Genomic DNA, 57,671 nt, shown 5'->3' with positions numbered 1-57,671 from the left:
GATCCGGTGCGTGGCAACAACCGACTGGCCGGCGCACCGCGCCATGTCGTCAATCTGGCCCTGCAATATGCGCTGACTGAGCAGTGGGACATTGGTGCAGCCTTGCAGTGGGTGCCCTCCAAAACCCCGGTCGATAACATGAATACGGTGTTTGCCGACCCTTATGCTGTTGTCGATGTGAAGAGTGAATATCGCATCAACGATACGCTGTCGGTCTATGGCGCAGTCACCAACGTCTTCGACAAGACCTATGCCTCCTCGACGCTCATTCTTGATCAGGCAAGTGCTGGACAGGCGGTTTACCTGCCGGGTGACGGACGTGCGTTTTATGCCGGCATCAAGGCACGTTTCTAACGAAAGGACGGGATCATGACTTTGTTTACACGCCGCCAAACCCTTTCGGCACTGTCAGCCTTTACGGTCGCCGGTCTCGCCGCACCCTCTTTGCTGAGGGCTGAGGCACCGCTGACCTTTTATGGCCCACCGGCGGCACCATCGGCCGTGCTTGCCCATGCGGTTAAGGGTGGCTTCCTGAACGAGGTTGCGCCGGGGGCGATCTTCAAGGCGTGGAAAACACCCGATGAAATGCGGGCGGCCGTCGCGTCCGGTTCGATGGGGGCGGTCGTCATGCCAAGTTACGGCGCGGCCAATCTTCACAATCGCGGGCTAGGCATTGGGTTCCTGAACGTGCTGACCACCGGCCTTCTCTACATCGTGTCGAAAGATGAAACGCTGACGTCATTGGAAAGCCTGAAAGGCAAGACAGTTGCCTTGCCGTTCAAGAACGACATGCCCGACTTCGTGCTGGCCCGACTGATCGCAGAACAGGGCATCAAGCCAGGGGAAATCGCACTTGAATATGCCGCTTCCCCACCGGAAGCCGTGCAGCTGTTGTTGACGGGCAGGGTGGATGCCGCGTTGCTCAGCGAACCCGCGGCAACCGCCGTACTGATCAAGGCCAAATCCTTCTTCATGACCGTGCACCGCACCATTGATGTTCAGAAAGAATGGGCCAGGGTGTCCGGCAAAGCTGAAATTCCACAGGCCGGTTTGGCGCTGACATCGGAGTTTCAGCAGAAACTTGGCAAGGCCGGCATCGCGGCATTGCAGACGGGTATCGAGACGGCGTTGGCAAGTGCCATTGCCAATCCGCAGACCGCCGCAGAGGCCGCTGCCGATGCGCTGGGCTTCCCGGCTGAGATTATTGCGGCGTCATTCCCGACCAGTCACCTGTCGGCATTGAAAGCCAGTGCGGCGCGGGCTGATCTCGAGGCCTTCTATGATGAGCTTGCCAAGGCTAACCCTGCCATTATCGGCGGTAAAAAGCCGGATGACAGCTTCTATCTGGTGTGAATGACATGAACCGTATTCTCGAAGGTTTCGGCTGGACTGGACGCTATCTCTGGGCGGGGTGGGCCGGACTTTCGGGAATATTCTGTTTTCTCGCTGCCTGGCAGGCCGGGCATGAAATCTACGGCTCATTTATTCTGCCGTCGCCGGGAGAGACTTTTTCCGCAATTGCGCTACTGGCAGCCCGACCTGATTTCTTCGACATTCTGTCGCAAAGCGCGGTGCGTGCGCTTGCCGGTTTTGTGATCGCGGCTGGCATCGGCACGACAGCTGGACTGCTGGCAGGTTATTCCTTTGCGGCCATGCGATTGATGAAGCCGGTGGTGACGGTGATGCTGGGCGTGCCGCCGATCGGCTGGATCGTGCTGGCGCTGATCTGGTTCGGCTCCTCCGGCGGCACGGCTGTCATGACCGTGGTAATTGCCTCCGCTCCGGTGTCCTTTGCCGGTGCACTGGAAGGCGTTGCCAAGCGTGACCGGCAGCTTGAGGTCATGGCGCAGGCTTTTGGGGCGTCGTGGTTTTATCGCCTGCGCACCGTCACTCTTCCCCATGTGTTGTCCTACCTGTTTCCCGCCTGGACCACGACGGCTGGCAGCGCATGGAAGGTCACCGTCATGGCAGAGCTTCTTTCCAATTCGGGTGGCATTGGCGGTGAACTGGCAACCGCGCGGGCCCTATTCGACATTCCGCAGGTAACGGCGTGGCTGGCGATCACCGTAACGCTGGCGCTGTTGACCGATTACGGATTGCTGCATCTGCTGCGCGAAGCGTTGGAGCGCTGGCGGGCCGCCGGGCTGCCATGGGGTGTGAAACGATGAATGACACTGTTGCCCTGCATTTTGAGCGTGTCGGTCACGCCTTTCTCGGACGGACCCTGTTTGAAGATTTCGATCTGGATGTCACGAAGGGTGAAACCGTTGCTTTGCTTGGTCCTTCCGGTAGCGGCAAGACGACCATCCTGCAAATTGCCGCCGGCATTATCGAACCGGTAAAGGGCCGTCTGCAAAGAGGTTATCACCGGCAAGGGCTGGTGTTTCAAGAGCCGCGGCTTTTGCCATGGATGACATTGATCGACAATATTGCCTACGGTCTTGCGGCCGAGGGCATGTCGAAACGCGAGCGCCGGCAGATTGCCAGTGCCTTTGCACTGGAAGTCGGGTTGGAAGAAACCGATTTTACAAAATACCCGGTTGAGCTTTCCGGCGGCATGCGTCAACGCGCCGGTGTGGCGCGGGCGCTTTCCGTAAATCCGGATATGCTGTTTCTCGATGAGCCGTTCAGTGCCGTGGATGTCGGCTTGCGGCGCCATTTGCAGGATCTGTTGATCGCGGCAGCGACCAGACGCGGTTTCTCCACCCTGCTGGTGACGCATGATCTTTATGAGGCGCTGCGGGTGGCGAACCGGCTGATTGTACTTTCCGGGTTTGATGGTCGGGTGCTTGCCAATTATCTGCCTGACGGGCAGCCGGGACAGCGTCAGGAACGGATGATCTTTGAAGAGGCAGAGCGTCTGTCGCGAGACCCGACATTCGGCGAGTTGTTTTCGGCACGGGAGCGGCGCAGATGAAACGACATCCCATCCTGTCCGAAGCGCTGCGGTTGTTCTTTCCACTTGCAGCCCTGCATGGCGCCCTCTGGCCTTTCCTTTGGGTGCTGGTGGGCGGTTATGACCTGCCATTTGCTCACGACATTGCCCCGTCGCAATGGCACGCGCATGAGATGATTTTTGGCACCTATGGCATGGCCCTGGCCGGATTTCTGGTGGCCGCCGTGCCGGAATGGACCGATACCAAAACCAGCAGTGGCAAAACGCTGCTCTGTCTTGCAGCGCTTTGGTTGCCCGCCCGGATTATCGGTGCTTTGGGAGCTGATGCTTTAAGCCTGCTGGCAGGGCTGTTTGATCTTGCATTTCTGGTTGGCATCGCCGCTATCATTGGCAGGGCGATGCTGGAGAGGCGCACGACAAAACATCTGGCATTTCTGGCCTGGCTGCTTTTGTTTGCCGGGGCTGAGGCCGGTGTTCGTTATGCCTGGCAGGTTGGCGATGTTGAACTGGCATCTCGTATGCTGGAAGCCGCTCTTTGCATTTTCATCGTGTTGTTTTCCTTGTCGGCCTCGCGCATCAATGTCGTCGTCATCAATCTGGCGCTTGATCCCACGGGCGAAACCTCGCCTTACCGGCCGCATCCCGGACGCAGACACATGGCGGGTGCCATGGTCACGCTCTATCTGGTGGCAAAACTAGCCTTCCCAGACACTGACGTGTCCGCATGGCTTGCTCTTGCTGCCGGCGCTGCATTTTTCGATCGGCTGGCTGAATGGTTCGTCGGCCGCGCTGCGTTCAAAACCGAGGTTCTACTGCTGGCTTTTGGCAATGCGTTTGCGGGCATCGGTTTTCTGGCGCTTGGGGCAACCCGTCTTGGTTTTAACCTATCGCCCGCGGCCGGTCTGCACATGTTGTCGCTGGGCGCTCTCGGCTGCGCTGTCATGGCGGTGTTTATCATCGCCGGCCTTCGTCATACGGGGCGCAACCTCGACCGTTTGCCATGGCAGGCGCATGTTTCTGCTGGTCTGATGATCCTTGCCGCACTGGTTCGGGTGCTTCCCGAGTTTGATGCACTATCCGCCATAGCGCCCTATCATCATGGTCTGAGTGCTGCCTTGTGGGCGCTGAGTTTTGGCGTGTGGTTGCATGGCTTCATGCCATTCATGCTGCGACCGGGTGTCGATGATCAGGGGGCTTGCGGCTGAGCTGAGTGTGTTACACCTCTGTGTTCGCCCCTGAATTCACTGCCCGTTGTATAGGCATGGCAAATTGATGCTGCCGATTTTTGTGACTTAAGTCTGCAATCAACTTCGAACGGACCTCCGCACTCGAGTATTTTTTGCTGAAATTACAATCCTGTTTTTATTTGGCACGCTTGTTGCTTCGTTTTGAAGGCGTCCAACGGCGGGCGCTTATAGCAAAGCTGCTGATCTGAAACTGACGTTCCTCAAGGAGCGGCAATTTTCGATCTGCAGCTTTTTTGTTTTTGGGATTTTCAAAAGACCGGAAGGTCTTATTCGAACCGGGTGATGTGTATGCAGGTTTTGCCATGACAGATACCAGAACGGTCAAAGGTTCCTGTCCCTATTGTGGTGTAGGCTGCGGTATCGTGATGGAGGTCAGGGATAACCGCGTGGTCAAGGTTTCTGGCGATAAGACCCACCCGGCAAATTTTGGCCGGCTTTGCACGAAGGGCAATAGCTGTGCGCAGGTTATCGCGGATCCAGGCCGGATGGATAAGGCTCATATGCGCCATGAACGCGATCAGGACCAGGTTCCGGTTCCCGTTGAAAAGGCGATCAAGGAAACCGCGCAGAGGCTGAAGGCGATTATTGAACGGCACGGGCCGGATGCCGTTTCACTTTACGTGTCCGGGCAGATGTCGCTGGAGGCGCAATATCTGTCCAATAAACTGGCCAAGGGATTTATCCGCACCAAACATATCGAATCCAACTCGCGCCTTTGCATGGCAAGTGCTGGCAGTGGCTACAAGCTTTCGCTGGGATCAGACGGACCGCCCGGTTCCTACGAGGATTTTGACAAGGCCGACCTGTTTTTTGTGATCGGCGCCAATATGGCTGATTGCCATCCGATCCTGTTCTTGCGGATGATGGACCGTGTCAAACAGGGTGCGCGGCTTATCGTGGTTGATCCGCGCCGAAATCGTACTGCGGACAAGGCGAACCTGTTTTTACAAATTCGGCCGGGAACCGATCTGGCGCTGCTCAACGGTCTTCTGCATCTGATTGTCAAAAACGGCCATACAGACAGCGGCTTTATTGCCGAGTTCACTGAGGGTTGGCAGCAGATGCCTGCTTTCCTGGCCGATTACACGCCTGAAAAAGTCTCTGACATTACCGGGCTTGCAGTCACAGATATTCTGCAGGCTGCTGACATGATGGGTATGGCGCGGGAGTCGATGAGCTGCTGGACCATGGGGCTGAATCAAAGCACACATGGCACCTGGAACACCAATGCGATCTGCAATCTGCACCTCGCCATGGGCAAGATCTGTCGGCCCGGGAGCGGACCTTTCTCGCTGACCGGCCAGCCCAATGCCATGGGTGGGCGTGAAATGGGCTACATGGGGCCGGGTTTGCCGGGCCAGCGTTCCGCACTTGTGGAATCAGACCGAACCTTCATCGAAGATCTCTGGGACGTTCCGCGTGGAAGCCTGCGAGCGGAAGCGGGTGGTGGGACGGTTTCGATGTTTCAGGAGATGGCGGACGGGCTGATCAAGGCCTGCTGGATCATCTGCACTAACCCGGTTGCCAGCGTTGCTAACCGCGACAATGTTTTGAACGGTTTGAAGGCAGCCGAGCTTGTGGTGGTGCAAGACGCGTTTCTCGACACCGAAACCAATATCTACGCCGATATTCTCCTGCCCGGCGCGTTATGGGCCGAAGGCGACAGCGTCTTGATCAATTCGGAGCGCAACATCACGCTGACACCAAAAGCGGTTGAGCCACCGGGCGATGCGATGCCCGACTGGTTGCTGATTACCCGTGTTGCGCAGGAAATGGGATATGCCGAGGCATTCAGCTACACCTCTTCAGCGGAGGTTTTTGAAGAGATCAAACAGGCCTGGAACCCGAAAACCGGATACGATATTCGTGGGGCAAGCCATGAACGGTTAAGCCGTAGCCCATTGCAGTGGCCGGTGGCATCGACAGAAAGCGCGTCCCGTAACCCGATCCGCTACCTCAATGACAGCCAGAGCCAACCCCTCAATATGGACGAGTCTGGAGCTCCACGGCTGGTGTTTGCCACGGCCAGCGGCAAGGCTGTATTTTTCCCACGGCCGCATATGGAGCCTGCTGAAATGCCGGGGGCGGAGCGACCCTTCGTTCTGAATACCGGCCGCTTGCAGCACCAGTGGCATACGATGACCAAGACCGGCAAGATCGCTACGCTGAACAAGCTCAACCCCGGTCCGTTTGTCGAGATCCATCCTGAGGATGCTGCCGAATTTGGCATTGAAGACAAGGACAGGGTGGAAATCAGAAGCGCACGCGGACGGGCTATTCTACCGGCTGTGGTCACCGACCGTGTTTTGCCCGGTAATTGTTTCGCGCCATTTCACTGGAACGATGTGTTTGGCGATGATCTCGCCATCAATGCTGTGACCAGTGATGCGGTTGATCCGATCTCCCTTCAACCCGAATTCAAATTTACGGCCGTTTCAATTCGCCTCAGCGAAAAAGCCAACAAGCCCGCATCCGCAAAGGAGACCTTCCCCGTGAACGCCATTGCAGATCCAGCCACCGCCTTTTCTCTTTCTCCCGTGTCGGAAATTGCCGCTTTCAGCAGGATGACCGGTGTCAGTCTGGCGCCTGCACCGGTGTTGACCACTCCCGAGCAGACCTATCTGCAAGGCTTTATAACTGGCCTAAATGCGGCAGCGACTTTGGGTACTATTGAAACACCGGTTCTGCCTGACAATGCACCCTTTGTGCAGGAACGCCGACTGTTAATCGATGGCATGCTGGCGGGGCTTTTTTCACGCAGTCGCCTTAGACAGACTGACACGGTGCCGCTGGCGCCGTTTCTTGTGCCGACAGACGATGTGGAAGGTGCAGGTCAAAGCATTGTTATTGCCTGGGCATCGCAGACCGGCAATGCGGAAACCGTAGCGAGTGCCTTTGCCAAACAACTGGCCGCACAGGGGAAACATCACCGGCTTGTTGCCTTGGAAGACCTGTCAGTTGAGGATATGGCGAATAGCGGCATCTGCCTGTTTTTCGTCAGCACCTTTGGTGATGGTGATCCGCCCGACGGGGGTGAGGTGTTCTGGAGCAAGTTGAGTGCGGAGAATGCGCCACGACTGGAGAGGCTTCACTATTCTGTCTGTGCATTTGGCGACAGCAATTATGATCAGTTCTGCGGTTTTGGTCGTAAACTGGACCAGCGGTTGGCGACACTTGGGGCGCAGCGCCTGACTGAGCGGATGGATTGCGAACCGGATTATCAGGACGTCATTGCCGAGTGGGAAACACGTGTCCACGAACAACTGCAGCCAAAAAAGGAGGCGGCAGTTGCCTCAAACTCATCGTCGGTGGTTGTCGTTGATACCGAGAAGTCGGATGCCAAACCGGCTTTTACGCGCAAGGCTCCCTACACGTCTCGGCTTCTGGTCAATCGATGCCTGACGAAAGAGGGCGGGGCAAAGGATGTTCGCCAGTTTGTGTTTGATCTTGGCGAAAGCGGTATGGTCTATGAGGCCGGGGATGCGTTGGGCGTGTGGCCCAGCAACTGTCCGATGCTGGCGGAAGAAATTCTGACCTCACTTCACCTGGAAGCCGATCGTCCTGTGACGCTTGATGGTCTGGGCGAAATGCCGGTTTTCGAGGCACTTCAACGCCATCTCGAGATCGGCAAGGCAAGTGCCGATTTTGCAAAGTCGTGGGGGGCACTGTCCGGTAACAAAGCCCTGACCGACATTCTGGCGGGTGGGAAGGAGCAGGTTGCGAACTGGCTTTGGGGCCGGCAGATTGCCGATGTGGTGGCTTTTGCGCCTTGTTCCCTTAGTGCAGAGGATCTGGTTGGCAATCTCAAACGGCTTCAGCCACGGCTTTATTCGATTGCGTCCAGCCCGAAATTACATCCTCACGAAGTTCATCTGACCGTCTCTGTCGTTCGCTATCTCAATGAAAGGATGAGCCGTTCGGGTACAGCCTCGGCATTTCTGGCAGATCGTGCCACGGACAGCGCGGTGCCGATCTTTGTGCAGCCTTCCGCGCATTTTCGACCGCCGCGCAATTCAGATGCCCCCGTGATCATGGTGGGGCCTGGCACCGGCATTGCACCGTTCCGGGGCTTTCTTCAAGAGCGGCAAGCCACGGGCGCGAAAGGAAAAAACTGGCTGTTCTTCGGTGAGCAACGGCAGGCAACTGATTTTTATTATCGTGAGGAATTGGAGCAGTGGCAGAAAACCGGCCACCTCAACCGTCTTGATCTGGCATTTTCCCGCGATCAGGACGCAAAAATCTACGTTCAGCACCGCATGCAAGAGCAGGGTGCCGCGCTGTTTTCCTGGTTGGAGGAGGGAGCGCATTTCTACATTTGTGGTGACGCAAGCCATATGGCGCGGGATGTGGATACCGCTCTTAGGGATATTGTTGCCAGGCATGGCAACATGGATCGTGATGCCGCCGAGGCATATGTGAAGCGGCTTTCATCCGAAAAACGTTACCTTAGGGATGTCTACTGAGCAGGCTGCTGTAGCGTGCTTGTTCGTGTCCGAAATGGACAAGCGCAGCGGCCTATCAAAAGAATGTTGGCAAGCCGCGCGATTGTTCCTAAGAATCGCTTCTGCGGCATTCATCACCAATCCTGCCGTACCCGAAATCACGAAGTGGACGGCAAGCTTTGGGACTGGATAATACTTTTGATACAGCCAGGGATCGCGCCTTGCTGGAGGCTCTGTTCAAAGCGGCGGTTGAGGCTGCTGACCCGTTGATCGGCATTAAAAAACATTTGCCGTCACCGCCGAAGAATGGCCGCACGGTGGTGATCGGTGCTGGAAAAGGCGCTGCACAAATGGCCGCTGCTCTTGAAGGCCTGTGGCCTGAACCGTTGAGCGGTGTGGTGGTGACCCGCTACGGATATGGCTGTAAGACGCAATCAATCGAGGTTATTGAGGCCGCCCACCCGGTGCCGGATGAAAATGGGCTTGCTGGGGCCAAGCGGCTTTTCAAGACCATTTCTGGGCTTTCAGAAAATGATCTGGTGATCGCACTGATCTGCGGTGGTGGTTCGGCTTTGTTACCTGCGCCGCCAGAAGGTTTGACGCTTCAGGACGAGATCGCCCTCAATCAGTTGCTACTGGCGTCGGGCGCGCCAATCTCTGCGATGAATATCGTGCGCAAACATCTTTCCACCATCAAGGGTGGTCGTCTTGCTGCAGCGACAAAAGCCCGGGTCGTCAGCCTGATCGTATCGGATATTCCCGGCGACAATCCAGCATTTGTGGCATCGGGCCCAACCATTCCGGATAACACGACGCGGCAGGATGCGCTTGAGATCGTCAGGCAGTATAAATTTGCCCTGCCGGAGGCCGCATTGCGGCATCTGAATTCGCCAGCAGCGGATGCGCCACATCCCGGTGATGTCGTTTTTGCACGCAACAGCCAACACATCATTGCCTCCGCCAGCGTTTCACTGGAGGCCGCCGCAGATGTTGCCCGGTCGCACGGGCTGGAGGCTCATATCCTGTCTGACTCGATTGAGGGCGAAGCGCGTGAGGTGGCGTCGGTGCATGCCGCATTGGCGCGCGAAGTGGCTGTTCGCAACCGGCCGTTTCGCAAACCTGTGGTTCTGCTGTCCGGTGGAGAAACCACCGTCACCTTGCGGCAAAAAGGTGGGCGAGGCGGTCGCAATGGTGAGTTTGCGCTTGCCTTTGCCATTGGCATCAACGGCCATGATATCACCGCACTTGCCGCAGATACCGATGGGATCGATGGTTCTGAAGATAATGCCGGTGCCTTTGTTGATGGTAGAACCGTACAACGGCTGCGGGCTGCCGGACTTGATCCACGGGTCTTGCTGGATGGCAATGACAGCTTCAGCGGCTTTTCTGCTATTGGCGATATATTTCACACCGGTCCAACCGGTACCAATGTCAATGATTTTCGCGCCATTCTGGTCCGCTGACCCCTACGCGCAATGAGAGCATGTCCATGATTCTGTGTTTTGATATTGGCGGCACCACGATCAAGGGTGCCTTGGCGTATTCGGCTGAAGATATTCGCCTTTTGCCGCGCGTCACAACGCCGAAAGATGATTTCACAGCGTTCGTCGGCGTGCTCCGTCAGGCGGTTGAAGACTGCGAAACGAAGCCTGAATGTGTGTCGATTTCGATTGCCGGTGTTGTCGATGAAGACAATGGTTGGGCAACTGTTGCCAATATTCCCTGCATTCACGGTCGTGATCTGAAAGCTGATCTCGAGGTCGAGCTTGGCCTGCCGGTTATCGTTGCCAATGATGCCGACTGTTTTGTGATGGCGGAAGCCGGCATTGGTGCCGGCAAAGGCCACCGGGTGGTTTTTGGTGTTATCCTCGGCACAGGTGTTGGCGGCGGACTGGTGATTGATGGCAAGCTGATCAATGCCAATGGCGGGTTTGCCGGCGAATGGGGGCATGCTCCGGTCGCTGCGACACAAGCGGGCAATCCACCGGCTCATATTCCGCCGTTCCGCTGCGGTTGCGGTCTTCACGGCTGCATCGACGCAACCTGTAGCGCGCGCGGTCTGGAGAAATTGCACGAGCTTCTGCATCAGGAGGAGAAGTCCAGCCAGCAGATCATTGATCTCTGGTGTGCGGGCGATGAAAAAGCCAGCCGTACCATCGATGTCGAGGTCGATCTGCTTGCCTCGCCGCTTGCACTGGTGGTCAACGTTACGGGCGCTAGCATCGTGCCAGTTGGTGGCGGTCTTTCGAATTCGCAGGAATTACTGTCGGCGCTTGATGACGCGGTGCGCAGTCGTATCCTGCGCAAAATTTCCCGACCGCTTGTGGTCAAGGCGCAGTGCGCCATTGAGCCGGGACTGGTGGGTGCTGCGGTGCTTGGGCTCGCGTCACTTGGCGACTGAAAGCACGCGTACTTATTGTAAATAGATATCAGCCGGGCCATCGCCGCGCCCGGTGGTTAGCCAGTTGCGGGTGACGCCAAGAATACTGGCAATGGGATCGAGATAGTTTTCCGGCGGTTCATCGCGGTCATTTTCCCAGTGCGACCAGACCAGTGCGGAAATTCCAAGCTTTGCAGTGACGATTTCGGTTGAAAGCTGTGCTGCATCACGGGCCAGCGAGAGACGGCCACCGATCGTGTCGTCATGGGCGGAGAAGGTCGGGAAAGAATGGATTGTCACAAGATATCACCTGCCGGTCATGACGGTAACAGCCGGGCGATTTGGACCGCCCGGCTGTAAAATTATCAGCCTTTTTCTTCGCCGACCCATGCGGCGATCTGATCGGGATGATCTTCAATGTATTTGGCAACGGCCTCATCGTAGGAGGTTTCCTGAGCGTTGAACATCGCGGCTTCCAGATCGGCAATTGGCAGCTTCATGCGTGACAGGAACTCGGCGACCTTAGGGTTTTCTTCCTTCAGGCCTTTACGCGCCAGAATGTCGACATGTTCTGCTTCGCCAAGCGAGTTTTTAGGATCGGCGATGTAGCGCAGCTTGTATTTGCCAAACATCCAGTGTGGGCTCCACGAGGTGGCGACAAACCATTTTTCAGACCGCATGGCGCGGTCGACAGTGGTCAGCATGCCGGCTTCACTGGAAATCTGCAGCTTGTAGTCGCTCAAGGCGTAGTCTTTCAGTGCCTGTTCGGACAGACGTGTCAAACCTGCGCCAGGATCAATGCCCTGAACGGTGTTGGCCAGCTGTTTTTTCACGTCATCCTTGGCCAGATCTTCGATCGAGGCGATGGCATCTTCCGGAATATAGTCGGGAACGACCCATCCGAGCTTTGCACCTTCGTAAACGGTGCCAAGGGTCTCAACCTTGTCTTTGACCTTGTCGTAATAATCCGCGTGGGTCTGCGGCAGCCACGCCATCATCATGGCGTCAATGTCACCACGGCTGACACCCTGATAGAGCGGTGCAACGTCTGTCTGCACCAGTTCAACCTTGGTGCCCAGCTTATCTGTGATCAGCTTGGCGGCAAGTTTGGTAACAAACTCGGCATCCGACCAAGCTGCCCAGCCGATTTTGACTGGCTTGGCATCCTGCGCGACGGAAAGTGTCGCCGTGCTGCCAAACATCATGGCTGCGAGGCCAAGGGTAGCGATTGTCTTGAACATATGTGCTCCTTTTTTGAAGGTTCGCATGGGGCGGGTTTGAGCCCGCTTATGGGGAAAGTTAGTTGGTGGCAGTGACCAGTTGTGGTTCGCGGGCGTTCTTGTGAAACAGCACACGCCAGAAGGCAGGGCGTTCCTTGCCAAGGCTCTGGGTGATGCGGTCCAGAATGACGGCAAGAATGACGACGGCGATGCCACCTTCAAAACCAGTGCCAACATCAAGGCGTTGAATGCCTGTCAACACGGTGTTACCGATGCCGCCTGCGCCAATCATCGAGGCGATGACCACCATGGAAAGCGACAGCATGATCGTCTGGTTGATGCCGGCCATGATGGATGGCATGGCGTTCGGCAACTGTACCTTGAGCAACAGCTGCGAAGGCGTGCAGCCAAAGGCGAGACCTGCTTCGATAAATTCTGCATGCACCTGGCGAATACCCAGATTGGTCAGGCGAACGACCGGTGGCATGGAGAAAATGACGGTGGCTATAGTGCCCGGCACCGCGCCAAGACCGAAGAACATGGCAGCGGGAATAAGATAAACGAAGGCTGGCATCGTCTGCATGAGGTCCAGCGTTGGACGGGCAACCGCGGCGACCTTGTCATTGCGCGCCATGGCAATGCCCATTGGCAGGCCAAGCAGCATGGCGATGATGGTCGATGCCAACACCAGCGACAGGGTCTCCATCATTGCTGACCACAGTTGTATATGGTTGACGAGATAAAGCGACAGGGCCGTGAAAACCGCAAAACCTGCGCCGACGCGCCAGAGAGCCAGCGCGACAAAAATGGCGATGCCAAGTGGCATGGGAATGGCCAGCAAGCTGTCCTGAATGCCGCTGGTTACGAAGCCGATTGCTGCGGCGATGAAATCCAGTGCAGGGGAAAAGTTATCCAGAATGTAATTGACGGCAATGTCTATACCGTCTCCGATATCGAAATTCATGAGAGGGTCCAATTGTTGCGGCGACGACGAAGAACGGCGTGAGCTGTTCCATCCGCAATCGCCGGGATAAAAGGCGGCATGTCCTTAAAGCGCAGCTTGTCAGGACATGGGGTTGCGATGGTCATCAGTTGGTGCGGTCAAGCGTTTCCAGCAGCGTGGACTTGCTGATCGAACCCAGGTAGCGGTTGCTGTCATCGACGACAGGCACAGGCCATGGGCTGCCTGCAACCTTGCTCATCACATTGGACAAGGGTTCGGATGCGGCAATCGCCTCGGCTTCTGGCAGGAAGGCGTTGCGGTAAGGATCGCTCGCGCCAGCCTTGACCTTTTCCACTACGGAGGTCTGGCTGACCATGCCATGGTAGGTTTTGTCGCGGCCGAGAATGATCGCGTATTCTCGGTCAAAGCTCTTCATGCGCTCCAGCGCTGCGGCTGCTGAAACGCCCTGCCGTTCGATGATGGTGACCTGCGTTTTGCGGGCAATATCGCCAGCCTTGAAGACGTGCGAGACATCGACGTTGCGGAAGAACGAACGCACATAATCATTGGCTGGGTTGAGAACGATTTCGTCAGGTGTGCCGACCTGCACAACATTGCCGTTTTCCATGATGCAGATACGGTCGCCGATGCGCATGGCTTCGTCGAGGTCGTGGCTGACGAACACAATCGTGCGGCTGTGTTCAGACTGAAGCCGGACAAGTTCGTCCTGCATTTCTGTGCGGATCAGCGGGTCGAGTGCCGAAAACGCCTCGTCCATCAATAGAATTGTGGGTTCACTAGCAAGAGCGCGGGCCAGACCGACACGCTGCTTCATACCACCGGAAAGCTGATCGGGACGGCTGTTTTCATAACCGGCAAGACCAACGGCAGCGAGGGCGGCCATGGCTTTTTCGTTGCGCTCTGTTTCACCAACGCCTGCCACTTCAAGACCGAAGGCGGCATTGTTCAGCACTGTGCGATTGGGAAGCAGGGCAAAGGACTGGAATACCATGCTGATGTCGCGTCTGCGCACGTCAATCAGGTCACGCTGCGACATGCCGGTAATATCGCGTCCATCGATTTCGATCGAACCGGATGTTGGTTCGATCAACCGGTTAAGAAGGCGCAGGAGAGTGGATTTTCCAGAGCCCGACAGGCCCATAATGACGAAAATTTCGCCAGAGCGGATGTCGAAACTGGCATCATTGACACCGATCGAACAGCCCGTCGCTTTGTGAATTTCGGATTTTTTCTGCCCCGACCGGAGCATTTTCAAGGCTTTCTCGGGATGGTCACCAAAAACCTTGTAGATGTTTTTCAGACTGATCTTGGTCGAGTGCTGCTGCACAGACGTCTCATTTTCAGTTGTCAAAGCCATACAATATGAGCCGCGCTCAATAGCGCAGGCATTCTCCTTGAGTTGAAGACTGTAACGTCAAAGAATAAATATCCTTATACGTAGTCTTTCTTGCGTTATTATTGGTTGTCCGGTTTCACCCGAACATTATGGATTTTTTATCGTGCAACTTGTTCAATAACGAAGTCACGCACGCGAATTTAGCGGCCATGTTGCACGCAGTAATATTGAGAATTACGGTGCTTCCGCGATGAAGTGTGCTCATCATATAATTCAATTAACTTGAATTGTCTACCAAAAAATCAAATTTGTGGAAATCCATTGCTAAAATTGCCTTATTTTAGGTTGAAAGTAGCTCAAAATTGTCTTCGCGCTTAAGGTTGTTGGAACGATAATCTGCGTGCGCGCTTTTTGTTCCACACCCCCTGGAAAATAACGGCTTTCCAGGGGGCTTTCTGTGCTCGCTTGGATCAGGAATGAAGCAGTTTTGGCGTCGCCGGAACGGGTGGCAATTTCGACAGGCCAATTCCCAGACTTCCCATCAATCGGTCAAAGGCCAACTTGGCTTTTTCAGTGTATTCCCGATGAACAGGATTATCCGAATAATATCCCTTTAGCGTCGAGAATATCTCCAGTGCTTCGACTGTCTTTCCAGACGCGGTCAGTGCAACGCCACGTTTGTAGAGCGCCTCGCGGTTAAATGGCGACAGTTTGGTGACTTTCTGGAAGGTTACCGATGCTTCTTCGTAGTGATGCAGCGCAAGCTGTGTTTCACCCAACCGCATCAGCACAGGAACGGGGCTATCGACCTGCCTGGCGAGAGTGGAAAAGACAACTTCCGCCTGCGGGAGTTTTCCTTTTTCAAACAGCAGATTTGCCAGTCCAAAGCGTGCGCCGTAATGTTGTGGCGCTGCGTCTACCACTTGTTTGAAGGCGACCTCGGCATTGCCCTTCTTGCCCTCTTTGTACAATTGCAGCGCCTTTTCATAGACGAAGCGAATGCTACGAGGATGTAAGGTGCCGCCGAGATTTTCCCCGGTGCGGGAGCGAAACAACGTGCAGCTTATCTGGCGTTCATCCGGCCCGAACATATATTTGTAGGGCTCGTTGCCACGCAGGAAGTCATAATAGCGGAAGCCATTATCGATCGCACGTCGTATGCAATAACCGTGCAGAACAAAACCCGGTGAAGGGGTTTTCCAGTTTTCATCTCGGCCCGTGACATAAAACAGGACGGCCATTTTCTGCCGATCAACAATATTGGCAAGTGCACCCAATGGTTTGCCCTGATACCACAAAACGGGCACATCCAGATTGCCGTCAACAAAACAATCCATCAGCATTTCGCGTGATCCCGCGATCAACCTTTCGGTGCGCTCCTTGCCCTTGAAAGGCGCCCATTTTATGCGCCACAGGTCGAACAGGATTGTAATGTCTCGTTTGATGGTTTGCGGGGTTGCAAAGGTGATTTGCCAGTCCGCGTCGCTTTCCACCTTGCGCAGGAAACGCCGTAATTTCTGTCTTGACTGGCTGCTCATACGACTATCGAGATAGGCGTCAAAAGTGTCCGGCAGCGGTACGCCCGGGCACACGCAATTGTCGATGTCATTCAGGCTCTTGGGCGTGCTGTCCCGGAATATGACGTCCGGCCCTTGCAGTGCCCGTATCATCGCTTCGCGGCGTCCGGGAGGACCGTAGAAATATTCTATTTTCAGGTTGGTCCAGTTCTGCTGGCGAATATAGGAACAGAAGCCCTCAACGGCATGCTGCTCATATTCGGCCATGGTCAGGAACCCGGTATAGTCAGCGGCAAAATTCCCGGCCATGATCATTTCATCATAAAAACGACCGGTCTTTTCATTGAGGATCGTGACAATGCGCAAGGGGAAAAAGGCGACGTAGGGAGAACCTTCGGCCTTTTCGCGCAGGGCCAGAATAAACCAGCGCTTGCGGCGGAAAAGATAGCGTTTCAACCACACCCAAGACAGGAAATGCTGTGCGAAGGGGTCGCTCATGAAAACGCGATCCCAATTCTCACGCACATCGTGAAACGCCTGATCCGTATCGATTACATCGATGCGCATGGTCCCCTCCCGTTACGATTTACCTCTGTCGGGAGTGTTCATTGTATTGGGAATTATTCGGCTTCAAATATTCCCTATGGGTGAAAATCGGCCATCAATAGGGATTAGGCTCACGCCCATGTCACCGAAAAGACGTGGCCAAATGATCAGAATTTTTTCTTGAGGAAGTAACGGCCGATGGCATTTGGTGCGCCTTCCAGTTCACCAAATACGGTGTAGCCCATCTTTTCGTAAAACGGTTTGGCCTGAAACTCGAAAGTATCCAGCCATATGCCGATATAACCACGGTCTCGAGCAATTTTTTCGGCTTCTTCAATCAGGTGTGAGCCGAGTTTCTGGCCACGGAACTGTTCGGGAACGACGAGGTATTTCACAAAAGCCCAACCGTAGCTGTCGGTGCCGTAAAGGCCGCCCAGTACCTCACGAGTGCCAGGGTCACGTACCAGCACGGCAAAGTCCGGCTTATCCTCAATCATACCGCGGTTTGCCCGGTTAAACTGGCGCAGTGGTGCGATGATTGCTGCACAATCCTGCTCGGTCGGATTTTCGGTAACGATGTCGATGATAGGCAGGCTCATGGGGAAATTATCCTTTGAATTTTCCCCGTATAAGAGCGCCTGCTTTTCGCTTGTCAATATGAGTGGGAGGCTTGAGATGGCCTTACAACTCGCCTGACACATGAGGGCTGGCGTGAATGAAGTTCCAGATGGTCTTGCTGAGTTCGACTATCGCGCCGATTGATTTTTCAAGGGAGTCCAACTCCTTCTGGTCCATCTGCTCAACCTTGCCGTAGCGGACTTCCTTGTCATCGTCAAACAGACGCATCAGTTGAGTGCTGGAAATCTCGCCGTTTTCGTCAAACGAATAAATGCAGTGATTGTATTTGTTGCGCATTTTGGATTCTGACTTCAACCGTGCCATCATACCGAGAATGGCCTTCCGCTCGGCCGCAGGCGTTGCGGAAAGCTTGGCAAGTCGCTCGATGAGATCGATGCGGGCGCGCGTTGTATTAAGTGTCAGAAACACCACAATGGCTGCTTCTTTTTCAACGCGAAGCAGATGAGCGATGATGTAGATCAGCAGGCTTTCCGTATTGGTCCAGACGTAATTTAAACGTCCGACACGTAACAGAACATCTGACATGGCTGCCATTGTGGTCCTCCCATCTGGCATGACAGCACGATCATATGCTTCCGTCTGACGATCATCAACGTTCCTTGAAGGCGCGTGACATGCTGTCCGAAATCGGTTTCGTCAGATACTCGAAGAAGGTACGCTCAGATGTCTGGATCAACACATCCGCCGGCATGCCGGGAACAGGATGAAAGCCATTGACGCGGGCAATTTCCTCATCGGGAATGCGGACACGCACAATGTAGACATCCTTGGTCGAAAGACCGCTGCTTTCTTCGATACTGTCGGCAGATACGTAGAACACTTTGCCATGCAGCACGGGTGTGGTTCTGCGATTGAGGGAAGACAAGCGGATCGCCGCTGTCTGACCTTCATGCAACTGGTCAATGGAGGTGCGTAGCACCTGTGCCTCAAGGATCAGCGGAACACCCGCTGGCAGGATTTCCATGATCGGTTTGCCGGTGGTAATAACGCCACCTGCGGTGTGGTAATAGGAACGTATGACTGTGCCGGTCACCGGTGAGCGGATAATGGTACGATCAAGCACTTCGGCCGCTTCGTGCAGCTGTTGGCGAATACTGTCGAGGTCGGATTCGGCCGTTTCCAATGCGTCCAGTGCTGCCTGTTTGTTGGAGTTGATCGCGATGATTGCTTCTTGCCGGAACTTGGCAATCTCTGCCTCGCTCTGGTTCATCTCGCCACTCAGCCGGGCAATATCGCCCATAGCGTCCGCTATGGCCCGTTCCAGCGCAAGCATATCGGTTTTGCGGATGACGCCCTCCTTGGCGAGGCGCACCTTTGAATCCCGTTCCTGCGTCAGCAAAGATAGCTGACGATCAAAAGAGTCTTTTTGACCCTTGTAGCCCTCGTAGCGGAATTCAAGGGATTTGATATTCTTCTCTATAAGGTTCAGTTGTTCTTCAAGCTTGATCTGTTTGCTGTGAAACACAACATTCTGGCTTTGAATGATCGCGTTGATATCCGGGTCGGCGGCTTCTTTCAAAACGATATCCGGCACTTTGAAAGTTTTCTCACCTTGCGCTTCTGCCCGCAGTCTGGTGACGATCGTTTCCAGTCGCAGTTGGCGCAGTTTCAGCATCCGTTCGTTAGAAAGAGCTGCGGTCTTGTCGAGGGTGAGGAGTACATCTCCCTCATGCACCACATCACCTTCACTGACGCCGACATCCTTGATAATGCCGCCTTCCAAGTGTTGGATGATCTTATTGTTGCCGGTGGCAACGAAACTGCCTTGCGCGATGATGGCAGATGCCAGCGGTGCGGTTCCCGCCCAGTAGCCAAACCCGCCAAATGCGGTGAAAAGCACGGCCAGACCAACAACGCTGTGTAAACGTATCGAGCGTGGCACCTCGCTATACCATTCAAGCTGGCCTTGTTCTTTTATATCCTGCTTTTTGCCTTTTTTCCGGAAAGTCATTTGCGTTCTCCCACAATGCGTGGAGCAGGGCCATTTTGTTCGCTTTTGTTGCCGCGCGACAGCGCTTTAAGGACGTCCATCCGCTCGCCGAACATCGCCACGGTGCCGTCTTTCAGGACCATGATCTTGTCGACGCATTGCAGAAGAGCAGGGCGCTGGGTAATCGTGACCGTTGTGATGCCCTGCTTCTTTGCGTGTATAATGGCTTTTGCCAGGGCAGCCTCGCCTTGCGTATCAAGGTTTGAATTCGGCTCATCCAGCACCACGAATTTCGGATCTCCGAAGAAAGCGCGGGCAAGGGCAATACGTTGTTTCTGGCCGCCGGAGAGTGGTGCGCCATCGGCCGCCACGACGGTTTCATATCCTTGCGGGAAACCGGCGATCAATTCGTGCACATCCGCCAGCACCGCAGCCTCAAAAATCTGGCGATCCTCGACATCGTCACGCATGCGGCAGATGTTAGCCTTTATGGTGCCGGGGAAGAGCTGCACGTCCTGTGGCAGATAGCCAATGCTTTCTCCGAACTGCCGCTGGTCCCAATTGCGCAGATCCATGAGGTCGAGGCGCACATTGCCTGAGGTTGGCATGATCGAGCCGACCAGCATCTTGCCAAGGGTTGTTTTGCCGGAACCGGAATTGCCGATGATGGCAAGCGATTCACCCTTTTGCAGAGAAAAGGAAATGCCGTTGAGAATAACCTTCTTCTGTGGTGGTGGCACAAACAGCAGGCGTTCTACATCCAGTCGCCCTTCAGGATTGGGCAAGCGCAGGCGTGGGAAATTAAGCGGTGAATTCAACAGCAGCGCCTTGATGCGTCCGTAGGCCGTGGCCGACTTGTTGAACTGGTGCCAACCTTCGATAGCACCTTCAATTGGTGCCAGCGCGCGGCCGGAAATGATCGACGCAGCAATGACCATGCCGCCTGTCAACTGATCGGTCAGGGACAGATGGGCCCCCCAGCCGAGCAAGGTGATCTGGGTGATCATTCGGCAGGCTTTGGATATGCCGGAAAAGATAATGTTGCGATCCTGTGCTGCAACATGTGACTGCAGCGAACCGGCTGTCTCACGCCCCCACATTTTCACAGCTTCCGGGATCATCGCCAAGGCGTTGATGATCTGCGAATTGCGCGACATAGAGTCGAGATGGAAGTTGGCGCGGCTGAGATAGACATTTGCTTCGGCAAACTGACGGGCTGTGAACTTTTGGTTCAGCCATGCGATCAGAAACAGGACCGCACAACAGACCATGATGATGATGCCCAGATGCGGATGCACCAGATATACGACCACAACAAAAAACGGCATCAATGGCGCGTCGAGAAACGCAATCAGCGTGCCCGAGGTGATAAAGGACCGCAGTTGCTGCAGGTCCTGCAAAATCTGGTAGTCCTTGCCATTACCATGCATCGATGCGCGCGCGGCGGCGCTAAGAATTGGGGCGCCCAGACGTACCTCAAGTTCAACCGCCGTGCGCATCAGGATGAAGCGGCGAATGGAATCGAGGAACGCCTGCAACAGAACCGCGCCAAGGACTGCGACGGACAGCATGATCAGCGTATCCATTGAGCGGCTGGTCAAAACGCGGTCGGAAATTTGAAAAAGATAAAGAGGAATGGCAAGCAGCAGTACATTTATGGCGATTGTGAACAACATCACGATGATCATGTTGCGCCGGATTGCCGCAATTCCCTTCGCCAGGCTGACCGCAAAATTCACCGGTTCGCTGCGTTTGTGGAAGCCGGTATTGTCGCCGCCGCCACCACCGCCGCCACCGCCACGAAATTCCGGGTCCTTGCCATTGCCGCCACCGCCGGTCGCCACGCGGCGTTCATTGTCACGTACAGGGCCGACATTGCTATCGATTGTTTTGGTGAAGGCTGGAACCTCTGGTGCTGATTTCAACTGTGGTTCTGGCTCGCTTGTTTCACGGTCGATGGGCCGTTGCGGAGGAACCTGTTCTTCAGGGGCTATACGTGCAGTTTCCTGCGGTATGGGTTGAGGCGTTGGTGCGACTGGCACTTCTGGAGCGGAAATTGTTGTTGTTGGCCGGGTCGGTTCGACCGGTGGTGGAGCGGTAAGTTCCACCTTTTCATTGCTTCTTACCTCTTCAACGGGTTGGGACAGTGTGCGAAATTTTTCAACGGCATCATTGATGGCCGAAATGCATGCCTCGGTTACCTCGTCTTCGGTTTTTGCCTTTCCGTCGGCAGTTAGATTACGCGAAAACTGGTTCATCTGCTTCTCCTTCGGAATGCTATTTACGCGACGACGGATTGCATGACGTCGACTGGATGTGCCGACGACCAGGACAGGTCGTGACCGGCGTTAATAACGCCGTCGGTATCGTCCACCGCAGGGTTGTCATCATGGAGAAATGCTATGACCTCGTTTGCGAGGCCGCTTCCAACGGGCGTTGGCTGAGAGGTATCATGTTCGATGATGCCGCCTTGAATGAGGATCGCATCTGAATAGAGGTTACCTGCCAGGTAGGTTGTGGAACCGAAACTGTCGTAGTCAACAATCTGGGCGATGTTGACGATGGCATTGCTTCCGGTGTCGACAGTCACGGTCGCATCGTGATTGCTCTCAAGAACCTTGGATATGGCCTGGGTCACATCGTCGGAATCTCCTAGAATGCTAACCTGTTTGATGATGTTGACGTCGAAGAGGTTGCCCGTGATGTAAAGGACATTCAGTCCCGCGTAGCCCGCAAAGGTCGGGTCGGTCGCAAAGCCATCAGGAAGGTTTCGATCGCGCTCATTGATGGCATCAACCGCTTTGCCAATGTGGTCCGGCATTGCCTCGAAACGATCGTTGCTGCCAATATTGTGGATAGATGCCTGGTTCCAGATGAGGTTGTTGCCGGATTGGGCAACGGCACCATTGGTGCCGCCCAAATCGGCCGTGGCGCGCACCCAGTCATTATCGTAGAGTACGGCGATCTGACTGATGATGCTCATGTCAAGCACATTGCCGCCAACGATGATGAGATCGAACTGCGTACTCATGCCTAGGAACGAAAACAGGTTGATGGCGGCATTACCGCCTGTCAGCACACTGACCTCGGAGCCGGTGGTCGTGATGGTCATCGTGTCGTTGTCGGAAATGAACTGATATTGTTCCAGCCAGTTCACAAAGCAGACATCGCCATCAACAACGCTGACGCGCCAGGCGGTTGGGAATACCAAGTCTCCATGCTCATCAACGGCAGAAGGGTTCGTCGAGTATTCGTACGCGCCTCTTTCGAATGTCGCGATATTGTATGCCGCAGTTGCAGAATGGTTTTCTGAAGTTGTGAGTGCGCTGTCTATTTCGTCGCGGTCGCTATAAACAAAGGCTTGGGTTATCGCATCGATCTGATGGTAATCGCCCATCACAGCCATGACTGGAGCCATGACGCCGGTATTGGTTAGAGTTGTAATATTGGCGACGATATTGGCGCCCGCTGCAACATCCACACTATTGGGATGTGCTGCGTCGCTTTCCAGTGAAACTTCACTTTTTTCTGGTTCTTCAGCAGGTTTGGCGATTCCGCGCTCCGGCATGAAATCATTGACATCGGGTGCCTCTGCGGACAGCGCGCCATTGATGTAGACACCATTAATTTGATGGGCAGCCAAAACGAAATCGACTTCTGCACCGGTATTTAGGGAGGTAATGTCATTTTCGCGGGCATTGTCGACGTAGTCATGGACATCCTTGGCAATGTCTTGGAGTTTTGCGTATTCATCCGTGCGGGTGAAGCCCGAGAACGGAATATAACCCTCGGCCTTGTCGTAAAACTCCATCATGCGTGCCGTGACAAAGGTCGTGTCGCGTGGAATGTTCACACCGTCAGTCATGTTCAGATAGTCATCGTCCTGAAGCAGATTGACCTGCGCGGTGTGCGCGATGGTGGAGCCAGGGCCGCCGTGGATTACGAGTTCCTGTTCTTGCGAAAACGGCCCGACCCCCGGATGGTGGATGCGCGGTGCGCTCAACCCGAGAGCATGACCGGCGTGCAGTCGGTCGAGAGCGTCGTTGAAATCTCCGGCTGGTCTGTAGCCGAGGTAATTCCAGTCATAATAGGGAGCGTGGTAATTGACGCCGGGTGCATAGTCCTGCAAGGCAAGCCGGGAATCGAAATCCCGATCCTGTGTTTCCTCTGTCTGCAGGGCAGGATCTTTGTCCGGGGTGCTTCTGCCGTCGAGAAATTTCTGGCGCATGCGTGCTTCTTCTGTTTCGGTCTCGAACAGCCCGATGAAGTGCGCGATCATTTCCGAAATTTTGTCGTCATACACATACATGGTGAACCCCTCCTTTTAGAGCGGCATCACGAACAGAAATCGCAGGCTGGTCACTTCAGGGGAGACTGGGAGCGTGCGATTTCTGCTGCCACCGGATGCCCTTTGCCGGTTTTCACAACCGCCAAACTGCACCGGCGGGTGCCGGTGCAGCCTTTTCATTGTCGAGGGAGCATCAGTGACTTGAGGTATCTTCGCCCACATCGGTGATGTGAGAGTTGCCACCGATGATGCTGACATCAACGGCATTGCTGAGCATGTTGGCACCCTGTACCAGTTCCATGTGGAAGCCGGAATTTGCCAGGATCGCAGATGCATCGGCTGTGCTCGTGCCTGCGACGTCGTCGCCTGCCTTGAGGTCCCAACCCTTGCCGTCCATATCCACACCTTCAGCACCGTAGGCTGTGCCTGCATCGGCCTTGAGGTGGTTTTCAGCGCCGCCGTTGTTCATCTTGACGTCATAAGCGACGTCTTGATCAGCAAGGTGGTTGGCCTGCACAAGGCTGAAGCCTGTGTTATGGCTGCCACCGTTGAGGGAGCTGTTCAGTACATTGTCGACATCCAGTGTGAACGAGAAGTCGTCACCGAGGTTGAATGTGAGGTCGCCACCGGCAATACCCAGATTGCCAAAGTCCTTCACATCATCAAGAACGGCAAAGTCGGTGTCCGACTTGTAGAAGCTTTCGGAAGAATTGAAGCTTCCTGAGGTGTTGGTTGTGTCGTCATCTGATATGTTCTTGATGTCCGTGTCGGTATCGGTAACGGTGGTTGTCTTGATGTTGGTGTCGTTGTCCGACATGCTGACTGTTTTGCTGTCATAGCTCCAGTCATAGTCAACTTTGGTGTCTGTGTCGGTGATGGTCGTCGTCTTGGTGTTGGTGTCATTGTCCGACAGGCTTACAGTTTTGCTGTCATAGCTCCAGTCGTATTCATTGTCGCGGTTGTCGCCATTGCCAACGGCAACGTCGACTTTCGCATCAATGTCCGTGTTGGTGCTGTTGTCGCTATTGTCGTTGTTGCGGTTGTTACCATTGGCTGCGCCGACATTGCTGTCTTCTACGCTGGTGTCATTGGTCGCTGTGTTGGCAAAGCCGTCTGAAAGCGCGCCGATTTTCGTGATGTCGTCGTCGCTGCCGCTTGGCGATTTGTGATCGTAAGCACCCATTTCATTTCCTCCAAAAGAAATTGGAGCAGCTTTCGACATCCCTTTCATCTAACCGGGATTTTTCGTCTGTGCATGCTCCGTAGCGGTTACAGTTGGGCAGATGTGATCAATACAATTCATCTGCGGTTCATCCCGACCTGTTGATCAGGCCTTATTGTCCGGTTGCGCCGGGTTTTTGGGATTGCACGTTACAAAATACAAAGGCGTACAAATCCGTTCTGGCAGCTGTTGCCGGCTGCAAGTCATGCGTTCATATGATTGTCGTTTAAGAAGGAAGTGCTGCTTACGTGCCAAACACAAATGCATTTCTGCGACGCTTCCGTGCTGCCCTGTGGCAACGGTCAAACTGTGTCCGATAAGGGAATGTTTTGATAGATACCAATTCGGGTTACGTCGCCGCGGGCTATTGCGGGAGCAATATTTTCCGACTTATCTATTTGTAATAAAAAGATTTTTTAGTTTTTGGCTTGTTCTGCGAATGGATGTGCGGAACTTTTCGGGCGCGAAATGATTACTACCCTTCGTACTTTGGCCGCATTGATAGTTATACCAACACAGACAACACGTATGGATATTTTTATTTTGTAAATAAGGTTCAGGCTTATTTTAAACGTCCGTCAAACTGATGGCTTAAACTTATCACGTAACAATTCGAGCAAGGCCATTCTGGCTGTATACCGCACAATTGACCGAAGAGATTTGGTGAGTTGACATTCTGTTGTGCGCCGCACAAGATTAACGAAAAGTTACACCGTCGCGAATGGAAACAGGCAATGGCTGAGCACATAACGGACAGTTCGACTTTGAAATCGAAACTTATTGCATCTGCGTCATATGACGAGGATAAACGCATGCTGTCCGTGACATTTCACGATGGTCGCCAAAGGACAATCGCTGTTCCTCGTGCCATGTATGAGAACCTTATTACGGCACAATCTCCCGGCTGGTATTACACCCGCCACATCAGCCCGCTCCGCAAATTGTTATGAGGAACGGCTCTGTCTTTTCCGTCTCCCGGCGGAGGGGCGCAGGCTTATGGTGACGAGCGGCGCGAGCAGCGCTGCGAAACTTATTGCCATGCCCGGTATCTGCACGGAAAAATCGATTGCCGAGTGAATGGCGACCAGAACGATAGCCGCAAGGCCGAGCTTGGGTGCGAAACCGTAGTTCTTTCTCTTGAAAATGCCTCGTATGAAAATGGTTGCGAAGGTGACGACAAAAATCGCAACCAGAATGGCAAACACGATGCCGAACGTCAGCAGGCCTTCCATGTAAACATTATGGGCACGGGTCCATACACGGGATATGCCGCAGGCGGCTTCATGATATCCGGCATAGACGGATTGGAAGCTAGACAGGCCGCTGCCCCAAGGCAAATGATCTGCAACCGCGGATTTGATAAACGGCATGACGCAGAAACGGCCGTCTTCACCGCCAGCGGCTTCGATGCGCAGAGATGCACGTCCGGCAAAGGCCGAGAACATGATCATCACCATGAACATTGCAGCGCCCGTGAGGGCAAAGGGGCGAATGCGTGTCCACAGCGTTGGTCGGGCGAAACTCGTGGCGGATGATTTTTTCGAACCAAACACCAGCATAACGGCAAGCATCATCAGGGAAATGAATGTTGCAGCGGTTGCGCCACGCGAGCGGGTCAGCATCAATGCAACGAAGGTTGCAAACAGCAACAGAGTATAAAAGCCGGTATGCAGAAGTTGTTTTTTCTGGTTGTCGGTCAGGCCTGTGCCATAGGTGATGCGTCCCCAGATATGGCGAATTTCCAAGGGCTCAAGTGTGCGCCATGCCAGCGTAAACAATGCTAGCAGCAACAGGCCGAGGAACGTTCCTGCGGTGTTTCTGTTAATGAAGAAGCTGGTGAGGCTGTCGAGATAAAATTTCTTCTGCCCAAAGCCGAGAGTGCCGGGCAGAAGCAGAAACTGCAGGATGGACCATATGGAAATGATCCCGCCACCGATGCCGATGATCTTGAGTGCGGACAGTGCGCGCTCATCCGTATCATACAGCATCAGGCCAAGCATGAAGATGCCTGCACACAGCGCGATTTTCAGAAAACCGCCCATGTCGTCCGCCGGGGTCAAGGATATCACTGGCACGGTATCAGGGTTGAGTTTGACCACTTCCTGCCAGGCGGGGTGCGACAGCATATGGCCGGGCAGCGGGCTGGTCTGGAACGTGATAAAACCCAAAATAGCTATCAAAACAATGGCCGTTCCGATTATAACTGAACGGGAATATTTCGGCAGACCTGTTGTTGCCAGCATCATCGGCAGCAGTGCAAAAATGCCAAGACAGAGGATTGGAACAGTTTTTGTACCCGAGCCACCGTAATCAACGACCGACAGCAAGATAATCAACCAGTAAATTACTGAACAAATGCTCCGTGCTTTACTTATGACGAGGCTCACTGGCAGGGAAAGCGTACTCAAGACAGCACCTCATGCACGGCAAATGCATTTTCTGAAATTTTTTAAGGTCATAACGTGGGTGTTATAGAATTGACGCCCATAAACTATTGAACAGTTCTATGAAACAATAATTTTCGGTATGATTAATGCAAGAAGTCACAAGACTTGTTTTCCGTCTGTTTTGCGCTGTTGGTTTTTTCATGCTGGCTATGATGGTGGTTGCACAAATTATCGCGCCACCAGAAAGTGATGCATCATCACATTTGCTTGAAAAGGGGCTGTATTCACCGGATCAGCGGGCCGTTTGGACGACGGAACCTATAAAAGTACAGCGCCGCGAGCCGGATATTCCCCTGATCGATGAATTTCCCTACAAGTTCCGTGCACAATTCAACATGAAAATCCACGACAGTGCGTCCTTCTCGACGGACGAAGGTATTTTCCTTCTGGAAAATGTCGTCGGAATACCCTCACGCAAGATTTGCATTGATAAGAGCGGCCAAAGAAATGCATGTGGCGCAAAGGCATCGGTTGTTTTGCGGAATATTCTGGCCAGAAAGTTTGTGGAATGTCGTAGAACTTCCATCGCACTCAGGACATGGCTCGTCGATTGCCGTATAAATGGACGCAGCGTTTCTGATATGTTGTTGGAAAAGAATGCTGTAACGCCTTTGGAGCGGGCCGCGGCTGGTAGCCCAAAATGAATTGGAATGCTGTGCAGGAAAGTTTTTCGATAGAATGATACCGTCATTGCAAAGACTGTTCGGGAACAAGGCTGCACCACAGGCAGCGACCGAGCACAGAAGGCAGAGAATCGATCTTGGTCCGCAAATCCCGCATTATCCTATCTACGCCATCGGGGATGTTCACGGTCGTATAGATCTGCTGCAGCATGCCGAAAGCCTTGTGGCAGGCGATCTGATTGCAAACGGACAGGCAGGTCTCGTCATTCTTTTGGGTGACTACATCGATCGTGGCAAAAACTCCGCGGATGTGATGAACTATCTCTGTGCACCGTCTTCTTACGGCCTGCAGCGCTATATCGTCTGTGGCAATCATGATGATGCGTTTCTGCAATTTCTGGATGACCCGGCACGCCATATGAACTGGCTGGACTTTGGCGGCCGCCAGACATTGCTGTCCTACGGCATCGATGCCGATTACATGCTGACGCGTGGCAAAAAGGGCATTGATGATCTGAAGCGGGCGCTGGCTGACACCATTCCTTCACAGCACGTGGAGCTGCTGAAAAATATGGTCGGTTATGTCCGAATTGGGTCTTACGTGTTTGTCCATGCCGGCTTGCGGCCGGGCGTGGCACTGGAGGAGCAGGATGACCGCGATCTGTTGTGGATCCGCGAACCGTTTCTGTCACGCGGGCCGGAACTGCCGTTTCTGGTGGTGCACGGTCATACGGTTTATGAGCGGCCGGAAACAGGCCCAAACCGCATCGGAATTGATACCGGTGCTGTTAACAGCAACCGTTTGACTGTTCTCAAACTTGAGGATGGTAAAGGCTTCATTCTGTCCTGAAGCCAGTTTTCAAAATTGCTGTCTATTTTGTCAGGTGAACGGCAATACGGTCTTTCCCGGCTTCAATGACATGGCGCATCGCAACCGTTGCCTTTTCTGGATCACGCAGGGCAATGGCGTGGGCAATACGCAAATGGTTGGTTGCGATTTCCTCGATGGTTTCTGGCGAAGCGGCTGGTGACGACAGCTTGAAGGAGATTGCCAGCGCTGCTTCGATCAGACCGCTTGCCGAACGCATGAATGGATTGCCGGACATGCGGGCAATTGCGAGATGGAAATCAAGGTCCACCTTGGCGATGGTTTCCGGTGTGTGGCTAAGGTCATCAAACCGGGCAGCAATTGCATAAAGCGCTGCAATATCGTCGCTTGATGCCTGAGTGGCGGCAGCCGCTGCGGCTGCCGGTTCCAGCGTCATGCGGATTGTTGCCAGATGTTCTACAAATTCCTGGTCTAGCCCAGCGTCGCAGCGCCAGCCAAGAACATCAGCGTCAAAAAAGTTCCAGCTTTCACTGCCCAGAACGCGGGTGCCAACTTTCGCCTTGGGTTCGACCAGCCGTTTTGCGGCCAATGTCTTCATTGCTTCCCGGAGAACTGTGCGCGAAACACCAAACCTCAGCGACAGATCGGCATCTCCCGGCAGGATCGATCCCTCGGCAATGCTGCCCGAGACTATTCCGCTGCCTAGTTCCGCAACAACATGTGCGTGGCTACTGCGTCTTTTACGTCCTGTGATCGTCGTTTCAAGCAGCCCCACGAAATCTCCTTGGCGTTGGCCCATTTCTGCATTTCGTTAAAACTGTACGTCAAAATTCAGCCATTTGCGAGAAATAGCTTGGTCGTCTCCTGACACAACAGGGCGATGAAGATTCAGCATATAGTATGATTATTGTACTCATGTTTGCTTTGCAATGGAAAACATATGTGTCTTTGTGGTAAATTAGCGTATTAAAAATAATGATGTTTAGCTCTTTTATACGAGAGTGCCGTGTTTGGTGCCAACGACTCTTGACAAGCGTTCCCCTCGATAAATAGTAATACAAATAACGGAAGCGTGGACCGTAGTGGCATAGCTGCGTGCGGATACCTTCCCAGACAGAGCATTGACGCGGCTGTCGTCTTATTTTTGTTTTGAGGCAATCACCATGGGAAATTCCGATAATCTTCCGTCCACTTCCGGAAAACTGCGTTCTCGCGCCTGGTTCGATAACCCGGCCAACGCGGATATGACGGCGCTTTATCTCGAGCGTTACATGAATTTCGGCTTGAGCCAGGCGGAATTGCAGTCAGACCGTCCGATTATTGGTATTGCCCAGACCGGTTCTGATCTTTCGCCTTGCAACCGTCACCACCTTGAGCTGGCCAATCGCCTGCGCGAAGGTATCCGTGAAGCTGGCGGTATCGCCATCGAATTTCCGGTTCACCCGATCCAGGAAACCGGCAAGCGCCCGACCGCTGGTCTCGACCGTAACCTTGCTTACCTCGGCCTCGTTGAAGTGCTGTATGGTTACCCGCTTGACGGCGTTGTTCTGACCATCGGTTGTGACAAGACCACGCCTGCCTGTCTTATGGCGGCGGCCACCGTCAACATTCCGGCAATTGCACTGTCCGTCGGCCCGATGCTGAACGGCTGGTTCCGCGGTGAGCGTACCGGTTCTGGTACCATCGTCTGGAAGGCACGCGAACTTCTCGCCAAGGGCGAAATCGACTATCAGGGCTTCGTGAAGCTGGTTGCTTCCTCTGCACCTTCAACCGGTTACTGCAACACCATGGGTACGGCCACGACCATGAACTCGCTGGCTGAAGCACTCGGCATGCAGCTGCCAGGTTCTGCCGCTATTCCGGCTCCTTACCGTGACCGTCAGGAAGTTTCCTATCTCACCGGTCTGCGTATTGTTGAAATGGTCAAGGAAGACCTGAAGCCTTCCGATATCATGACCAAGGATGCTTTCATCAACGCAATCCGCGTCAATTCGGCAATCGGTGGTTCTACCAACGCACCGATCCACCTCAACGGTCTTGCACGTCACGTCGGTGTTGAACTGACGGTTGATGACTGGCAGACCTACGGTGAAGACGTTCCGCTGCTGGTGAACCTGCAGCCAGCCGGTGAATATCTCGGCGAAGATTATTACCATGCCGGTGGCGTCCCAGCCGTGGTCAACCAGCTCATGACGCAGGGTCTGATCAAGGAAGACGCCATGACGGTCAATGGCAAGACCATTGGCGACAACTGTCGCGGTGCGATCATTGAAGACGAAAAGGTTATCCGTCCTTACGAACAGCCTTTGAAAGAACGTGCCGGTTTCCGCGTACTGCGTGGCAACCTGTTCTCGTCTGCCATCATGAAGACCAGCGTTATCTCGGAAGAGTTCCGCAACCGTTACCTGTCCAACCCGAACGATCCGGAAGCCTTCGAAGGCCGTGCGGTCGTGTTCGATGGTCCGGAAGATTACCACCACCGGATCGACGATCCGTCGCTGGCTATCGATGCCAACACCATCCTGTTCATGCGTGGGGCAGGCCCGATCGGTTATCCGGGCGCAGCTGAAGTTGTGAACATGCGTGCACCTGACTACCTGCTGAAGCAGGGCGTCAACTCGCTGCCTTGCATTGGTGACGGCCGTCAGTCTGGTACATCTGGCAGCCCATCGATCCTCAATGCTTCGCCGGAAGCCGCTGCTGGCGGTGGTCTTGCGATCCTGAGAACCGGTGACCGCGTTCGCGTTGACGTGGGTCGCGGCAAGGCTGACATTCTCATCTCCGGTGAAGAATTGGCTGCACGTTACGAAGCTCTGGAGAAGGATGGCGGTTACGAATACCCGGCTCACCAGACCCCATGGCAGGAAATCCAGCGTGCCATTGTTGGTCAGATGGAAAGCGGTGCCGTACTCGAGCCTGCGGTGAAATATCAGCGCATTGCCCAGACCAAGGGTCTGCCGCGTGACAACCACTAAAATACAAGCTGTTCTCCGCAAATTTTTGTGGAGAACACTCCCGCTCTGAATATGTGAGCGACAGTATATTTGCTGCATCATCGTGAAAGCCGTCCTTAAGGGGCGGCTTTTATGCATTTTTGATAAGATTCTTACTTATGCGTCGTAATCATTCTATTTCATTAATTGGTTCTCAATACCCCCCGTTGATGATGGTTTTCCATGGGGTGAGGCCTGTGAGAAAAATACAAACCGGACACAGTGCCTTCGTATGACTGGGAATTACTTTGTCACATGGTTCAGAAAATTATCCGTTCGATTGAAACGGGGGTGCCACAACAGGCAGGCGCTCATATCCGCCAGCCGACACTTTTCATGCGTGTGAACGCGTGGAGGCGTTCGCTTGTCGGTAAGATCACCCTTGTTTTTCTGGGCGGAGTAATTTTTGCCTATGGCGCCGGAGCTTTTGTCGGCTGGTCGATGTTTGTGACTGCCGCCAGTGAACAATGGCGTAACCAGGCGCGGATCAATACCCAAATCGCCAGTGCTACCTTGCGCAGCATCTACACCTACATTGCTGTCAGTGTGGATGATGGCGGGCAGGTCGATCGCATTGTTACCGATCAGCCGATCGGCGATGACGAATCCGTCCTGGTGACCGGTTTCAGTCCCATTGATGTGCTGACGCTGGTCAGTGCGCAAACCAAAAAGACCACGTGGCTTTACCGTTATGATGCCGAGCAGGCTGCATTTGTTAGCGTTGCTGTTGCCTATGATGGTGGTTCCGGTTCAGACGTATTGGCACCGATCCATGATCCGATTTTTCGGGATTATGGTGGCAAAGGTGAGTTTGCGACCGGCTTTGCGCAAATCGACGGCGTCAAACATTATATTGGGCTGCTGCCGATCCTGAAAAACCAGGGTGGCGAGGTTATCGGTGCGGTGGCGACCAGTATCGGCACGGCTTCGGAGCTTTATAATGTCCAGCAACGGTTGCTCCGGAACTCCCTGTTGGTTCTGCTAGGGGTTTTTAGCGTCACAGGCATCATCGTCAGCTTTGTTGCCAAGCGGTTTCTCAAACCCGTTCCGGCGCTTATTCAGGCGACGTTGCGTATCGCCAACGAAGAAACCGATGTGGAAACACCGTTTCGCAACCGCAAGGACGAAATCGGTGCGATGGCCACAGCCATTGAAAGCCTGCGTGAGGCGGTGGTCGAAAGAGGCCGGTTGCGACAGGTGCGCGATATGGCGCTGCAAATGGAGCATATGGCTCACCATGACGGGCTGACTGGTTTGCCCAACCGTGCCTTGCTAATGAAAACCATGAATGCCTGCCTGGAAGAGACCGCCCAGACCGGCAAGATGTTCAATGTCATGTTGCTTGATCTCGACCGCTTCAAGACGGTCAATGACACGCTTGGCCATGCGTCAGGCGATGCGCTTCTAGTGTCCACCGCATCGCGTGTTCGTTCCGTACTTGGTCCTGATGACATCGCGGCACGTCTCGGTGGTGACGAGTTTGCGATTGTGCAGAGGGTGAATCGCAATCCATTGCGCGAGGGCCAGAAGCTGGCTTCGCGCATTCTGGAATCCATCTCCACCAGTTTCATGCTGGATGACCATGAAGTGATGGTTGGCACCAGTATCGGCATTGCCTGTGCGCCTGCGCATGGCGTGTCTGCGGGCCAGTTGCTGCAAAATGCCGATCTTGGTTTGTACCGTGCAAAGGCAATGGGGCGCGGCATTTCCGTGTTCTATGAAGAAGGCATGGACATGGCCGTTCAAGACCAGCACGCGCTGGAAATGGACATGAAATTTGCCTTGCAGAATAATGAATTCGAGCTGCATTACCAGCCGATCATCAATCTGCATGATGGCAGGATTGCCGCTTATGAAGCGCTTGTGCGCTGGCGTCACCGCAAACAGGGGATGATCCCGCCCGACAAGTTCATTCCACTGGCAGAAGAAACCGGCTTTATCATTCAGCTCGGCGAATGGATTCTGCAGCAAGCCTGCACCGATGCGATGAGCTGGCCTGATAACATCAGGCTGGCTGTCAACCTTTCTGCCGTCCAGTTGCGACAGAGCGATATCGTCGGAACGGTTGAGCAGACCTTGAAGGAAACCGGATTGTCACCTGAGCGCCTTGAGCTTGAGGTAACGGAAACCGTAATGCTGACCGGTGCGACCAGCATTGCGGCCCTGGCCAAACTCAAGGAAAGTGGCGTTCGTATCGTTCTCGATGACTTTGGAACGGGTTACGCCTCGTTTGGGGCGCTGAGAAACGTGCCCTTCACCAAATTGAAGATCGACCGCGAATTCGTGGCTGGCTTGCCGGACGATGCGACCAGTAACGCCATTATCAGCGCCATCACCACACTGGCGCGGCAGGTGGATATGGAAATAACGGCTGAAGGTGTTGAAGGGCCGGGGCAGGTTGCAGTGCTGAAGGTTGCAGGTTGCACGGAAGCGCAGGGTTATTACTTCGCGCGGCCGATGCCTGCGTCGCAACTGTGCCATGACCTGTCTACAGAGAATGAAGATTTTTTGAGGAAAGCAACGGCTCACGGTTGAGCGAAACAATACCTTTTCAGATGTTTAGGTAAATCAGCAGGAGACTTGGAATGCGTAAATTTGCGTTGTCTCTTATTATGCTTGGCAGCCTTGTGTCCTGGTCGACGGCCAGCGCGGAAACGGCAAGTGTGACATTACAGGCCATATCCAAATCGGGAAAAATCCGCATTGGTTACCGTGAGGCAGAACCTCCGTTTTCCTACCGCTTGCCGTCCGGTGAGGTAGTCGGTTTTTCCATCGATCTCTGCAAAAGTTTGACAGACCACATTCGCCAATACCTGAAGCTGGACAAGCTGGATGTCGAATATGTCATGGCGACGCCGGCCACACGGTTCATTCTCGTCAAAACCGGCAATATCGACATTGAGTGTGCGGCAACCACCAACACGGCAGAGCGCCGCAAAACGGTGGACTTTTCCTATTCGAATTTCATGACCGCAACGCAGTTCGTGTCACGGACCGAAGATGGCATTTCCAGCATGAAGGATTTGACAGGGCGTTCGGTGACCTCGGCATCCGGCACGGTCAATATTGATCAGCTGAACCAGATCAACCGCGAGCAAAAGCTCAACATCGCGGTCATTCCAACCAAGAATAACGAAGAGTCCTTCGAACTGGTGGCCTCGGGACGAGCATCAGCTTTTGTGATGGATGGTATTTTGCTGGCGGCAATGATCGCCCAGTCACCAGACCCGTCGAAATACAGGCTGTCTGAGGAAACACTGAGTGAACCGGAGCCTTATGGTCTGATGCTTCGCCATGGAGACACAGCCTTCAAGACGCTGGTTAATGACAGCCTGAGGGAGATTTTCGCGGGAGATGAAATCAAGGCACTTTACAGCAAATGGTTCACTTCGCCGATACCGCCGAGCAACATGAATATGAACCTGCCGATGTCTGCAGCTTTAAGAAAAGCCTACGCAGCGCCAGTGGAGTTTAACGATTAATCCACATGCTGTTGTTTGATGATGAAATGAAGCTCATGCTTTCAGAGGATCACCATGTTGCGACTTAAAGCTCTGCTTTTTACCGGCTTGATGATGGCGTCGTCCTGTCAGGTTCTTGCGAATGAACCGGTGCCGACACTGGAGAGAATGACACAGTCAGGCACTATCAAACTGGGATATGCGACGAAAAACATTCCGTTCTCCTATCTCGATGACAAGGGTGAACCGGTCGGTTATACGATTGATTTATGCAGGCGGGTTGTCGATCTGGTGAAGCAAAAACTTTCCCGGCCTGACATCAAAATTGAGTTTGTTGAACGCACTGCCAGTAACCGCGTGGTGCTGTTGAATGACGGTTCGATCGATCTGGAATGTGTTTCGAGCACCAATACCGAAGAACGTCGCAGAAGCGTGTGGTTCTCCTATAGCCACTTCATTACATCGACGCGCTTCGTGACGCTTAAATCCAGCGGGATCAACTCTATCAACGATCTGGCCGGACGTACTGTCGTCGTTACCAAGGGTTCGACCAATATTGCCCAACTGAACACCATCAACCGTGAAAAGAGTCTCTATTTGGCGCTGGTGCAGGGTGTCAGCATCAATGATGCATTTGATATGGTCACACAGGGCAAGGCATCTGCCTTCGTGATGGATGGAATTCTACTGGCGTCTCTGGTGGCGAACTCGCAAAATCCCGAGAACTATGCGTTGTCTGCGGACACGTTGTCAGAACCGCAACCCTATGGGCTAATGTTGCGCAAGGACGACGTTGGCTTTCGTGATGCGGTCAATGACGCTTTGTTGAAGATCTATAAAAGCGGCGAGATCAACGACATCTACAACAAATGGTTCATGACGGATATCGGACCTGATGGCGTCAACCTCAACACGCCGATGACTGACGATCTGAAGGCGGCATTCGACAATCCTGTCAAACTCGGTGGATAATACTCAACCTGTTCAAAAGGTTGGCGGCGTGCAGGCGCTGATCACTTCGCAGGGAACTACGCCCACGCAGCGAAAGCGGTGCGGGCGACGGCTTTCAAAATAATAGGCATCACCCGGCCCGAGAATACGGCGTTCATCTTCCACGATAACTTCCAGCCGACCGGTTAAAACAATGCCGCCTTCTTCGCCTTCATGGACAAGTGGCACTTTGCCGGTGTCAGCACCGGGCTGATAACATTCTTTCAGAATTTGCAGGCTGCGGCCAAACAGGTTGTTGCCCACCTGGCGAAAAGAAATCGAGCCCTTGCCGATTTCAGTCAATTCTTCCGCTGCGTAAAAGAACTGCCTTGGTTTTTCCGGCTGAAACGCGAAGAACTCGGCAAGGCCGATGGGGATTCCGTCCAGAATGCGCTTTAATGCGCCAACTGACGGGTTGGAGGCGTTCGATTCAATCAAAGAAATGGTGGAATTCGTGACGCCTGCACGTCTCGCCAATTCTCTCTGCGAGAGGTTGTGAAGCGTTCTTAAATGTCGCAACCTGTTGCCAATATCGACTGACATGCCTTAACCCTGTTGTCGTTGTTCGAAATATCGAAACATTAGCTCTTCGGCATCAGTTTTTTCAATAGGTTGGCTTCTTGAAGAAAAAGGCTTGTTGAAGAAGGGGAAATATTTCACAAATTGGCAAACATGGAGAGCATCATGAACGCGCATAACAAACCCAATACACCCGTGCTTGAAAACTTCTGGATGCCATTTACTGCCAACCGGCAGTTCAAGGCAGCGCCTCGTCTGTTGGCCAGTGCCTCGGGCATGTATTACACCGACGTTGACGGCAACAAGGTTCTGGATGGCACTGCCGGTTTGTGGTGCGTGAATGCCGGTCACGGCCGTGAGCGGATTGCCGAAGCCGTCGAGCGTCAGCTTCGCACCATGGATTTCGCACCAACCTTCCAGATGGGCCATCCGATTGCCTTTGATTTTGCCGAAAAGCTGGCCGCCATTGCACCCGGCGGTGAAGCTGCCCAGCTGGACCGCGTGTTCTTTACCGGTTCCGGTTCTGAGTCTGTCGATACCGCGCTGAAGATTGCTATTGCCTATCAGCGTGCCATTGGGCAGGGAACGCGCACCCGCATCATCGGTCGTGAAAAGGGTTATCACGGCGTTGGTTTTGGCGGTATCTCGGTTGGTGGCCTCGTCAACAACCGTCGTGTTTTCCCGCAGATCCCGGCGGACCACATGCGCCATACGCTGGATGTGGAGCGCAATGCATTCAGCAAGGGCCTGCCGCAGCATGGCGTCGAACTTGCAGATGATCTGGAGCGGCTTGTAGGCCTGCATGGCGCCGAAACCATTGCTGCTGTGATCGTTGAGCCGATGTCCGGTTCTGCTGGCGTGGTGCTGCCAGCAAAGGGTTACCTTGAGAAGCTGCGTGCCACGGCTGACAAATACGGCATCCTGTTGATTTTCGATGAGGTGATCACCGGCTTCGGTCGCCTTGGAACACCTTTCGCCACGGATTATTTTGGCGTTGTTCCTGACCTCGTTACCACGGCCAAGGGCATTACCAACGGCACGATCCCGATGGGCGCGGTGTTTGCAAAGCGTGCGGTTTACGATGCACTGATGCAGGGACCGGAAAACCAGATCGAACTGTTCCACGGTTATACCTATTCCGGGCATCCGGTTGCCTGCGCGGCTGGCATTGCAACGCTTGAAGTCTATGCTGAAGATGGTCTGTTGACCCGCGCAGCAGACCTTGCCGAGTACTGGCAGGAGGCGCTGCACTCCTTCAATGGGCATGCAAATGTCCTCGACGTTCGCAACCTCGGTCTGGTTGGCGCGATCGAACTTGCACCACGCGACGGTGCGCCGGGAGCCAGAGCCTATGACGTCTTTGTTGATTGCTTCAACAAGGGTCTGCTGATCCGCGTGACAGGTGATGTGATTGCGCTATCGCCGCCGCTGATTATCGAGAAAGAACAGATCGATACGCTTGTGTCGATTATTGGCGATGCAATTAAAAGAGCAGCCTGATCAATCCTAAAAAAGGCGCCAGTCACTGGTGCCTTTTTTGTTGGCTGTTTCGAAACACCATCAGTGTTTGTCGTCCGTGTCCTGTCGTGCCGAGCGGGAGCGGAGCAATGTATGCGCTGACCGTTTTGGCTCCGGCAGCTTGTCTTCATCCAGTGAGGCGTAAAGCCAGTCGATAAACACGCTGACGATGGGTGCGTTGCGCATTTCGTGACGACAGGCGACGTGAAACGCGTCATCAGCCGGCACAGTCAAATCGAATGGCAGGACAAGCTCACCCTCGGCAATCAGGTTTGCAGCGGTGATGGTGTCGCCCAAGGCAATGCCCTGTCCATAAAGCGCAGCCTGTGTAGAAAGATGGGCGTCACTCATGAAGTGCTGGCGCGGGCGGGGTACGGCAGTTGCGTCTGCCGCCGTCAGCCAGGTGTTCCATTCCCGGCCGGTATCGCCATGCAGCAACACGTGATCCGACAGATCGCGTATCGAGCGTAACGGTCTGTTGTTGAGCAGGGTCGGACTTGCCACTGGAAACAGCCGGATTTCGCTCCACAGGTTGCTCCATATGCCGGGCCACCGGCCGTTTCCATAGAGAATGCACAGATCAATATCGGACGAGTTGAGCATGGCCGGATCATTGCCGGTCATCAGCGTCAGGCTGATATCCGGAAACTGTTCCGAGAACCTGTTTAGCCGGGGGATCAGCCAAAGGGACAGAAGGCCAGCCACGCTGCCGATCGTCAGTTTTCCGCCGGTTGCAGGGCGTGCCATCAGCGCCGTGGCTGCGGCAATACTGCCGAATGCCTGTGTGACGACAGGTAACAGCAGTGCACCTTGTGAAGTCAGTTTCAACCGTCTGCCGCCCCGTTCAAACAGCACTGTGTTAAGCGACTCCTCGAGCGCCTTGATCTGGTGGCTGATGGCGCCATGTGTCACGTTCAACTCCCGCGCGGCGGCTGATACGGAGCCACGTCTGGCAGTTGCTTCGAAAGCCCTGAGAGGGTTGAGAGGGGGCAGACGACTGGACATTGAGCATTGTCCTTGTGTGAGAAAAATTCACATTAATTGCTACAACAATGTGAATTGCTTTTTCAATTGCCTTGCGTTGAAATGACGAAAACATGGGCAGTATTTTTACCGTCCAAAAAATGTGCGGCGCACATGGATGCGTTGCCGGTCAATGTGAATGGGAACCACAAGATGACATTCGACGACAAAAAGCTGCAAGAACTGAAGGCGAAGTATGGCGAAAGCCATGGCGGTGAACTGTTCGATCCCAAGTTCAGCAAGGTGGCGAGCAAGATTTTTTCCAAGAGCGGCACACGTGTTGCGCCCTATGCGGGAATGCCGACGCTGCTGGCTGCGCCGCATATGCCTGTTGACAATGACGAGCCGGATTTCGGCAATCTTCAGGTTGCCCTGCTTGGCGTGCCGATGGACCTCGGTGTGACCAACCGCACCGGCTCTCGTTTCGGGCCGCGCGCGTTGCGCGCCATCGAACGTATTGGTCCCTACAATCACGTTCTCAATTGCGCGCCGGTGCATGATCTGCGCGTTGCTGACATTGGTGACGTTGCATTCCGCAGCCGTTACCGTCTGGAAATGAGCCATGACGATATCGAAAAGCGTCTTAACCAGATTGTCGATGCCGGTGTTCTGCCGCTGGCAGTGGGCGGCGATCATTCCATCACCCATCCGATCCTCAAAGCGGTCGGGAAAAACCGCCCGGTTGGCATGATCCATATCGACGCGCATTGCGATACTGGCGGTGCCTATGACTTGACCAAGTTCCACCACGGCGGTCCGTTCCGTAATGCGGTCCTCGACGGTGTTCTCGACCCGACCCGCACGATCCAGATCGGTATTCGCGGCTCGTCCGAATATCTGTGGGAGTTCTCCTACGAATCCGGCATGACCGTTATCCACGCCGAGGACGTAACCGGTCTCGGTATTCCCGCAATCATCGATAAGGCCAAGGCAATTATCGGTGACGGCCCGACCTATCTGTCTTTCGACATCGACAGTCTTGATCCATCTTTTGCGCCCGGTACTGGCACACCGGAAATCGGCGGGCTGACGACGCGCGAGGTTCTTGAGCTGGTTCGCGGTCTGAAGGGCATGAACATCGTGGGTGGTGATGTGGTTGAAGTGGCACCACAATATGATGCCACAACCAATACCGCACAGGCTGGTGCGCAAATGTTGTTCGAAATCTTGAGCCTGATGGTGTTTAGTCCTTCCGTCAAAAGCTGATGATGACTTATTATCCGTAACAAAAACTGGGGACGGTCTGATAAAAGAAGACAGGCCGAACAATAAAGGAGAAGTCGATGTCTGAAAAAATTACATTGCCGGTCAGTCGCCGCACGGTTCTGGGAGCCGGTCTTGCTGGCGCATCCATGCTGGCCATGCCTTCCATCCTGCGCGCGCAGGACAAGTCGTTGAAAGTCGGTGTTTACGGTGGTTACTTCAAGGATTCGTTCGACAAGAACATTTTCCCTGAATTCACCAAGGCCACCGGCATTGCTGTTGAATCCGTCGCTGAGCCGACAGGTGAAGCATGGCTGGTACAGCTTGAGCAGGCCGCCAAGGCAGGTCAGGCTCCGGCCGACGTTTCCATGATGTCGCAGGTGGCGGTTCTGAAGGGCCAGGCGACTGATCTGTGGGCATCGCTTGATCTTGCCAAGATCCCAAGCTCTTCCGGTCTGATCGATCGTTTCATCAACAAATATCCTGACGGTCGCGTGTCCGGTATCGGTGCGGTGTCCTGGTACATCACGCTGGTGACCAACACGGATGTCTACAAGGAAGCACCAACCTCCTGGGAAGCCCTGTGGGATCCGGCCAATGCCGACAAGATCGGCCTTCTGGCACTGGTGTCCAACTCCTTCCTTCTGGAAGTGACAGCCAAGACATATCTTGGCGGCACCAATGCACTCGACACCGAAGAGGGTCTTCTCAAGGCGTTTGAAAAGCTGGCGGAAGTGAAGTCCAATGTCAGCCTCTGGTACCGTGATGAGGCGCAGTTCGAACAGGCGTTGAAGTCGGGCGAAATCCCGATGGGTCAGTATTACCACGACGTAACCGGTCTTGCCGCTTCGCAGGGTCAGCCGGTTCGCTCGACCTTCCCGAAGGAAGGCGGCATTCAGGACGCCGGTTCGTGGGTTCTGTCGCGTGCATCCAAGAAAACCGAAGAAGCGCATGCCTTCATCGAATATATGAGCCAACCGGCAACGCAGGCCGTGTTGTCGCGCAAGGTTGGCACAGCGCCAACCGTAAAGCGTGAACTGACCGACCTGACGGCGGAAGAGTTCGCGTCAGTGTCTTCGGATATCGATCCGGTTATCCCGCGTTACGATCTCTACCAGACCAAGTCTGACTGGTTGAACCAGAAGTGGACTGAGATGATTGCCGGTTAAAGCACTCATTTACAAAACAACATCCGGTCCGGGGAAACCCGGATCGGCTTTCAAAAAATAAACGGGGAATGTATGTCCGGTCTGGCCCTGAATAACATCGTCAAGCAATTCGGTAACTTCACGGCCGTGAATGGCGTCAGCCTGAATGTTCCACACGGCACATTCGTCTGTCTGCTTGGCCCTTCCGGCTGCGGAAAAACGACATTGATGCGTATGATCGCCGGGTTGGATTTGCCAACCAGCGGCACGATCCGTCTTGATGGTGATGACATTACAACCGTGCCGACGCACAAACGCGACCTTGGCATGGTGTTCCAGTCGCTGGCGCTGTTTCCGCATCTGACGGTGGGCGAAAATATCGCCTACCCGTTGCGCATCCGTGGTGCTGGCAGGGAAGAGCAGAAAAAGCGCGTTGACGAGTTGCTGGCGATGATCCATTTGCCCGGTTACGCCGACCGCCCCGTTTCCAAACTATCTGGCGGCCAGCGCCAGCGCGTCGCCATTGCCCGTGCCCTGACAATTTCGCCAAAGCTGTTTCTGCTGGATGAACCCCTGTCGGCACTGGACGCGAAATTGCGTGAGGCGATGCAGGTTGAACTGCGCCAGCTTCAGCAGCGTCTGGGCATTACCACCATCGTCGTGACACATGATCAGCGCGAAGCGATGACCATGGCCGACACGGTTGTGGTGATGAATGGCGGCGAAATCCGCCAGGCCGCAGCCCCGGTCGATGTCTATCGTAAACCGGCCGATACCTTCGTTGCCGACTTTATCGGCATGACCAACCTCATTGATTTTTCCGCCGACAGTGCTGGCCGTGCTGTTGTGCTTGGCGAAGCTGTCGAGGGATTGGCACTTTCGTCCGGCCTGTCAAAGGGCGTGATTTCGGTGCGCCCGGAAGATGTCGAACTGACGGCGCCCGGTCATGGCACGATATCCGGAACCGTTACCTTTGTGCGTGATCTTGGCGGTACGATCGAAACCTTCGTCGAGGCGGGCGGCAAGCAGATTGTTGCCGTGTCGACACCGAGCGCCCGTCCTCAGGTTACTGTCGGGCAAAATGTTGGCGTGAAGCTCGGCGCTGATGTCTGCGTGGTGTTGAAATCATGAGACGGGAAGCGCCGCAAAAACTGACCGATTACGGGCCGCTGCTGTTTCCAGCCCTGATGCTGATCATTTTCTTCGTCGTTCCCTTTGGCACGATGATTTCGGTTTCGTTTTTTCAACGCTTGCAGGGGGCGTTTTACGAACCGGCCTTCGTTCTAGACAATTACGCCCGGTTCATGAGCCTGTTTTTCGGGCGCGTGCTTGGCTTTTCACTGATGCTGGCGGTGCTTGTAGCCATTTGCTGCGTGGTGATCGCCGTGCCCTTCACCTACCTGCTGTCGCGCTCGGCGCGAAAGGTGCAGGTACTGTGGCTGGTGACTTTGTTGTCGGTGTTGTCGCTGTCTGAAGTCATGATCGGCTTTGCATGGTCCACGTTGTTTTCGCGCACCGCTGGTATCACCAACCTGTTTGTGGCGATCGGATTGATGGAGCAGGCAAAGGCTCTGACCCCGAGTTTTGGCGCTGTGTTGACAGGTATTGTCTACCAGGCACTGCCTTACACCGTACTGGTGCTTTATCCCGCACTTGTACGGCTTGATCCGACATTGACCGAGGCTGCGCGCACCCTTGGTGCCTCTCCAATCAAGGCATTCTTCACAGTCGTGGTGCCAGCGCTCAGAAGCACGATCATGGCAACCTCGATCATGGTGTTCATCTTTGCGCTCGGTTGTTACCTGCTGCCTCAGCTGCTCGGTCGTCCGCAGCATTGGACCTTGTCGGTGCTGATTACGGATCAGGCGATCTACCAGTCCAACATGCCGTTTGCAGCGGCCATGGCGGTATTCCTTGTTCTCGTAACCCTTGGACTTGTCGGCTTGACGCTGTTTCTAGGACGTAAGGGAGAAGCGGCATGACTACGTTTCTGAAACGCCTTTTCTTCACACTGTTCGGCCTGTTTCTGGCAATGCCGCTGATTGTGGTTGCCGGTGTGTCGGTCAATGAAAAACAGACGCTGGCATTTCCGCCGCAGGGTTTTTCACTGTCGTGGTATGGCGAAATTTTTACCAATGTCGAATGGCGTAACGCGCTGTTTGCATCGGTAACGCTGGCTGCTCTTTCGGCTGCCCTTGCGTTGTTGATCGCTTTGCCGCTGGCGTGGTTTCTGTGGCGTCGTATCGCGCCATGGGCAAATGTTTTTCAGGTGCTGGGTGTTGCGCCATTTACGCTACCACCAGTTATCACAGCGCTTGGCCTTTTGACCTTCTGGGCAACAACGGGCTTTTATGGTCAACCCTGGACGGCAGTTGTCAGTCACGCCATCTTTTTCGTGACACTGCCGCTGGTGACGATTTCACTCGGATTTTCCTCGATCGATCGCTCGCTGGTCGAGGCTGCATCGACGATGGGCGCCAATGACCGTACCATCTTCAGGACTGTAGTATTACCATTGATCCTGCCCTATCTGGTGTCAGGTTATGCCTTCGCATTCGTGCTGTCGCTCAACGAATATATCGTCGCCTATATGACTGTCGGTTTCACCATGGAAACCCTGCCGATCAAGATCTTCAATGCTTTGCGTTACGGCTACACCCCGACCATGGCCTCGGTGACCGTGTTATTCCTGACAATTGCAGCTGTGGTCTTTGGTCTGGTGGCCCGGTTCGGTGACTTGCCGAAACTTCTGGGTGCCATGTCCTCCAACGACAAGTGAGTATCATGAAGATCGCAGCTTTGCAGATGCAATCGGTTTTGGCAGATGTTTCGGCCAATCTGGCGCGTGTTGAACAGGCAGCAAAGGAGGCAGCCTCTCAGGGTGCCGGATTGCTGATTGTGCCTGAACTTGCAGTCACCGGTTACGGGGGAGGCGAAGCCATGGCGTCACTGGCATCTCCGGCCGGTGGCGAGATTGAACAACGCTTGGCAGAGATTGCACGCGTCTATTCGATTGCCGTTGTGGCGGGGTTTGCAGAACGTGCCGGGGACAAGGTTTATAACAGCGCGATCTTTGTCGATGAAAAGGGCAATAGCCGCATCTACCGAAAATCCCACCTTTATGGCGATTACGAGCGTTGCCTGTTTTGTGCTGAAAAACCATCGGCCGTTCTGGTTGAGTATGGTGGCATCACTTTCGGTATGCTCATTTGCTACGATGTCGAGTTCCCGGAAAATGTCCGCCGTCTTGCACTTGCCGGCGCTGAGCTGGTGGTTGTGCCGACAGCCTTGCCCAAGGGGGCGTCGGGCAGCTTTATTGCCCAGACATTGATCCGCACGCGTGCTTTTGAAAACCAGGTTTATGTCGCTTACGTCAATCACTCCGGGAGCGACGGCGCCTTTGATTATGCCGGACTATCCTGTATTGCAGCGCCGGACGGCCAATTCCTCGCACAGGCGTCCGCGGACAATGACGCCCTTCTTTACGCTGAGATAGAGCCCGGGGCCTACGCGCAATCCCGACAGGAAAATACCTATCTGCGCGATCTCATTCCACTCACATAAACAACCCGACAGAAGCTTCGAGCATCTGCCGGGTTATGGAAAGAAGCACGTTGCTTCAGGTGATCTGAGCAACGTGCTTTATTTTTGGTGGTGTCAGCCGATTGACATCAGGCTGGCGTTGCCGCCGGCAGCTGTGGTGTTGACGCTGACAGATACCTCTTCAACCAGCCAGTTCAGGCAATAGGCCTGCTCTTCACCGGCCAGTTCAGCGCTCGATGCGGCCTGTACGAGCACAAGCGGGCCAGGCAGGGCAGCAATAAGCCCGTTTGTCTGCTTGATCTTGTCGACATTGCCTTCAATCAGCGCGCCAGCAAATGGTCCTGCGTTCTTCCAGTCTGCAGACCATGTGATGCGATTTGCGATCGCCTGCGGCACGCCGGAAAGCGATGGCTGCAGGTTTGCAGCCGTATCAATGACCACGTTGTTACCTGTTGCCAATGCTGCCGACAGTTGCTGGTAGAGACCGCTTTCAGTTTCCGGAACCAGCAGGATGCGACCGCGCGGATGCAGAGCATAGACGTTGCGTTCGCCAACCGGGCCTTCCAGTTCGGTTTCAAAACCGACGGCGGACAGGTCTGCGGTGTTGCGGGCATTGGCGGCGGCTGATGTCTTGCTCTTGCTATCCAGCCACTTTGCAAATTCGGCAATCGCCGGATCGGCTTTACCGTTGTGCTTTTCTGCAAAGACCGGTGCCTTGGTCGACAGACGGCCAAGGTAAAGTGGTCCACCTGCCTTAGGACCGGTGCCAGATAGACCGCGACCACCGAATGGCTGCACACCGACGACCGCGCCGATGATGTTACGGTTGACGTAGAGGTTACCTGCCTTCACGCGAGACAAGACATGGGCGATGGTTTCATCAAGGCGTGTATGAAGGCCGAATGTCAGGCCATAACCGGTTGCGTTGATGTCATCGATCAGCTTGTCGAGGTTGTCACGCTTGAAGCGAATGACGTGCAGAACCGGACCAAACACTTCGCGCTTGAGGTCGGATAGGTTTTTCAACTCGATGATGGTCGGCGGTACGAATGTACCCTTGCCAGTTTCGCCAGCCAGTTCGATCTGTTCGATACGATTGCCAATCGAACGCATGCCCTCAATGTGGCTTTCAATGATGCCCTTGGCTTCAGCAGTGATAACAGGGCCGACATCCACGGACAGACGGTCGGTACGGCCGATGCTGAGTTCGTGCAACGCACCCTTCAGCATGGTCAGCGTGCGGTCCGCCACATCTTCCTGCAAGCACAAGACACGCAGTGCCGAGCAACGTTGACCGGCGCTGTCGAAGGCAGAAGCAATCACGTCGAAGACAACCTGCTCTGCAAGGGCAGAGGAGTCGACGATCATGGCATTCTGGCCACCGGTTTCCGCAATCAACGGAATTGGGCGGTTGCCTGCCGATACGCGCGTTGCAAGCTGGCTCTGGATAAGGCGGGCAACTTCGGTGGAGCCGGTGAACATGACACCAGCTGTCTGCGGCGCACCAACGAGGGCAGCACCAGTTTTGCCGTCGCCAGGCATCAGCTGGACGGCATCGGCCGGAACGCCTGCTTCATGCAAAAGGCGGATGCCTTCGGCGGCGATCAGCGGGGTTTCTTCCGCTGGCTTTGCGAGAACCGGATTTCCCGCGACCAATGCTGCAGTCACCTGACCGATGAAAATCGCCAGCGGGAAGTTCCACGGGCTGATGCAGACGATTGGACCGAGTGCCTTCTGTTCGCTTGCAAAGTTGTTGCGGGCTTCTTCCGCGTAATAACGCAGGAAGTCGATGGCCTCGCGCACTTCTGCAATGGCGTTTGGCAGGGACTTTCCTGCTTCGCGCACAATCAGGCCAAGCAATATTGGCATTTTTGCCTGCATCAAATCAGCAGCGCGTTCGATGATTGCTGCACGTTCTGCGACTGGCAGGTTTGGCCAATTGGACGCGGTGGCAGCCTCGAATGCCTGCTTGACGTCAGCTTCGGACGGTTCGGTCACGTAGCCGACGATATCGGTGTGGTCGCCAGGGTTCAAAACCGGTCGGCTTGCACCCGTCGATGCCGGGAAAGCCGCCGTCCACTGCATGGCTGCACTTTCCGTCAGTGCGGCGCTCAATGCCGACAGAGAGTTTTCGTTGGCAAGGTCAATGCCGTCGGAGTTGCGGCGCTCTGTGCCGTACAGGCCGGCTGGGCTCGAAATCTTGTCATGCTGAGCACCCGGAACCGGCATTGCCTTCACAATGGCAACCGGGTCGGTCAGCAGGTCATCGACCGGTACAGCGGGATCGGCAATACGGTTAACGAAGGACGAGTTGGCGCCGTTTTCAAGAAGACGGCGAACGAGATAGGCGAGTAGGGTTTCATGCGTTCCGACAGGTGCGTAGAAACGGCACGGACGGTCAAGTTTGTCCTTGCCGACAACTTCACTGTAAAGCGGCTCACCCATGCCATGCAGGCACTGGAATTCATAATCGCCAATTTTGAAGTCCGGTCCGGCCAGGTGGTAGACGGTCGCCATTGTCTGGGCATTGTGCGTGGCAAATTGCGGGAAGATCACGTCGCGTGCAGCAAGCAGCTTGCGCGAGCAAGCAATGTACGACACGTCGGTGTGGATCTTGCGGGTGTAAACGGGGAAGTCATCCAGACCATCCAGTTGCGCACGCTTAATTTCCGCATCCCAGTAAGCGCCCTTGACGAGACGCACCATGATACGGCGGTTTGAGCGACGGGCAAGATCGATGATGTAATCGAGGACAAACGGGCAGCGGCGACCATAGGCCTGCACAACGAAGCCCAGACCTTCCCAGTTACCGAGATCAGGATCAAGCGCCAGCGATTCCAAGAGGTCGAGCGAAAGCTCCAGGCGGTCTGCTTCTTCGGCGTCGATATTGAGGCCGATGTCGTAGTTTTTCGCCATCACCATCAGCGCTTTGACGCGTGGCAGCAGTTCAGCCATGACGCGGTCTGCCTGCGAGCGCGAATAACGTGGATGCAGTGCGGAAAGCTTGATGGAAATGCCAGGCCCACCATAAACCCCACGGCCGGCAGATGCCTTGCCGATGGCATGGATGGCTGCCTCATAATCCTGGTAATAGCGCTCCGCATCCTTGCCGGTTGTGGCTGCTTCACCCAGCATGTCGTAGGAATACTGGAAGCCCTTTGCTTCATAGGGCTTGGAACGCTGGATGGCTTCGCCAATCGTCTGGCCGGTCACGAACTGTTCGCCCATCATGCGCATCGCCATATCGACGCCACGACGAATGACTGGTTCGCCCGCGCGGGCGATCAGACGGGTGAGGGCGGAGGAAAGACCAGTATCGTTGACGGTCGATGTCAATTTGCCGGTGATCACCAGACCCCATGTGGCGGCATTGACGAACAGCGAGCGACCGCCACCGATGTGAGACTTCCAGTCACCATTGGCAATCTTGTCACGGATCAGTGCGTCACGGGTTGCGGTGTCGGGAATGCGCAGCAACGCTTCTGCCAGACACATCAGCGCCACGCCTTCTTGACTGGACAGCGAATACTCCTGCACCAGACCTTCCACGCCGGTGCCTTTTGCCTTGGAGCGCAGGGCTTCAATCAGCTTGCGGGCGATGGAGCGGATTTCTTGTGCCGACTGTTCGGTGACAGTGGCGCGTTCCAGAAGAGGAGCAATGCAGTCCTGCTCAGAGCGGCGATAAGCCTGGGTAATGGCCTGACGGTATGCATTCTGTTCGCGTACAGGCGGTGCAAACCGCTCGAAGACGCCTTGAGCAGTCGTATTTCCATTCACACCCATGCTGCCTGTGACATCCGCCATCGGTTCGTCCTTCCAATTCTCAATGCATGAAATCGTTTTTGCAAAGGTGCACAGAAATATTTCGCGCACCTTTTCTCTGCTGAGAACATAACATTTCGCAGGAAATTGCATTGTCCTTATTTTTGCAATAAAATAGGCAAAACAGTCTTATTAAATCATAATGAAAGTCTATATTGATGGTTCAAGGCGTAAAATCAGGCGATTTGGATCAGTTCGATATGAAGATCCTCGAAGCTCTCAGCGATGATGGCCGCATGTCGGTTTTGCAGTTGTCGAAACAGGTCGGCCTGTCGAAAACGCCGTGTCAGGCGCGACTTAAAAGACTGATCGAAGACGGATATATTCTGGGTTTTCGCGCAACACTTAATCCGGCCAAGCTTGGACTTGAACATATTGCCTTTACTGAAGTGAAATTGTCCGACACCCGCGAAAAGGCGCTTGAGGATTTCAACTCGGCTGTACGAAAAATCAAGGAAGTCGAAGAATGCCACATGATCGCGGGCTCGTTCGATTATCTTCTCAAAGTCAGAACAACGGATATTCGCAAATATCGCCGGGTGCTGGGTGAAAAAATCTCCAGCCTTCCATCCGTTTCCAATACATCGACCTATGTCGTGATGCAGTCCGTGAAGGACACCGGTATTTAAGGCGCAAGCGCCTCTGGTTTTCATGCAAAAGGAAAAGGCTTGAGAGTGTTGAACTCTCAAGCCTCGATATCAGCGAATGATAGCGCTTGTGGTAACCGCAGTCATCTGGGCATCCGGCCCAAACTCCCGCTCATCCTCAATGCCGAGCAGTTCCTGCAGGCGCAGACGCGCGCGGCTTACACGGCTTTTGATGGTGCCAACAGGGCAGCCGCAAATTTCGGCGGCTTCTTCATAGGCAAAACCTGATGCACCAACCAGCAGAATGGCTTCACGCTGGTCATCCGGCAGCAAGGCAAGTGCCTGCTTGAAATCCTGGAGGTCTACTGAACCGTTCTGTTCTGGTGGCACTGAAAGCTTGGATGTGAAAGCACCGTCGGTGTCCTGGACTTCACGGCCTGATTTTCTGATCTGGCTGTAAAATTCATTGCGCAAAATGGTGACAAGCCAAGCCCGCATATTGGTGCCAGGTTGATAGCTGTCCTGTTTTGCCCACGCTTTCATGATGGTGTCCTGAACTAGATCATCTGCGCGATCGCGCGATCTAATCAGGGAAATGGCGAAGGCACGCAAGTTTGGCAGCGCAGCAAGCATTTCACGCTTGAAGTCGCGCTCGTTCTGATCCGAGGAACCGGTCATCGCGCCTCCGATGTACCGGCGTTACGCTCGGCTTCATCCAGCTTTTCCAGCAGATCGAGAAATTTGTCCGGAATACCTTCGTCTTGAACAGTGTCGTAGAGTTCTCTTAACTTGCGGGAAATAACAGTACGTCCGGAGGCTGGAACAACTGGTCCATCCGCCTTTCCTGCAATATCATCATCTGTCTGAAAATCACTCATAACTTAAAGTAGTCCTTTCATCGCCGTACAATAAAATGCGGCAAGCAAAAAAGAGTTCCGGCAGTGTGGAACTTTTTTTTAAGTGTTGTGTTTACACACGGATTTGCAGGGCAAATCGCATGTAAGGGGAGAATTATTAATGTCAGTTTCCACTCGTATAGCGCCTCATCTGCCTTATTTACGCAGGTTTGCGAGAGCCGTTTGCGGTTCCCAGACCACAGGTGATGCCTATGTTGCTGCGAGCCTCGAGGCCTTGATCGCCGATGTCAGTATTTATCCCAAGACCAGCAGCGACAGAGTTTCAGTCTATCAATTGTTTGTCTCTATTTTTGGTTCCGTTAGCATCAATATAAACCCCGAAGAACCACTGAGTGGTTGGGAAAAGCAGGCCTCTGCCAATTTGGCAGCACTGCCGCCTCTTCCAAGGCTGGCATTTCTGCTAACCACAGTGGAAGAGTTCAGCGCCAGTGAAGCTGCGGAAATTATTCAGGTTTCGGAAAAGAAGCTTGGCGAACTGATCGACACAGCCGCATCGGAAATCGCCCGCCAAGTGGCAACCGATATCATGATCATCGAAGATGAGCCTTTGATCGCCATGGATATCGAGCAAATGGTGACAGACCTCGGTCACAATGTTACCGGCATTGCTCGTACCCACAAAGAAGCCATCGAGCTGTTCAAGACCACCCGTCCAAAGATGGTTCTTGCAGATATCCAGCTGGCCGACGGAAGTTCCGGTCTTGAAGCGATGAATGAAATCCTGCAGTCCACATCGCTGCCAGTTATCTTCATCACGGCATTCCCGGAGCGACTGCTGACTGGCGAACGGCCAGAGCCGACCTTCCTGGTTACCAAGCCATTCAACCCAGATATGGTGAAGGCACTGATCAGTCAGGCGCTCTTCTTTAATGAAAATTCACGTGCTGCTGCATAGGTGATTTGTCCAGTCATGACGGGGGAAGGGTAATGCTCTTCCCCGGACATGGTGTTCGTCACAACCTTCGCGAAGCGGTTGTTGTGACATTGTTTAAGGAGATCATGAGTGCACCGTCTGGCTTGGTACACGCCTGGGCAGGATGAGCAGGAATTACGTGAATCGCTGATACTCGCTCTGCTGGATTCCGGCGAGACTGTCATGCTTCAGGATTGTTCCTCAAACTACATCTTCATAGCCAATCTCCCGGATCTTTGGCAGGTTCCCGCCGGGTGCGAACCCACTGATGAAAATCTTTTTGGATCGGAGTTGGCCCTTCGGCTTTCAGATTTGAAGCAAGGGCTCAACGTGTCCGGTGCCAGCGGTATGCTGGAGGTGAATGCGGGCGAAGACCGGATTTTCCAGTTTGCTGCCTACACAACCGTCACGCGCGGTGAGCAGCTTGTAATCAAAACCACGATCCGTGAGGTCACTGCAGAACGCAGGCGTGAGCAACTATTGCGCTCTTTATTGCGTGAAGTGAGCCACAGGTCGAAGAACCTGATGGCGATCATTCAAAGTCTTGCTTCGCAAACGGCACGTTTTACGCTGTCGAAAGACGAGTTCCTGCGCAAGTTCAGGGGGCGTCTGCATGCGCTGTCGCAGGCGCAGGATCTGATTACCGATTCCGATTGGCGAGGCGCTTCGGTTTTTGACCTATTGCGTCAGCAGTCCAATCTCTATCTGCCGGAATATCCGCATCTGGTTCGCATGCATGGCGATAATGTGCTGCTGAACCCGAATGGTGCTGTCTATGTCGGGTTGGCGTTTCATGAGCTGGTGGTTAACACCATCTCTCATGGCGGTAATTTGGCAAGCCATCTTCCAGTTACCTTGCACTGTACCCGTTCGCAGACGGATGGGGAGGATCGGCTGGAAATTCTATGGGAGGAGCCACTCTCAAACCGGCCTATCGAACCAAAGCCGGAGGGGCATAAGCACAATGCCCATTTTGGCAGTGTTGTGCTTGAAAAGGTCGTCCCGGCGGCTTTGGCTGGCGAGGCGGTTTATGAAATTCATACCGACCACATCCGCTATCGTCTGACGTTCCCTATTTAACAGTGGTTACTTCTGCCAGTTTTGCGGCCCTCCCCAATTTTGTTGCGGGAGGGTTATTCATTTGGGCAAGTGATTGATACTCAGGAAATCAGCCATAAAAAAAGCCCGGTTCGGGGGCTGAACCGGGCTTTTTTATACAGGTCTTAGGGCGGGACCTGCATAAGCCAAGGGAATGACGGGGGACGGGGTAACATTCCTGGCTTGCAGAAAGAATGCGTGAGCATTCATTTCGTTCCAAAGAAATTTTCATTTTTTATTCTGCCTCGGATGTTTTGCTTGATTTGATGAAATAGCGTGTTGGGGCAGTGAGCGTCCAGGCAAAGCCAGAGGTGGCGTAATCCATGGCGACAACGCCCGAAAACGCGCCTTCTGCATGACGTTTGACAATGGTTGAGCCAAATCCTTTGCGGCTTGGTTGTTCGGCCGCCGGCCCATTTTTCTCGCGCCAGTAAATCGTCATCATCTCCTGACCATCTTCTCTCTCAGATTGCTGCCATTCAATTTCAACGATGCCGTTTTTGACGGACAGCGCACCATACTTGATGGAGTTGGTCGTCAATTCGTGCAGGATCAATCCGAGATTCTGTGCTGCCTCTGGCGAGAGCATGAAGTCTTCACCCTTGTTGACGACTTGCTGGCTTACACTGCCGAACACATCAAGATGGGTTTCGATCAATTTCTTGATTGGCAATCCCTGCCACTGTGTTTCTGTCAGGGCACGAATAGACATACCAAGGCCACGCAGTCTGTGATCGACCTCTCTCTGGAAATCAGCAATCGACGTGTTTTCACGCGCAAGCTGCCGCATCATCGCTTGCACAAGTGTCAGGATATTTTTTGATCGATGAACAAGCTCGTGCAGAACCAGCAACATGTGGTCTTCAGCCTGACTTCGGTCGAAGGAGGCATTGGACAGAGCAATAGCCACTTGGTTCGCTTCGGTGATCTTGGTCTGTACCGGTGCAACAATTTCGCCCTGGCCGATGCGCTCCGCCATATCGGTTATTTCCAGTATCGAGCTTCGCAGTTGCCGACCGACGATATAGGCGCCGGTGATTGCGGCTAGCACCATCAGCACGCTGCCTATCATCATGTTGCGCCAGGTGCTGACCAATGCGACCTGGCTAGAGGATGCCGGACCCCAGATAACAGTTTTCCATGACCAACCGAGAAACTGGGAATAGGCGAAGACGTTGCCGTGATCATCGAGAAAGTTGCCACTGAAACCGCTCATGCGGCCGAGCAGATTTTCCTCGGTAAATGCTTCTCCAGGCACGACCTTGCCTGGTTCGCTTGAGATAATCACCCTGTCTTCATCGTCCAGCACGGCAACAGACCAGTCAGCAGGCAGGTTCTCTGTCGAGATAAGCGGGCGAAGATCAGCGGCATTTTGCGTCATGATCAGTGCATCGCCTGTGCTTGCAAGTCTCGACGGTAGCGGCAATGTAACGTTAAACACCCATTGCTTGCTGGTGTTGCCAAAAAAGATATTCGATACGGTTATGCGGTTTTGAGACAGCGATTTCGAGAGGTCTGCCTGCTCAGGAATTTTTCCCAGCGTTTCGCCTGATGGCAGGCGCGTGTTCAGCTTCTGCTGCCCGTCTTTGGTGGCGACAATAACGTAAAGACCTTCTTGCGCGAGGCTTGAATGAATACGGCGCTGAAAGGCGGGAAGATCGTTGCTTTCAAGTTCTGGAAACTGTGCCAGCAAGTTGAGGGATGTTGCCATTTCCTGTAGGCGGCGTTCAATGCTGCGGCTTATCGCTCTGGCGTCGTCTACGGTTTCACGTTGCAGGTCGGAACGTTCGTCGGCCTCGAGTTTGAACATCAGGTAGCCGGTAAAAACAATCAGCGGCAAGGTGACGACAGTGGTCATCACCACAATATAAGCTCTTAGCGAAGCGACCGGGAACAACCGTCCAAGGTATGCTTTGAGTTTCTCGATCATCCCGTTCCTTGTCGGTCATGCGACTGATTTCACTTTCAGGCGATGAGAACGATTGCCAAACTGGCGATACATTATGTCATGCCGGATCATTTTAAAAGCATGATTACACCCCGAAATTTAGGGCGTTAGAATGAAAAAGCAAAGACATTTCCGTGTGTTGAGAAACTTTCTCGATAAAATAAGGAACCATCTCCGCCCTTGTGCCGTTTCCATACCGAACAGCAAACACAACCGAACATACCGGTTATTGCAAGTTCTTGATGTTACGAAAGGAAGGTTCGATATGAAGAAGACACTCACCATGATCGCATCCGCTGCCCTGTTGGGTTCAACTGCTTTCGCACCACTTGCGATGGCGCAAACCACACCGGCCCCGGGTGCTCCAGCAAGCCCTTCGGTAGAAAGCCCTGCGGCTACACCCGCAACTCCTGTTGCTCCTGCAACACCTGATGCGACTGTTGCCCCAGACACAGCCGCTTCCGCGTCGGGTGAATATTTGACCGAGCAGTCTGAGCAGCAGGTCAGTGCCAATGATTATATTGGCAAGTCGATCTACACCTCTGGTGATGAAAGCATCGGTAACGTGACCGACCTTATTATTCAGGAAAACGGTGGCATTGATGCAGTTGTCGTAGGTGTTGGTGGTTTCCTTGGTATTGGCGCTAAAAACGTAGCGCTGCCAATCGACAAGGTAACTGTAACGCGTGACGCTGAAGCTGGTACCGTTCGTTTGACGACGATGGAAACAGCTGATGCCCTGAAGGCGGCACCACAGTTCATGACGCTGGAAGAAAAGCGTAATGCACAGAATGCCCAGGCGCCAGCAATGCCTGATACCTCGACAACCTCGTCAACCACCCCGTAATGGTTAGTTGAGTTCAAATAAAAAGGCGATGCTGTTGGCATCGCCTTTTTTGTTGCCTGTCTATCAGAGACATTTCAGCCGTTATGAGTGGAATGCCATTGCCAGGCCGAGCTGATAATGTCTTTTAACGTATATTGTGGATCCCAACCCAAAACTTCGCGTGCCTTGTCATTATTGGCGACTAGTGTGGTGGAGTCACCCTCGCGACGATCGGCATAGGTCACCGGAAATGGGCGTCCGGATATGTCGGAAATGGTATTCAGCAATTCCTTGACCGTGGTGCCCGTGCCGGTGCCAAGGTTCAACTCAACGGTTGAGCCTCCCGCCAGCAGATAATCGACAGCACGAACATGGGCGTCGGCCAGATCGAGCACATGGATGTAATCACGAACACAGGTGCCGTCGCGTGTGTCATAGTCTGTTCCGAAGATCTTGAAACCTTCACGGCGGCCAAGTGCTGCGTCGATTGCCAACGGAATGGCGTGGGTTTCCGGCGTATGCCATTCGCCGATACGGCCTTCAAAATCTGCACCTGCTGCGTTAAAGTAACGCAGGATAACCGACCGTAGATTTTTGTAGGTGCCAAAATCCTTCAAGGCTTGTTCAATGATAAGCTTGGTGCGGCCGTAGGGATTGATCGGTGCTTGTGGGTGTTGTTCATCCAGCGGCACCCGTTCCGGAAGACCATAGGTCGCGCAGGTGGACGAAAACACAAATGCATCGATCCCGGCATTTAGCGCGCAGGAGAGCAAGGTCAGTGCACCAATGACATTGTTGTCGTAAAAGGCGACCGGTTCCTTGACAGATTCTCCAACTTCGATCAGCGCCGCAAAATGCATCACCGCCTTTGGCTTGTGCTTTGCAATGACCTCTTCAAGGCGTGCACGGTCTCTGATGTCGCCCTGCTCGAATGGGCCCCAGCGCACAAATTCTTCATGTCCATTGGAAAGGTTATCGTAAACTACGGGCTCGTAGCCTCTTTCTGCAAGCAGGAGGCATGTGTGCGAGCCAATATATCCGGCCCCACCGACGACGAGAATTTTTTCTGGCATCTATTGTCTCTCAATTACTGCACCACGCGTTTCATTGCATGGTTTCCAGATCGAGGCCAGAGACGCAGACAGTTGTTACGGCAATATTAGGGGAGAACGGTATCCGGCCGTCCGATAACAGCCGGATAGATTTGTTACTTGCGCACGATTGGCCGCGCAGCCAGAAATGCTAACACACCGGCAACCGCTAGGGTCACATAGGGCCGGGACTGCATGGCGTTGCCAACCAATGACTGCACAACAAGCGGCGCCATGGCGACTTGCCCCACTCCAGGCGGAGGGCCGTAGGCACGTGGCCGGTTCATTACAGCCAAGATTATCAGTGCGATAACACCAAGCAAGAAGGCGATGCCTGCAATCAACAAAGCTGCAGGGCCGGCGCCAATTTCCCGGGCCAGATAGATGGCGCCAGCAATGATGCCGAAGATCAGAGCGACCAGAAAACTGAACAAGCAGAATGCCCACAACATGGCCTTGCAGCGCATGCGGCGGGTTATAACTCTGCCCTCACGCTGGCTGTCGCTGAGGTAAACGAGAAGGGTTTGGAGCATGGCGATTATTAGCGACGGTTGATAACGGCAAGCAAAAAGCCGACCGCAACAGCAATGCCAATAGACTGCAGGGGCTTTTTTTGCACCTGTTCTGTCAGGCTCTGGTTGAGGGCGGAAAACTCGTCGCGAACATTTTGCGCTGCTTGGGTGGAGGCGTTGATTGCCTCATCTGTGACACGACTTGCCTGCGCTTTGATCTCATCAGTCGCATCAACGCCAAGAGCTTTGACACTTTTGGCAAGGCCAGCAAGATCTTCTCGCAAACGTGCGAGCTGCTCGGCAATTTCCGTAACATTCTCATTTTCGAGCGCCTGATCGATCTTTTCATTCACGTTGCGTGGTCCAGCCATGTGTTGTCCCTTTCAGTTGTTGCCCTGTCAAAAATACGTCTATTGCGTGTCTCACATATAGCCGAAGAAGTAGAGAAGGATAATGACTGGGATAGGAATACCCACCAGCCAGAGAAGAATGCCTCTCATATTTATCTCCATTAGGGCGCTCGCAGGTACGCTTCACGCCAACTTTACCAACTACGGCTTTAAACAGCTCGAGACTGCATATTGTTCCATGACAAAAGGAATTTGCTGGCGATGACAGCCTGTTGACGGCTTTTTTTGGCAAACAGGGTTTGCACACGCACAACATTTCTGCGTGGTTATTTGTTTTCCTGTCACAAGCATCATATAAGGCCCATCAAAATCCTATAGACGAAGATGTGACGCCGCGATGATTCAGACACCTTATTACATGATCGACAAGTCCAGACTGCTCCAGAACATGGAGAAGATTGCCTATGTGCGGGAGAAGTCCGGCGCCAAGGCTTTGCTGGCGTTGAAGTGCTTTGCCACATGGTCGGTGTTCGATTTCATGAGCCAGTATATGGATGGCACGACATCCTCATCGCTGTACGAGGTTCGTCTCGGCCATGAGAAGTTTGGCGGCGAAACTCATGCTTACAGCGTGGCCTATGCCGATTACGAGATCGATGAAGTCATCTCGCATGCTGACAAAA

At 54.1% G+C, this 57,671-nt stretch carries 50 protein-coding genes (2 of these 50 cut by a window edge); 27 read left to right on the top strand and 23 right to left on the bottom strand.

The features are described 5' to 3' along the window. The 5 genes in view from HGO37_RS04935 to HGO37_RS04915 are tightly spaced (at most 15 nt apart) and all read left to right on the top strand, a layout consistent with a single transcriptional unit that may run on beyond the window. Positions 1-354: the end of a TonB-dependent receptor family protein gene (locus HGO37_RS04935; RefSeq protein ID WP_250982349.1), read on the top strand. 1,797 nt of this gene lie to the left of the window's left edge; only the last 354 of its 2,151 coding nucleotides appear in the window; its start codon lies off the left edge, out of view; the stop codon is at positions 352-354. A gap of 15 nt (positions 355-369) precedes the next feature. After that, complete coding sequence (locus tag HGO37_RS04930) at positions 370-1,353, top strand: ABC transporter substrate-binding protein (protein ID WP_250982348.1); 984 nt, start codon at positions 370-372, stop codon at positions 1,351-1,353. Between the two features lie 5 nt (positions 1,354-1,358). Further along, positions 1,359-2,168 carry an ABC transporter permease gene (locus HGO37_RS04925; protein ID WP_250982347.1) on the top strand — a complete coding sequence of 270 codons (810 nt, stop codon included), beginning with the start codon at positions 1,359-1,361 and terminating at the stop codon, positions 2,166-2,168. Continuing rightward, positions 2,165-2,917, top strand: a complete 753-nt coding sequence (locus HGO37_RS04920) for an ABC transporter ATP-binding protein (RefSeq protein WP_250982346.1) — start codon at positions 2,165-2,167, stop codon at positions 2,915-2,917. The genes HGO37_RS04925 and HGO37_RS04920 overlap by 4 nt, the downstream gene beginning before the upstream one ends. Then, positions 2,914-4,101, top strand: coding sequence for an NnrS family protein (locus tag HGO37_RS04915; protein WP_250982345.1), 1,188 nt, complete (start codon positions 2,914-2,916; stop codon positions 4,099-4,101). Before HGO37_RS04920 ends, HGO37_RS04915 begins: the two co-directional genes overlap by 4 nt. A 157-nt stretch (positions 4,102-4,258) precedes the next feature. On the opposite strand, the gene HGO37_RS04910 is transcribed toward HGO37_RS04915, so the two are convergent. Beyond that, on the bottom strand, positions 4,259-4,447 hold the full coding sequence (locus HGO37_RS04910; RefSeq protein ID WP_250982344.1) for a hypothetical protein: 189 nt from the start codon (positions 4,445-4,447) through the stop codon (positions 4,259-4,261). Here HGO37_RS04910 and HGO37_RS04905 point away from each other — a divergent pair. The 3 genes from HGO37_RS04905 to HGO37_RS04895 all read left to right on the top strand — a co-directional run bounded on the left by HGO37_RS04905 (position 4,446) and on the right by HGO37_RS04895 (position 10,986). Further along, on the top strand, positions 4,446-8,606 hold the full coding sequence (locus tag HGO37_RS04905) for a bifunctional nitrate reductase/sulfite reductase flavoprotein subunit alpha (RefSeq protein ID WP_250982343.1): 4,161 nt from the start codon (positions 4,446-4,448) through the stop codon (positions 8,604-8,606). The two genes, HGO37_RS04910 and HGO37_RS04905, sit on opposite strands and share 2 nt — an antisense overlap. A 164-nt stretch (positions 8,607-8,770) precedes the next feature. Beyond that, the gene (locus HGO37_RS04900) at positions 8,771-10,048 is read left to right on the top strand and encodes a glycerate kinase type-2 family protein (RefSeq protein ID WP_250982422.1); all 1,278 of its coding nucleotides are present in this window, start codon (positions 8,771-8,773) and stop codon (positions 10,046-10,048) included. Between the two features lie 26 nt (positions 10,049-10,074). Continuing rightward, positions 10,075-10,986 (top strand): ROK family protein, encoded by a 912-nt coding sequence (locus HGO37_RS04895; protein WP_250982421.1) that lies wholly within the window; start codon positions 10,075-10,077, stop codon positions 10,984-10,986. A 12-nt stretch (positions 10,987-10,998) separates the two neighbouring features. Here the strand turns inward: HGO37_RS04895 and HGO37_RS04890 are convergent, their stop codons facing one another. The 11 genes from HGO37_RS04890 to HGO37_RS04840 all read right to left on the bottom strand — a co-directional run bounded on the left by HGO37_RS04890 (position 10,999) and on the right by HGO37_RS04840 (position 24,588). After that, positions 10,999-11,265 (bottom strand): helix-turn-helix domain-containing protein, encoded by a 267-nt coding sequence (locus HGO37_RS04890; protein ID WP_250982342.1) that lies wholly within the window; start codon positions 11,263-11,265, stop codon positions 10,999-11,001. Positions 11,266-11,330: 65 nt separating this feature from the next. Then, complete coding sequence (locus HGO37_RS04885) at positions 11,331-12,206, bottom strand: glycine betaine ABC transporter substrate-binding protein (RefSeq protein WP_250982341.1); 876 nt, start codon at positions 12,204-12,206, stop codon at positions 11,331-11,333. Between the two features lie 58 nt (positions 12,207-12,264). Continuing rightward, a complete protein-coding gene (locus HGO37_RS04880) occupies positions 12,265-13,149 on the bottom strand; it encodes an ABC transporter permease (RefSeq protein WP_502941375.1) in 885 nt (294 codons plus the stop codon). 124 nt (positions 13,150-13,273) lie between these two features. After that, positions 13,274-14,506, bottom strand: coding sequence for a glycine betaine/L-proline ABC transporter ATP-binding protein ProV (gene proV, locus HGO37_RS04875; protein ID WP_192487940.1), 1,233 nt, complete (start codon positions 14,504-14,506; stop codon positions 13,274-13,276). A 449-nt stretch (positions 14,507-14,955) separates the two neighbouring features. Beyond that, positions 14,956-16,569, bottom strand: coding sequence for a GNAT family N-acetyltransferase (locus HGO37_RS04870; protein WP_250982339.1), 1,614 nt, complete (start codon positions 16,567-16,569; stop codon positions 14,956-14,958). A gap of 146 nt (positions 16,570-16,715) precedes the next feature. Then, positions 16,716-17,147 carry a GNAT family N-acetyltransferase gene (locus tag HGO37_RS04865; protein ID WP_192487942.1) on the bottom strand — a complete coding sequence of 144 codons (432 nt, stop codon included), beginning with the start codon at positions 17,145-17,147 and terminating at the stop codon, positions 16,716-16,718. A gap of 82 nt (positions 17,148-17,229) precedes the next feature. Further along, on the bottom strand, positions 17,230-17,721 hold the full coding sequence (locus HGO37_RS04860; RefSeq protein ID WP_250982338.1) for a hypothetical protein: 492 nt from the start codon (positions 17,719-17,721) through the stop codon (positions 17,230-17,232). A 55-nt stretch (positions 17,722-17,776) separates the two neighbouring features. Next, positions 17,777-19,138: an HlyD family type I secretion periplasmic adaptor subunit gene (locus HGO37_RS04855; RefSeq protein WP_192487944.1), complete on the bottom strand. Its 1,362-nt coding sequence runs from the start codon at positions 19,136-19,138 to the stop codon at positions 17,777-17,779. Further along, positions 19,135-21,375, bottom strand: a complete 2,241-nt coding sequence (locus tag HGO37_RS04850; RefSeq protein WP_250982337.1) for a type I secretion system permease/ATPase — start codon at positions 21,373-21,375, stop codon at positions 19,135-19,137. The genes HGO37_RS04855 and HGO37_RS04850 overlap by 4 nt, the downstream gene beginning before the upstream one ends. A 23-nt stretch (positions 21,376-21,398) precedes the next feature. Continuing rightward, entirely contained in the window at positions 21,399-23,420 is a 2,022-nt protein-coding gene (locus HGO37_RS04845; protein WP_250982420.1) for a hypothetical protein, read from the bottom strand. Between the two features lie 178 nt (positions 23,421-23,598). Further along, entirely contained in the window at positions 23,599-24,588 is a 990-nt protein-coding gene (locus HGO37_RS04840) for a fibrinogen-binding protein (protein WP_192487946.1), read from the bottom strand. Positions 24,589-25,361: 773 nt separating this feature from the next. Between HGO37_RS04840 and HGO37_RS26460 the strand changes: the two genes are divergently transcribed. Continuing rightward, positions 25,362-25,577, top strand: coding sequence for a KTSC domain-containing protein (locus HGO37_RS26460; RefSeq protein ID WP_352230542.1), 216 nt, complete (start codon positions 25,362-25,364; stop codon positions 25,575-25,577). On the opposite strand, the gene HGO37_RS04835 is transcribed toward HGO37_RS26460, so the two are convergent. Continuing rightward, positions 25,572-26,954 (bottom strand): O-antigen ligase family protein, encoded by a 1,383-nt coding sequence (locus tag HGO37_RS04835; protein WP_250982336.1) that lies wholly within the window; start codon positions 26,952-26,954, stop codon positions 25,572-25,574. The two genes, HGO37_RS26460 and HGO37_RS04835, sit on opposite strands and share 6 nt — an antisense overlap. A gap of 206 nt (positions 26,955-27,160) precedes the next feature. Between HGO37_RS04835 and HGO37_RS04830 the strand changes: the two genes are divergently transcribed. Beyond that, positions 27,161-27,718: a hypothetical protein gene (locus tag HGO37_RS04830; RefSeq protein ID WP_250982335.1), complete on the top strand. Its 558-nt coding sequence runs from the start codon at positions 27,161-27,163 to the stop codon at positions 27,716-27,718. Positions 27,719-27,764: 46 nt separating this feature from the next. Next, a complete protein-coding gene (locus HGO37_RS04825) occupies positions 27,765-28,547 on the top strand; it encodes a metallophosphoesterase (RefSeq protein WP_250982334.1) in 783 nt (260 codons plus the stop codon). 22 nt (positions 28,548-28,569) lie between these two features. Here the strand turns inward: HGO37_RS04825 and HGO37_RS04820 are convergent, their stop codons facing one another. Further along, positions 28,570-29,301, bottom strand: a complete 732-nt coding sequence (locus HGO37_RS04820; RefSeq protein WP_250982333.1) for a FadR/GntR family transcriptional regulator — start codon at positions 29,299-29,301, stop codon at positions 28,570-28,572. Between the two features lie 388 nt (positions 29,302-29,689). Here HGO37_RS04820 and HGO37_RS04815 point away from each other — a divergent pair, with 388 nt between their 5' ends. The 4 genes from HGO37_RS04815 to HGO37_RS04800 all read left to right on the top strand — a co-directional run bounded on the left by HGO37_RS04815 (position 29,690) and on the right by HGO37_RS04800 (position 35,952). Next, on the top strand, positions 29,690-31,501 hold the full coding sequence (locus tag HGO37_RS04815; RefSeq protein ID WP_192487952.1) for an IlvD/Edd family dehydratase: 1,812 nt from the start codon (positions 29,690-29,692) through the stop codon (positions 31,499-31,501). A gap of 354 nt (positions 31,502-31,855) precedes the next feature. Continuing rightward, positions 31,856-34,054 carry a putative bifunctional diguanylate cyclase/phosphodiesterase gene (locus tag HGO37_RS04810; RefSeq protein ID WP_352230547.1) on the top strand — a complete coding sequence of 733 codons (2,199 nt, stop codon included), beginning with the start codon at positions 31,856-31,858 and terminating at the stop codon, positions 34,052-34,054. 77 nt (positions 34,055-34,131) lie between these two features. Further along, positions 34,132-35,001: an amino acid ABC transporter substrate-binding protein gene (locus HGO37_RS04805; RefSeq protein WP_250982419.1), complete on the top strand. Its 870-nt coding sequence runs from the start codon at positions 34,132-34,134 to the stop codon at positions 34,999-35,001. Between the two features lie 54 nt (positions 35,002-35,055). Beyond that, positions 35,056-35,952, top strand: coding sequence for an amino acid ABC transporter substrate-binding protein (locus HGO37_RS04800; RefSeq protein ID WP_250982331.1), 897 nt, complete (start codon positions 35,056-35,058; stop codon positions 35,950-35,952). Positions 35,953-35,964: 12 nt separating this feature from the next. Here HGO37_RS04800 and HGO37_RS04795 read toward each other — a convergent pair whose 3' ends face one another. Continuing rightward, positions 35,965-36,513, bottom strand: coding sequence for a cupin domain-containing protein (locus HGO37_RS04795; RefSeq protein WP_250982330.1), 549 nt, complete (start codon positions 36,511-36,513; stop codon positions 35,965-35,967). 141 nt (positions 36,514-36,654) lie between these two features. Here HGO37_RS04795 and aptA point away from each other — a divergent pair, with 141 nt between their 5' ends. Further along, the gene (aptA, locus tag HGO37_RS04790; protein ID WP_250982329.1) at positions 36,655-37,989 is read left to right on the top strand and encodes an omega-aminotransferase AptA; all 1,335 of its coding nucleotides are present in this window, start codon (positions 36,655-36,657) and stop codon (positions 37,987-37,989) included. Positions 37,990-38,049: 60 nt separating this feature from the next. Here the strand turns inward: aptA and HGO37_RS04785 are convergent, their stop codons facing one another. Further along, entirely contained in the window at positions 38,050-39,012 is a 963-nt protein-coding gene (locus HGO37_RS04785) for a LysR substrate-binding domain-containing protein (RefSeq protein WP_250982328.1), read from the bottom strand. A gap of 171 nt (positions 39,013-39,183) precedes the next feature. On the opposite strand from HGO37_RS04785, the gene speB reads away from it, so the two are divergent. The 6 genes from speB to HGO37_RS04755 all read left to right on the top strand — a co-directional run bounded on the left by speB (position 39,184) and on the right by HGO37_RS04755 (position 44,945). Next, positions 39,184-40,236 carry an agmatinase gene (gene speB, locus HGO37_RS04780; RefSeq protein ID WP_250982327.1) on the top strand — a complete coding sequence of 351 codons (1,053 nt, stop codon included), beginning with the start codon at positions 39,184-39,186 and terminating at the stop codon, positions 40,234-40,236. A 77-nt stretch (positions 40,237-40,313) separates the two neighbouring features. After that, positions 40,314-41,402: an ABC transporter substrate-binding protein gene (locus HGO37_RS04775; protein WP_250982326.1), complete on the top strand. Its 1,089-nt coding sequence runs from the start codon at positions 40,314-40,316 to the stop codon at positions 41,400-41,402. Positions 41,403-41,474: 72 nt separating this feature from the next. Continuing rightward, positions 41,475-42,512 carry an ABC transporter ATP-binding protein gene (locus HGO37_RS04770; protein ID WP_192487961.1) on the top strand — a complete coding sequence of 346 codons (1,038 nt, stop codon included), beginning with the start codon at positions 41,475-41,477 and terminating at the stop codon, positions 42,510-42,512. Then, positions 42,509-43,363, top strand: a complete 855-nt coding sequence (locus HGO37_RS04765; RefSeq protein ID WP_250982325.1) for an ABC transporter permease — start codon at positions 42,509-42,511, stop codon at positions 43,361-43,363. The genes HGO37_RS04770 and HGO37_RS04765 overlap by 4 nt, the downstream gene beginning before the upstream one ends. Then, positions 43,360-44,160, top strand: coding sequence for an ABC transporter permease (locus tag HGO37_RS04760; RefSeq protein ID WP_250982324.1), 801 nt, complete (start codon positions 43,360-43,362; stop codon positions 44,158-44,160). Before HGO37_RS04765 ends, HGO37_RS04760 begins: the two co-directional genes overlap by 4 nt. 2 nt (positions 44,161-44,162) lie before the next feature. Continuing rightward, positions 44,163-44,945, top strand: a complete 783-nt coding sequence (locus HGO37_RS04755; protein WP_250982418.1) for a carbon-nitrogen hydrolase family protein — start codon at positions 44,163-44,165, stop codon at positions 44,943-44,945. 93 nt (positions 44,946-45,038) lie between these two features. Here HGO37_RS04755 and putA read toward each other — a convergent pair whose 3' ends face one another. Further along, positions 45,039-48,728, bottom strand: coding sequence for a trifunctional transcriptional regulator/proline dehydrogenase/L-glutamate gamma-semialdehyde dehydrogenase (putA, locus tag HGO37_RS04750; RefSeq protein ID WP_502941374.1), 3,690 nt, complete (start codon positions 48,726-48,728; stop codon positions 45,039-45,041). Positions 48,729-48,904: 176 nt separating this feature from the next. On the opposite strand from putA, the gene HGO37_RS04745 reads away from it, so the two are divergent. Next, positions 48,905-49,375 carry an Lrp/AsnC family transcriptional regulator gene (locus tag HGO37_RS04745; protein ID WP_192487966.1) on the top strand — a complete coding sequence of 157 codons (471 nt, stop codon included), beginning with the start codon at positions 48,905-48,907 and terminating at the stop codon, positions 49,373-49,375. 69 nt (positions 49,376-49,444) lie between these two features. Here the strand turns inward: HGO37_RS04745 and HGO37_RS04740 are convergent, their stop codons facing one another. Together HGO37_RS04740 and HGO37_RS04735 are read right to left on the bottom strand one after the other, a co-directional pair. Next, positions 49,445-50,011: a sigma-70 family RNA polymerase sigma factor gene (locus HGO37_RS04740; RefSeq protein WP_250982323.1), complete on the bottom strand. Its 567-nt coding sequence runs from the start codon at positions 50,009-50,011 to the stop codon at positions 49,445-49,447. Continuing rightward, complete coding sequence (locus tag HGO37_RS04735; protein WP_192487968.1) at positions 50,008-50,211, bottom strand: NepR family anti-sigma factor; 204 nt, start codon at positions 50,209-50,211, stop codon at positions 50,008-50,010. Before HGO37_RS04735 ends, HGO37_RS04740 begins: the two co-directional genes overlap by 4 nt. Positions 50,212-50,350: 139 nt before the next feature. Between HGO37_RS04735 and HGO37_RS04730 the strand changes: the two genes are divergently transcribed. Beyond that, a complete protein-coding gene (locus HGO37_RS04730; RefSeq protein ID WP_192487969.1) occupies positions 50,351-51,145 on the top strand; it encodes a response regulator in 795 nt (264 codons plus the stop codon). Positions 51,146-51,253: 108 nt separating this feature from the next. Then, a complete protein-coding gene (locus HGO37_RS04725; protein ID WP_250982322.1) occupies positions 51,254-52,243 on the top strand; it encodes a sensor histidine kinase in 990 nt (329 codons plus the stop codon). Positions 52,244-52,496: 253 nt separating this feature from the next. Here the strand turns inward: HGO37_RS04725 and HGO37_RS04720 are convergent, their stop codons facing one another. Then, positions 52,497-54,191, bottom strand: a complete 1,695-nt coding sequence (locus HGO37_RS04720) for a sensor histidine kinase (protein ID WP_250982321.1) — start codon at positions 54,189-54,191, stop codon at positions 52,497-52,499. A 283-nt stretch (positions 54,192-54,474) separates the two neighbouring features. Here HGO37_RS04720 and HGO37_RS04715 point away from each other — a divergent pair, with 283 nt between their 5' ends. Continuing rightward, positions 54,475-55,056, top strand: a complete 582-nt coding sequence (locus HGO37_RS04715) for a PRC-barrel domain-containing protein (protein ID WP_250982320.1) — start codon at positions 54,475-54,477, stop codon at positions 55,054-55,056. Between the two features lie 74 nt (positions 55,057-55,130). Here the strand turns inward: HGO37_RS04715 and galE are convergent, their stop codons facing one another. The 3 genes from galE to HGO37_RS04700 all read right to left on the bottom strand — a co-directional run bounded on the left by galE (position 55,131) and on the right by HGO37_RS04700 (position 57,009). Beyond that, positions 55,131-56,108 carry a UDP-glucose 4-epimerase GalE gene (gene galE / locus HGO37_RS04710; protein ID WP_250982319.1) on the bottom strand — a complete coding sequence of 326 codons (978 nt, stop codon included), beginning with the start codon at positions 56,106-56,108 and terminating at the stop codon, positions 55,131-55,133. Between the two features lie 134 nt (positions 56,109-56,242). Further along, positions 56,243-56,659, bottom strand: a complete 417-nt coding sequence (locus tag HGO37_RS04705) for a hypothetical protein (protein ID WP_250982318.1) — start codon at positions 56,657-56,659, stop codon at positions 56,243-56,245. 8 nt (positions 56,660-56,667) lie between these two features. Beyond that, a complete protein-coding gene (locus HGO37_RS04700) occupies positions 56,668-57,009 on the bottom strand; it encodes an ElaB/YgaM/YqjD family protein (RefSeq protein WP_250982317.1) in 342 nt (113 codons plus the stop codon). Positions 57,010-57,385: 376 nt separating this feature from the next. Between HGO37_RS04700 and nspC the strand changes: the two genes are divergently transcribed. Further along, on the top strand, positions 57,386-57,671 hold the 5' end (the start) of the coding sequence (gene nspC / locus HGO37_RS04695) for a carboxynorspermidine decarboxylase (protein ID WP_250982316.1). It continues 812 nt past the right edge of the window; only the first 286 of its 1,098 coding nucleotides appear in the window; the start codon lies at positions 57,386-57,388; the stop codon falls past the right edge of the window.

Origin of the sequence: Rhizobium sp. CG4, from assembly GCF_023701965.1 — a bacterium.
In the GTDB taxonomy this organism is placed as follows: domain Bacteria; phylum Pseudomonadota; class Alphaproteobacteria; order Rhizobiales; family Rhizobiaceae; genus Agrobacterium.
The sequence above is the reverse complement of the archived record's forward strand: the minus strand, read 5'-3'. Positions and strand labels throughout refer to the sequence as shown.

Excerpts from the sequence above, each read along its gene's own strand:
- HGO37_RS26460 (WP_352230542.1), top strand. The coding sequence starts at position 25,362 with ATGGCTGAGCACATAACGGACAGTTCGACTTTGAAATCGAAACTTATT.
- proV (WP_192487940.1), bottom strand. The coding sequence starts at position 14,506 with ATGGCTTTGACAACTGAAAATGAGACGTCTGTGCAGCAGCACTCGACC.
- HGO37_RS04810 (WP_352230547.1), top strand. The coding sequence starts at position 31,856 with ATGCGTGTGAACGCGTGGAGGCGTTCGCTTGTCGGTAAGATCACCCTT.
- HGO37_RS04715 (WP_250982320.1), top strand. The coding sequence starts at position 54,475 with ATGAAGAAGACACTCACCATGATCGCATCCGCTGCCCTGTTGGGTTCA.
- galE (WP_250982319.1), bottom strand. The coding sequence starts at position 56,108 with ATGCCAGAAAAAATTCTCGTCGTCGGTGGGGCCGGATATATTGGCTCG.
- HGO37_RS04745 (WP_192487966.1), top strand. The coding sequence starts at position 48,905 with ATGGTTCAAGGCGTAAAATCAGGCGATTTGGATCAGTTCGATATGAAG.
- HGO37_RS04925 (WP_250982347.1), top strand. The coding sequence starts at position 1,359 with ATGAACCGTATTCTCGAAGGTTTCGGCTGGACTGGACGCTATCTCTGG.
- HGO37_RS04740 (WP_250982323.1), bottom strand. The coding sequence starts at position 50,011 with ATGACCGGTTCCTCGGATCAGAACGAGCGCGACTTCAAGCGTGAAATG.
- HGO37_RS04920 (WP_250982346.1), top strand. The coding sequence starts at position 2,165 with ATGAATGACACTGTTGCCCTGCATTTTGAGCGTGTCGGTCACGCCTTT.
- HGO37_RS04700 (WP_250982317.1), bottom strand. The coding sequence starts at position 57,009 with ATGGCTGGACCACGCAACGTGAATGAAAAGATCGATCAGGCGCTCGAA.
- HGO37_RS04885 (WP_250982341.1), bottom strand. The coding sequence starts at position 12,206 with ATGTTCAAGACAATCGCTACCCTTGGCCTCGCAGCCATGATGTTTGGC.
- HGO37_RS04775 (WP_250982326.1), top strand. The coding sequence starts at position 40,314 with ATGTCTGAAAAAATTACATTGCCGGTCAGTCGCCGCACGGTTCTGGGA.
- HGO37_RS04870 (WP_250982339.1), bottom strand. The coding sequence starts at position 16,569 with ATGCGCATCGATGTAATCGATACGGATCAGGCGTTTCACGATGTGCGT.
- HGO37_RS04815 (WP_192487952.1), top strand. The coding sequence starts at position 29,690 with ATGGGAAATTCCGATAATCTTCCGTCCACTTCCGGAAAACTGCGTTCT.
- HGO37_RS04760 (WP_250982324.1), top strand. The coding sequence starts at position 43,360 with ATGACTACGTTTCTGAAACGCCTTTTCTTCACACTGTTCGGCCTGTTT.
- HGO37_RS04855 (WP_192487944.1), bottom strand. The coding sequence starts at position 19,138 with ATGACTTTCCGGAAAAAAGGCAAAAAGCAGGATATAAAAGAACAAGGC.
- HGO37_RS04895 (WP_250982421.1), top strand. The coding sequence starts at position 10,075 with ATGATTCTGTGTTTTGATATTGGCGGCACCACGATCAAGGGTGCCTTG.
- HGO37_RS04930 (WP_250982348.1), top strand. The coding sequence starts at position 370 with ATGACTTTGTTTACACGCCGCCAAACCCTTTCGGCACTGTCAGCCTTT.
- HGO37_RS04720 (WP_250982321.1), bottom strand. The coding sequence starts at position 54,191 with ATGATCGAGAAACTCAAAGCATACCTTGGACGGTTGTTCCCGGTCGCT.
- HGO37_RS04905 (WP_250982343.1), top strand. The coding sequence starts at position 4,446 with ATGACAGATACCAGAACGGTCAAAGGTTCCTGTCCCTATTGTGGTGTA.
- HGO37_RS04735 (WP_192487968.1), bottom strand. The coding sequence starts at position 50,211 with ATGAGTGATTTTCAGACAGATGATGATATTGCAGGAAAGGCGGATGGA.
- HGO37_RS04805 (WP_250982419.1), top strand. The coding sequence starts at position 34,132 with ATGCTTGGCAGCCTTGTGTCCTGGTCGACGGCCAGCGCGGAAACGGCA.
- HGO37_RS04910 (WP_250982344.1), bottom strand. The coding sequence starts at position 4,447 with ATGGCAAAACCTGCATACACATCACCCGGTTCGAATAAGACCTTCCGG.
- HGO37_RS04765 (WP_250982325.1), top strand. The coding sequence starts at position 42,509 with ATGAGACGGGAAGCGCCGCAAAAACTGACCGATTACGGGCCGCTGCTG.
- HGO37_RS04880 (WP_502941375.1), bottom strand. The coding sequence starts at position 13,149 with ATGAATTTCGATATCGGAGACGGTATAGACATTGCCGTCAATTACATT.
- aptA (WP_250982329.1), top strand. The coding sequence starts at position 36,655 with ATGAACGCGCATAACAAACCCAATACACCCGTGCTTGAAAACTTCTGG.
- HGO37_RS04795 (WP_250982330.1), bottom strand. The coding sequence starts at position 36,513 with ATGTCAGTCGATATTGGCAACAGGTTGCGACATTTAAGAACGCTTCAC.
- HGO37_RS04840 (WP_192487946.1), bottom strand. The coding sequence starts at position 24,588 with ATGGGTGCTTACGATCACAAATCGCCAAGCGGCAGCGACGACGACATC.
- putA (WP_502941374.1), bottom strand. The coding sequence starts at position 48,728 with ATGGCGGATGTCACAGGCAGCATGGGTGTGAATGGAAATACGACTGCT.
- HGO37_RS04830 (WP_250982335.1), top strand. The coding sequence starts at position 27,161 with ATGCAAGAAGTCACAAGACTTGTTTTCCGTCTGTTTTGCGCTGTTGGT.
- HGO37_RS04705 (WP_250982318.1), bottom strand. The coding sequence starts at position 56,659 with ATGCTCCAAACCCTTCTCGTTTACCTCAGCGACAGCCAGCGTGAGGGC.
- HGO37_RS04850 (WP_250982337.1), bottom strand. The coding sequence starts at position 21,375 with ATGAACCAGTTTTCGCGTAATCTAACTGCCGACGGAAAGGCAAAAACC.
- HGO37_RS04865 (WP_192487942.1), bottom strand. The coding sequence starts at position 17,147 with ATGAGCCTGCCTATCATCGACATCGTTACCGAAAATCCGACCGAGCAG.
- HGO37_RS04915 (WP_250982345.1), top strand. The coding sequence starts at position 2,914 with ATGAAACGACATCCCATCCTGTCCGAAGCGCTGCGGTTGTTCTTTCCA.
- HGO37_RS04860 (WP_250982338.1), bottom strand. The coding sequence starts at position 17,721 with ATGGCAGCCATGTCAGATGTTCTGTTACGTGTCGGACGTTTAAATTAC.
- HGO37_RS04770 (WP_192487961.1), top strand. The coding sequence starts at position 41,475 with ATGTCCGGTCTGGCCCTGAATAACATCGTCAAGCAATTCGGTAACTTC.
- HGO37_RS04730 (WP_192487969.1), top strand. The coding sequence starts at position 50,351 with ATGTCAGTTTCCACTCGTATAGCGCCTCATCTGCCTTATTTACGCAGG.
- HGO37_RS04785 (WP_250982328.1), bottom strand. The coding sequence starts at position 39,012 with ATGTCCAGTCGTCTGCCCCCTCTCAACCCTCTCAGGGCTTTCGAAGCA.
- speB (WP_250982327.1), top strand. The coding sequence starts at position 39,184 with ATGACATTCGACGACAAAAAGCTGCAAGAACTGAAGGCGAAGTATGGC.
- HGO37_RS04800 (WP_250982331.1), top strand. The coding sequence starts at position 35,056 with ATGTTGCGACTTAAAGCTCTGCTTTTTACCGGCTTGATGATGGCGTCG.